This is a genomic window from Intestinimonas timonensis, assembly GCF_900626145.1.
GTDB lineage: Bacteria > Bacillota > Clostridia > Oscillospirales > Oscillospiraceae > Intestinimonas > Intestinimonas aquisgranensis.
Window position 1 is genome coordinate 973056 of sequence record NZ_LR130817.1, and the last position, 55868, is coordinate 1028923.

A 55868-nucleotide genomic window follows, 5' to 3' on the forward strand; every position below is an offset into this window, starting at 1 on the left:
TATCATTTTTTTGCTGTAATCAAAAGCGACAACCGAAGCGCCTCTTTGTGCAAGATACGAAGAATAATTTCCATTGCCACACGCAATATCCAAAATGTAATCCGCAGGATTAGGAGATAGAAGTTCCGTTACTTTGGGACGCACTACCTCTCTGTGAAATTCATTAGATTCGTCACCCATTGCATTATCCCAAAATTGTGCGTTCTCCTCCCAGATTTTTTTACTTTCCTCTGTTCCCATGTTCTCTCCCACTCCCCAAATTTGCTTTTTTGCTTCCATTAAATCTTCCTTACTATATTCCATTGTTACCCTCCATAACTTCTGATTGTTGCCGTCTTGACGATTATGTATCTTTACATTACCTTCTGAAACATATGGCGCACCTTGTCCAGGCGGCTGTTTGGACGGCGGGGCTGGATGACCGGCTGACCGACAGCGGCCTGATATCCTTTCAGCTCTGTAAGGCATACGCTCCGCCCGTTGGTGTAAAAGGCCAGATCAGTACGGTATGCCTGTATACAGCGGGCGGGAATCTCGCCAGTAAAGACAACTTCATCCTTTTTTACCTGGGCCGTTTCGATGGTGGCACAGTATTTCGGTGCATCATGATAAGCCCTGGAAAGGTATTCCTGGGGCGCATAGAGGATGAAGGAGAGATAAGGTTCCAGCAGCTGCGTCCCCGATTCCTTCAATGCCTGTTCCAATACAATCGGGGCCAATGAGCGGAAGTCCGCCGGCGTGCTGACCGGACTGTAATAAAGCCCGTATTCAAAGCAAATCTTACAGTCCGTTACGTTCCAGCCGAACAAGCCCTGCTCCAGCCCGTAACGGATACCATCCCTGACAGCGTTTTGAAAACTCTGGTTCAAGTATCCCAGCGAAACCCGGCTCTCGTATTGTACACCGGAGCCAAGCGAGAGTGGTGTAACAGACAGTCCTATGGATGCCCAAAACGGGTTGGGCGGCACCTCGATATGGATGGTGTGGCTGGCTGCTTTGAGCGGCCGCTCCATATAAATGACGGAGGGTTCCTTTACCACTGTTTCAAGCTTGTATTTTTCCGACAGCAAAGCGGAAACAACCTCCAACTGCACCCGGCCCAAAAAAGAAAGAATGATCTCATGGGTGATGGAATCCACTTCGCAACGCAAAAGCGGGTCAGTATCCGCAAGTTGCGTAAGAGCGTCCAGCAGCCGTTCTCTTTGCGCTGCCGTTTTCGGCGCAATCGTCGTCCGCAGCATGGGGAGGGGGTCCTCGCGCCACCTTTTACGAGGGAGCCGGGTTTGGTCCCCTAATACATCGTTTAACCTCACGCTGTCGCTGGGAAGGATAACAATTTCACCCTGATAAGCGGTGTCTGTCCGAACAATTTCCCCTTTGGATGGAATACGCATCTCTGTGATTTTCAGCTTTTCTCTCCCGGCCAGGGCCACCGTATCCCGCAGGCGCAGCGTTCCGCTGTATAACCGTAGATAGACACGCCGCTGGCCGCAATCGGTGTACTCAACCTTGAAAACGCTGCCGCATAGGGCGGCGCCCCCCTGTTCCCCAATCGGTTGGAACAGCCCTGTCACCGCATCCATCAACGGTTGAATGCCAAGGCCATTTTTGGCGCTGCCATGATAGACTGGGAACAGGGAGGCGTCTTGAACCCGCTGCTGTTCCTCCCGCGCAAGTTTTTCCCGGCTGATTGGTTCTCCTGCGATATACTTTTCCAATAATTCATCGTTATTTTCGATGACCGCATCCCATGCTTCTATGTCGGTATTTTCCTCCAGGACTATTTCCGGGGACAGCGACACCGTCTGCTTGATGATAATATCGGCGGAGAGCTTATCCCGAACAGACTGAACCACGCTCTGCAAATCAACGCCAGCCTGGTCGATCTTGTTGATAAAGATAACGGTGGGAATGTTCATTTTCCGCAGGGCATGGAACAGAATACGGGTCTGGGCCTGCACGCCATCTTTAGCGGAGATCACCAAGATGGCCCCATCTAAAACAGCCAAAGAGCGGTACACCTCCGCCAAAAAATCCATGTGGCCGGGCGTATCCACAATGTTAACTTTACATCTGTGCCACTGGAAGGAAGTGACTGCCGCTTGAATGGTAATCCCACGCTGCCGCTCCAAAAACATGGTGTCCGTCCTCGTTGTCCCTTTTTCGACGCTCCCCGGTTCTGAAATGGCTCCGCTGGCATATAGCAGGCTCTCCGTCAAGGTCGTCTTTCCAGCGTCTACATGGGCAAGAATTCCAATATTGATTATTTTCATGTGATTGTCCTCCCTTTACAGCCCCAAAGGGCATAAAAATCCCCAGCAGTAAAATACTTTTACCACTGGGGATTATAAGTTGCGGACATACACATATACAGCATACACCTGTTTGTGATTGCTGTTTTTGGGGATATGTCAAAATTGATAAGGCAAAAGTATTCTTAAATTGGGTACAAAAAACTAAGCCCCTACAAAAGGAGCTATCATAATCCTTTGTTCCCACTATTTGATTATAGTTTTATTTAAGAATACCTTGCCGCATATTTTTTACTCCTTTTCTGAATTAAATCATTGTATCACATCAGTTTTAGGAAAGCAAGTACCTAAAAGAAATTTTTCTTCCCCTTATATGTAACAATCATACCGGCTTCCTAGCGTTCAGAATGTTTTCTGCTGTCTGCTGTGGTGTTTGGTTGGAATTGTCCAACCAAAAGCCGATCCGTGGTGTTGTCTGCATTTTACTAAATACAAATTCAATGTATACAGAAAGATATAAGGAGTGGGAGGGATTCCGCCGTAGTTGGCATTGTAGGAAAATCCAAAAGTTTAGATTTTCCCACAATGCTTATCTTTTGGTCTTTGGTTCGGAATAGTGTAGTGCTGGCGGTCTATCTCTTGTTTTCGGTTGCTTGCTTCCTTACCGTACATGAGCATTCGCGCCGGGGTTGTCGTTGCCGTAACCTTCCAGCAGGTTGATGACACCCCAGATGCCGAGACCAGCGCCGAGGGCGATAACGAGGGTCTGAAGAACGGTGATAGTTTGGGGGCTTGACCATGCAGAGAATGAGCTTTGGAAGCAGCCTCCAGACCCGGTACTGGAAGCCGTAGCAAAGATCGTATCCTCCGAGAACCGTGAATGGGAAGGGAGTCCTACGGAGCTGGCCCAGGTGATTCAGACTGATATGGCGGTAAACCGGCTTACCAAGCATCTGAATGTGAATGCCAGCCGATTGCTGGAAGAACATCAGGTGAAATATGAGTACAAAATTAAACACGAAGGGCGGCGTATCCGGCTGATTTACATGGTGGTGGAAGCACCTGCGTTTGAAGTAATCGGGTAAAGCGCGACGCTCGCAACGGTCGCGACGGTGTTTTGAGTGGTACTCCCAGCACCGTTGCGACCGTCGCAACCGTCGCGGAAAGGAAAAACCGTGGAGGTATTTTGCCACCCCGGCTTCCAAGGGACATAGTAAAAGGGGGGAGCGATTCACGTACCCCTATGCTCCAAAACGGGGTACTAGGTACAGACGAAAAAGCGTTCGGAGAACGCGCAGCCACAGAATGAAATTCTGTGTTCAGAAGGGGCTTGGGGGCATTGCCCTCAACAAGCAGACGGCAGGAAATGTGAGTGTGTATTAACACTCGCATTGCTTGCCGGATTTGTGTGTGGCTATCCACACGCATTGCTTGCGGATAACTAAAACAACCGAAGCAGCCTTTGTGCCGCTGCGGAAAACTAATTGAAATTTAAGCATTGGGAGGTAACGAATATGAGAAAGATTTTGTTCTGTGAGTTTAACCTGGACACCGCCTGCGTGGAGCTGCGTATGGATGACGGAACGCTACTCTCCATCAACTGCACTGCCGTGGAGAACGAGGTGGCAAACAGTATGTACCAGCAGTCAGAACTGGACTGGCTGATCTATAACGATCCGCTGGCCTATGCCAAACTGATTTTGAATGGGACCCCTGAATTATATCTAAAAGCAGTAACACAGAAAACTCCGTTAGATTGATGGCAAAGAAAATCCGCCAGAAGCAGCACTCTAAAGGGTGCGCCTCTGACGGATTTTTTACATCTTATCAATCAAAGCAAATACAACGGCCTGCTGTTCTTCACTTAGTCTTGACCAGCGTTCCAGAAGTTTTTTCTGCGCCTCAGTCAAGGAAACAGGTGCATCTCCTTCTGCAAACAGCTGAGACAGCGTAATACCAAAAGCTGTGCAGATTTTCTCCAGAGATGGAATGGTCGGAACCATGTTCTTACGATACCACGAGGAGATCGTGGATTGCGGTAAACCGGAGCGTTCTGCAAGCTGATACTCTGTCCAGCCCCGTTCCTCCCGATACGCGGTTATAACCGAGAGAATATCCTTCACCTGCATCACTCCTTTGCTTGTGTTCTTCGTAAATTATACTTTGATAAATCGTTGTGATTTAATCATTTATATCGTATAATTTTTACGATAAACACAACTATACGGGAGGTAGAACTTTGGGCGGAAAAAGCTGTTTTTTCATCGGACACCAAGAGGCATCAGAAGAGATTTATCCGGTATTGTATGCGGCTGTTGAGCAGCATATTTTAGAATATGGCGTCACAGAATTTATCGTCGGCCACTACGGCGGATTTGACCGTCTTGCAGTGTCAGCAGTCAAAGAAGCAAAGCGTTTCTACTCGGAAGTGAAGCTCACTTTGTTGCTTCCATACCATCCGGCGGAGCGGCCCATCCCAACTCCAGATGGATTTGACAGCACCTTCTATCCACCAGGGATGGAAAGCGTTCTGCGCAAGGTCGCAATCGTGAGAGCAAATCGCTATGTTGTGGATTATGTAGACTACCTCATCGCCTATGCGTGGCACCCCGCCAGCAATGCGCGGGAGTTACTGGAGCATGCTCAAAGGCGAGAACGGAAAGGCAAAATAGCCGTTTCGGTGTTACAACATAATTTTCTTCCAGCAAAAAATTGATAAGAATTAAAGTCGCAAATTTATTCGTCAGAGGTTAGGGCTTGTTTGAAAAAAGGCGGAGATTGTGCTAAAGCAACAAAATAGCGATGGAGGCAAGATACACAAAGGCTAGGAAGGAAGCATCCGACTTGTCATATCTGGTGGCGATTCTGCGAAACCACTTGATTTTCTGGAAAAAACACTCCACCAGATGGCGTTCTTTATACAGATGCCAGTCAACCGGCCAGGGATCGGAAACGTTGCTTTGCGGCGGGATCACATAGCTGGCCCCGTGCGCTGAGATATATTCCCGAATCGTCCGGGCACCATAGGCCCGGTCTGCCAGCACGGCACTCCCGCCGATTCTGACCTTTTTCAGCAGTTCAACAGCGTGAACCGAATCGTGGTCATTTCCAGCGGAGAGAAGGAACTCCACCGGGTTTCCCAGACCGTCTACGACAGCGTGGAGCTTTGTGTTCCACCCGCCTTTGGTACGGCCAACCGCCTTATCCGCCGTTTTTTTCCCCGCCATTTGCGCTTTCATGCACCTTTACGCAAGTGGAGTCCATGCTCAGGTTCTCCATATCCGCGTCCGCAGACAGTGTGTGGAATACCGCTTCCAGAGTGCCCTCATTCCGCCATTTGGCGAATCTTGCGTATATAGACTGCCAAGGACCATAGGTCGCCGGCAGCTCACGCCACTGCGCACCGCTCCGGACGATCCAGAGCATTCCGTTGAGCATGATCCCGTTATCCTTCCGGGGACGACCCCGCTTTCCCGTTTCTTCCGGTGGCAGCAGCGGCTTGATTCGTTCCCATTGTTCTTTTGTTAATTCATATCGTTTCATGCTCATAGCTTCGCATAACTTGGTTTCTTGTGCAACTTTTATTTTTCAAACAAGGCCTAGTTGTAATATGAAAAGGGATTGTAAATTTCGACTTCTTGCAATATAATAGAATTGGACTGTTGTAAGTAGGAGGGATCGCTGTGCTTGACTATCTAACTGTGAAAGAAGCTGGAGAAAAGTGGAATATATCTGGCCGCATGGTAACAGTGTATTGCAACAACGGAAAGATTAAAGGCGCGGCGAAAAAAGGCAATTTATGGTTAATCCCAGTAGATGCCGAAAAACCTCTGGACGGAAGGACGATTGCAGCAAGGAAAGCGAGGGGTGAACATGAACAAAAAACAAATGTCTGAACAGGACATTAGAACAAAGTATATTACCCCTGCAATTCTGGCTGCCGGCTGGGATCGCGACTTGCAGATCAGGGAGGAAGTTTCCTTTACAAAAGGCAAGATTACAGTACGCAGAAAAATTGTGAAGCGCGGAGAGCAAAAACGCGCAGATTATATTTTGTATTGGAAACCAAACATCCCACTGGCAATCGTGGAGGCAAAAGACAATAACCACAATATTGCGGATGGTATGGAGCAGGCTCTAAACTATGCCGAGATTTTAGATATACCCTTTGTGTTTACATCTAACGGCGATGGATTTTCTTTTTATGACAAGACGGCTGAACATAATGTTCAGATAGAATTGGCCTTAGATCAGTTCCCTTCGCCGGAAGACTTGTGGGCTCGTTACAAGAAATTTAAGGGTATCACAGAGGCAAGCGAAAAAGTTGTAGCGCAGGATTATTACTACAACCCCAATGACGATAGAAAGCCCCGATACTATCAATGTAACGCGATTAACCGGGCTGTTGAAGCGGTTGCCAGTGGGCAGAATCGGTTATTGCTGACGATGGCAACCGGTACTGGTAAAACCTATACAGCGTTTCAGATTATTTATAGACTTTGGAAATCTCGGACGAAAAAACGAATTTTGTTTTTGGCGGATCGGAATGTACTTGTAGATGACCCTATGCGTAAAGATTTTAAGTTCTTTAACGCTGATAGCAATAATCGGAAAATGACTAAGATCCGCGACAAGAAAGTAGACAAGGCTTATGAGGTCTATTTTGCAATTTACCAGGGGGTAACAGGGCAGGTAGGCTTTGCTGATACATATAAAGAGTTTTCTCCAGACTTTTTTGATTTGATTATCGTAGACGAGTGCCATCGCGGTAGCGTAAAAGACGATTCTGCTTGGAGAAAAATTCTGGAATACTTTAAGAACGCTACGCAGATTGGTATGACGGCCACCCCCAAAGAGACGAAGGACACCTCCAATATTGAGTATTTCGGAGAACCGATCTACACCTATACTCTGCGTCAAGGTATTGAAGACGGTTTCCTTGCACCATATAAAGTTGTCCGTGTGGGGATTGATAAGGATTTGGAAGGTTATCGCCCCACAAAGGGTAAAAGGGACAAGTATGGGATTGAGATTGAAGATCGAGAATATAACATCAAGGATTATGACAAAAATCTGGTTCTCGAAAAGCGCACAGAACTTGTGGCGAAACGAGTATCTGACTTCTTGAAGAAAAACAATTCTCGCTTCGCTAAGACGATCTTTTTCTGTGTAGATATCGACCATGCTGCCCGTATGGCTCAGGTCCTTAGAAACGAAAATGGAGACCTGGTAAGGCAGAATCCCAAGTATGTAGTGCAGATGACCAGTGGCAGTGAGGGCGTCAAAGAACTGGAAAACTTTATGACCGCAGATGAAGCCTATCCTGTATTGGTGACTACAAGCAAATTACTGACAACAGGTGTAGATGCAGATACTGTAAAGTTCATTGTTTTGGATAGCAATATCAACAGCATGACAGAATTCAAACAGATTATTGGTCGCGGAACAAGAATCAACGAAGAGCATGACAAGCTTTATTTCACTATTATTGACTTTCGTAATGTGACCAAGTTATTTGCTGATAAGGATTTTGACGGTGATCCGGTGAAAGTCAAAGAAACCGATGGAGACATTCCTACGGAAGAAACGGAAGATACACCGACCGAAGATATTCCGCAGGATGAAGTACCCGAGGAAGATGGACAGGAGGTCCCGCCGGATGTTACCTTCGATCCGGATGATGATACTCCCAAACGGGTGAAATATTATGTTAATGATGTGCCTGTGTCCATTATCAATGAACGGGTACAATATTTGGACGCAGACGGCAAGTTAATTACTGAAAGCCTTGTAGATTACACCAGAAAGAATATCCGCAAAGAGTATGCCACACTGGACGAGTTTTTGCAGCGGTGGAACAGTGCACAGAAGAAAACAGCCATTGTTGAGGAACTGGAGCAAAAGGGTATATTCTTTGAAGAACTACGAGAAGAAATCTCTAAGGATTTGGATCCCTTTGATCTTATTTGCCACATTGCCTTTGATATGCCGCCGCTGACACGAAAAGAGCGGGCCAACAATGTGAAAAAGCGCGGTTATTTTGGAAAATACAACGAGGTTGCAAAGCAGGTCTTAGAAGCGTTGCTGGACAAATATGCAGACGAAGGACTGGCCAATCTCGAAAGCATGGAGGTTTTGAAAGTACCCGATGTCGCCCGATTTGGCACGCCGGTCGAAATACTGAAGTGCTTTGGCAACAAGAAAAAATTTATGGAAGCTATTGCAGAACTGGAAAACCAGCTGTATGTAGCATAGGAGAATCATTATGAGTATATCGGCTACAATCAAATCAGTGCAGGATATCATGCGGCAGGATGCCGGTGTAGATGGTGACGCACAGAGAATATCACAGCTTGTGTGGATGTTATTTTTGAAGGTGTTTGACTCCAAGGAAAAGGAGTGGGACGCATTATCGGATGACTACACCTATATTATCCCTGACGGCTTGCGCTGGTCTGATTGGGCTGAAGATGACGAAGGTATTACCGGCGATGAACTGATTGACTTTGTAAACAATACGCTGTTCAAGACTTTTAAGGATTGGCAGTTGACAGAAGCCAGTGATCCGAAAGCGGTCTTAGTGAAGTCCCTGTTTGAGGATAGCTATAACTACATGAAGTCCGGAACACTGATGCGCAGCGTCATCAACAAACTCAACGAGATTGACTTTGACAAGGCTTCTGACCGCCATTTATTCAACGACATTTACGAGAATATCCTGAAGGACTTGCAGAGTGCCGGAAACTCCGGCGAATATTATACGCCTCGTCCCGTTACGCAGTTTATGGTGGACATGGTCAATCCTCAGCTTGGCGAGCAGGTGCTGGATTTTGCCTGCGGCACTGGCGGTTTCCTTGTCTGTGCGCTGGAGCATTTGCGTAAGCAGGTCCATAACATTGATGATGAAAAGCAACTTCAGAAGTCTATTTTGGGTGTAGAGAAAAAACCTCTTCCTCATATGCTCTGTACCACAAATTTGATTCTGCACAATATTGATAATCCGCAAATTAAGCATGATAACTCGTTAGGTTATCCGGTTAAAGATATTAAGCCCAAAGACAAGGTTGACATTATCTTGACCAATCCTCCTTTTGGTGGCATCGAAGAGGACGGAATTGAGGACAATTTTCCTGCAAATTATAAGACAAAGGAAACAGCGGACTTGTTCTTAGTGCTGCTGATGTACAAACTGAATCAGACCGGCAGAGCGGCAATTGTTCTTCCAGACGGCTTTTTATTCGGTGAAGGTGTCAAAACTGCAATTAAAGAAAAGTTGCTGAGCGAGTTTAACCTTCATACGATTGTCCGGCTTCCCAATGGAGTTTTTGCTCCCTATACCGGCATTAACACAAACTTGCTCTTCCTGGAGCGTGGAACAACTCAAGAAATCTGGTTTTATGAACACCAGCTCCCGGAAGGGTATAAGAACTACACAAAGACAAAGCCAATTAAGTTAGAAGAGTTTGAAGCGGAAAAAGCATGGTGGAATGCCCGAAAAGAAACAGATTGTGCGTGGAAAGTTAGTATCGATGAGGTTAAGGCTCGAGGGTATAATCTTGACTTCAAAAATCCTTCTACGCAGTTAGAGCAAAGTATCCCTTCTCCGGAAGAGGTAATTAGAAAAACATCCGATTGTCTCACCAGAAGCAGACAAATTCTGTTGGAAATAGAGGAGTTGTTAAAATGAAAAAGCTATCTTTTCCAACAGTGAAATTGGGAAACTTTATTTGTGAAGTAAAAGAAAAAGTAAAAAACTCAGGCATTTCTCAAGATGATTTTACTGTTTATGGAGTGACAAACACAGACGGTATTACTGTTACAAATAACAAAGCAAGTGATGATTTGGGCAACTATACTGTTTTAAGAGAAAATCAGTTCGCCTATAATCCGTATCGAGTAAATGTCGGTTCCATTGGTTTATCTTTACCAGGTACTTTTGGGGCTGTAAGTCCTGCCTATGTTGTGTTTGAAACCAACGGACAGATTAGCAATGAGTTTTTGCTGTATTACTTAAAAAGCTCGTTTGGAATCAATTTAATCAAATGGTATGGGGATCGTGGCGGTGTGCGTTCTGCATTGCGGTTTTCCGATCTGAAAAAGATTGATTTTCCCGATATTACCTTGGAGCAGCAAAATAAGCTTCTGATAAAAATTAAAAAGCTCGATGAATTGCTCTGTGAACTGTATAAAAACTTGTCTGACGATAAGATCGAAATCCTTCGCCAATCTATCTTGCAGCAAGCGGTAGAAGGTAAGCTCTGTGAGCAGGACCCTAATGATGAGCCAGCTAGCGTGCTGCTTGAAAAAATTAAAGCTGAAAAAGAGCGTTTGATTGCCGAGAAAAAAATCAAAAAGCAAAAGCCACTACCTCCCATCACCGAAGATGAGAAACTATTTGTGCTGCCAAAAGGTTGGGAGTGGTGTAGAGTAGGGGCCCTTTGTGAATCATCATTAGGGAAAATGTTGGATAAAAAGAAGAACAAAGGACAGCTGCGACCATATTTGAGAAATTTAAACGTTCAGTGGTTTAAGTTTAATCTATCAGATGTTTTAGAAATGCGATTTACTGATGAGGAAAAAGATCGATATACGGTAAAATATGGAGATGTTGTAATCTGCGAGGGCGGCTATCCTGGTATGGGAGCTATTTGGGAAAACACAGAAAATATTTATTTCCAGAAAGCCCTTCACCGGAATAGATTTTTCTTTGAAGGGATGAATTATTATTTCTTATATTACTTATACAGTATTTTTCATAACGGTAAACTAAAAAAATATTATACAGGAATGGGAATACAACACTTGACAGGAAAATCTCTCGCAAATATTCCAATCCCAGTACCACCACTCGCAGAATTACAAAGAATAGTAAAGAAAGTTGAGATACTATTCCAGCTACTCGATAAATTGGAGCAAGAAATTTCAAATGCAAAGCTATATGCCTCAGATCTTATAGAAGCGGTCTTGCAGGAAGCGTTTAGTGTGCAAGAAGCTGCAAAACCTGCACAGGTTATTGAATTCCATCCGGATCAAACAACTCCGGAAACTGAATTGTTGGCAGCTGCCCGTGGCAAGATTCGGGAGGATACCTGGGAGCATCTTCGCAAACGAGCTTTGGAGATTGCCAACGAGGAAAGCTGATGGACTGGAGACGCAAACGACAAATCAGGAATTTAGTCGATGGAATTTTGGATTTAAATACCCTGCATCGTCCACCGATAGAGCTAATTCCTGCTATAATGAAACAGCGGGGGATCGTATTCGAGGAACGAGACGAGGATGATGAAGAGTTCTGCGGCGTATATATGGTGGTAAAGCAGGCAAAAATCATCTTTGTCAATGCCAATCTTCGAACATCCCGCAAACACTTTACCATTGCCCATGAGTTGGGCCATCATTACTTAGGCCACCCATTACAAAACGGTGCTATTATCTGTGATAGTGATAGCGTTTTTGGAAAAAATAAGCCGGAACAGGAAAAAGAAGCAGACTATTTTGCAGCCTGTTTCCTGATGCCGGAAAATCTGGTCAAACGAAAGCGGACAGAGTTTTTTAATGATTGCCCGAAGCAGACAACGCTGTTCCTGGAAGATCAGCAGCTGGAACAGCAGCATCAATTGCAGCGATATCTGAGTGACTACTTTCAAGTGTCAATGGAGGCTATGGGATATCGCCTAGACGAATTAAAGCTGGTATAGCACCAGCGATAGAGGAGGACACACAATGAAGCTAACTTTGAAAAACATTGGCAAAATAGGGACAGCTTCAGTTGAGATCAACGGCATCACGGTAATTGCCGGTGAAAATAACACCGGCAAAAGCACGGTTGGACGCGCTCTTTTTGCAGTGTTTAATAGTTTTTGTAATGTTCAAAAGCAAATTGAAAACGAACGAGTCAATAGCGTAGAGAATTTGCTTGACCGGATGTATATAAATGCCGGTTCGAGATTTATAAGAATAGTGAATACAAACGAAATTGCAAAAATAATTGTTGCTCATATTGATTCATATAGGCAAGCAGAGCTTTCTGATATGCAAAAAAATATCATGGACTTGCTTGTACAATATGGTGAAGGGAAAATTGAATCTTTTGATCAAAGTACTATTGCAGAAACGATTTCACAAATCAAAGATGTACTGAATGTCTCTGGTATCGATTTTCTAAAATCTGTACTTGCACGAAAGCTGAATGCTGAGTTTAATGAGCAAGTCTGCAATATATTTTCTGGAGATGATGGTGAAATCCAGCTCCAGATTAAAGATAAGATCATAACGGTTTCTGTTGAAAATGAAGGATCCGTAGATATTCAGAATCCAGGCGATATCTCGTTGCACACAGAAGTTGTCTACATTGATGATCCATTTGTACTTGATGATACAAGCATGTTTTATCGGCGTATACCAAGCGCTTCTACGGATCATCGGTACCATTTGCGAAAGAAGCTGTTCTGGCCGGACACTGAAGCAAATGTTTTTGATGAGATTATTGCCAAAGATAAGCTTAATAGTATTTATGAAAAAATATCCTCTGTTTGCAGCGGTGATATTATTCGGAGCAAGCGATCAATGCTGGGGTATCAAAGAAAAGGTAGTGACAAAGTTCTGAATGTTCGGAATCTGTCTACCGGTCTTAAGACTTTTGTTATCTTGAAGATGTTGCTCACAAGTGGAGCGATTGAGCGTAATGGTACAATTATCTTGGATGAGCCGGAAATTCACTTGCACCCAGAATGGCAACTCCTGTTTGCTGAATTGATTGTATTGATTCAGAAGGAGTTTGGTGTCCATGTTCTCTTAAACACGCATAGCCCCTATTTTCTGCGAGCAATTCAAGTGTACTCGGCGAAGTATGAATCTGCGGATACTTGTAAGTATTACTTGTCTGAAGTATTTGAGGATCGAGCGAATATTACAGATGTGACTGATAATATCGATAAGATTTATGCTAAGCTTTCTCGTCCACTGCAAAGACTTGAGGATGAGAGGTGGCAAGATGGTTGATTTAAATGCTTTTCAAATTTTTGCTGATCATCTTTCAAATCTTAAAGAAACTTCCATAGATAAGAGAGACGGAACGCCACAATATATGACCCTATCGACTCGAGAAGCCGTCAATTTTGATGGTGTAAAAGAAGAGTATGTAAAACCGCTGGGAGTAAGTGAAATACCTAAGTCAAATGACGCACTTTTTGATGATGGAAAAGGTTTCCTAGTTTTTGTTGAATTTAAAAATGGATTTATGGATCGCCCTAAACAATTTGCAGTTCGAAAAAAAGTGTATGATAGTGCGCTCATTTTTACCGATATAACCTCCACGGGAATATCGTATATGCGAGATCATATAAAGTATATTTTGGTATATAATGAAACTGCAAATCAGGACAACGGTCTCGACGAAGAACTTAAGAAAAAACGAAAGACGGCAGTTCAACCATCTCCTGCATTCGATGCTTTTGCTAAGAATGTGGGAAAGTATGCAAATGAAGAATATGTGTGTTTTGGGCTTAAAATATTTCAAAATTATTGCTTCAAGGAAGTACACACATACACCGAAGCTGAATTTAATGCATACTTGTCAACATTATGACTACACTACGAGATTAAACTAACTGCTTTGAAGTCGTTTGGTTGAATGTATTTAACCATATGTTTTTCTTGAAATGAATTAGGAGATTCCTGTAATATGAGAAAATCCGGCGTTTGAACAAAAAAGGACACTCCCTTACAATCAAAGTACACGAACAGGGTCAAAGCCCTAATAAAAACGTACGTTGAGATTGAAAGGAAGTATCCAAAATGAGTGTAACACAGAACGAGAAAATCCGTCAAGTCACAGAAACAACAATGGTCATTGGTGTGGATATTGCCAGCGAGATGCATTGGGCCAGAGCGTTCGACTGGCGCGGTTTGGAGCTTGGTAAGGCAGTCAAGTTTGAGAACAGCGCAGAGGGCTTTCGGTTCTTCCTGCATTGGCTGTCAGAATTGGCAGCCGAACAGAAGAAAAGCAGCGTCATGGTAGGGCTTGAGCCCACAGGACACTACTGGTTCACCCTGGCAGCGTACCTGCAAGGAAGCAGTATTAAGCTGGTGCTGGTCAATCCATACCATGTGAAGCGCAGCAAAGAACTGGACGACGGACATCCCAGCAAGAGCGACAAGAAGGACCCCAAGACAATCGCAAAGCTGGTGCTGGAAGGGCGCTATGCATTCCCATATATCCCACAGGGGCTGTATGCGGAACTGCGAGTTGCCATGAACTGCCGCTGGAGAGTACAGAAAGAGCTCACTTCAGTGCAGAATCAAATCCAACGTTGGCTGAAGATCTACTTTCCAGAACACAAAACAGTATTCGGAAAATTTGAGGGCATGGGAAGTATGGCGCTGCTTCATGCAGCACCGTTTCCTTCCGATTTAATCGCTTTAGGTGTGGATGGAATCAACCAGATATGGCGACAGATGAAACTGCGCTGTGTTGGCCTGAAACGGGCGCAAAGGGCCTTTGAAGCGGCCAAAAACAGCGTAGGATGCACAACGGGGATTGAAGCGGCCCGCATGGAGCTGCAAATTCTGCTGGAGGATTATGACGTGAAACTTCAGCAGTATGAACGCATCATGGAGGTTGTGGAAAGCCTGTGCGGGCAAATCCCAGAGGCAGAAGAGCTGCTTCAAATCAAAGGGATCGGTCTCACCACTGTCGCTGGCATCTTTGCCGAAGTTGGAGACATTCGGCGCTTCTCATCCCCTCGCCAACTGCAAAAGCTGGCAGGACTCGCCATCACGGAAAACAGTTCCGGAAAGCATAAAGGCCAGACGGAAATTAGCCGGCGAGGGAGAGCACATCTGCGTGCAATCCTGTTCCGAGCGGCGATGCCACTGGTGGCGAAAAATGAGGAATTTCAAAAACTCCATCAGTATTTTACGACAAGAGCAGAAAACCCATTGAAGAAAATGCAGTCGATGATTGCGATATGTTGCAAGCTGCTTCGGGTGTTCTATGCAGTGGCCATAAAAGGCTGTGCATACAGTGCAGAAAAAATGCTTGCTGACATCCACAGAAACCAGCCGCTGAAAGCGGCGTAGTTCGCTTACAGGAAGCGTCTCTCTGTTGCGTCGCGGAAGAGACTCACACCGCTTCCGTTTAACTTGATTCCACAGGTATAAATACAGAGCCGGTAGTTGGTCAATGAATTTCACCATTAGAGCTTAGACTCGGTATAGGAGAACGACTGACACCACTTTGCAGGCAAGCAGGACGAAGGAATGTAGGGCAACGACCCTGATAGATATGGGAGGTTTGCTGCTGCGAAAGATGTGGTTTACCGTATGGCCTGTCATCCAGAAACCACTGGACGCGGGCTTTGCTGTACCCATTTTTCGCCGGAACCGATACTTGATGCTGTTCCTGCCTGTATCCTGCTCTGTATGAATTTGTGAAATCCTGCGAAAACGCAAGCATCAATGAGAAAAACTAAGATTATTTAGGGAGGTGGAAGGGATAAGGCCAGATAAAAAGCAAGAGACTTTTCTAGAAATGGTGCAATAAATATGATATAATACTTATAAGCCAACCAATCGTCCGTCTCAAGCAAACCCCTTGATAGGATGGCCCAGATAGATTTTTGATAGCAAAAGTCCGAATAGACCTTAGGATAAGGATAAATCTGCGTCAAATAAAACCACGACGAATTAAATCACCTATACAAAAAAGTTTAGAAATGGATTTAACTCGGCGAGTGGGAATAATTTCAGAGGCCCGGAAAAGCCTGATATGACTGGGTTTTTGAGGGGTTAAGGCCCTTTGTGGCAACGATTTGGCAACATTTTTTCATTATTCATAAAAAGAGAGCTAACTGATTTTGATTAGTCAGTTAGCTCTCTTTTTCTTTTTATTATTATTCTGTGCAACAAACGTAACCGTCAAATCTCCCTGCGCATAAAAAGGCCGCCATCTCAGTGCCTGTGCATTGAGATGGCGGCCTGCAGTTCTATTATGATTTAGGACTTCTGCATTCCTGGGGTGCGTTCACCGGGAGGAAAGATTCGGCCCAGGCTTCATCCGTCTGGCTCATGTCAGGCGCGTTGTGCAGGAGCCAAACCAGATAGCGGTAGGGATCCAGGTCGTTCTCCTTTGCGGTCTCAATCAGGCTGTAGATCACAGCGCTGGACTGGGCGCCGGCCGGGGTGTTGGAAAAGAGCCAGTTCTTCCGGCCCATGACGAATGGCTTAATGCTGCGCTCGGCACGGTTGTTGGAGAGTTCCAGCCTGCCGTCCTCCAGATAGCGTACCAGATAGGGCCACTGCTCCCGCAGATAGTGCAGTGCCTTGCCCAAGGCGGACTTGGGCGCCGTCTTGGCGCTGGTCTCATTTGCCCATGCCAACAGAGCGTCCAGAACCGGTTTCTCCAGTTCCAGCCGCTTGGTATAGCGCTCTTCCGGCGTCAGTTCCACGAGAGCCTGCTCCAACTGAAACAGCCTGGTGCAGTAACACTCGCCGGTGGCCGCCAGAGATTCCTGCCGTTTCTCTTTGAGCAGCGTTTGCAGCGCCTCGTCAAATTTTCGCCTGGCATGAGCCCAGCAGCCCACCACCCGGATGTTCTCCGGCAGCTTNGCCGAGGCCATTGAAAACTGCCGCTCTCCAGGCGCTTATACAGCAGCAGAAAGCCGTCTCCCTCCCAGTACAGCGCCTTGAGCCGGTCCCGCCGCCGCCCGCAGAAGAGAAACAGCGCCCGCTGAAACGGGTCCATCTGGAACTGGCTCTTTACCAGAGTGGCCAGTCCATCAATGCCCCGCCGCAGGTCTGTGTATCCGCAGGCGATGTACACCGGACAGCTGCAACTAAAATCGTTCAGCATATGTGCAGCATCTCAACCAATATTTTCAGCTGCTCCATCCCACACGACGGATAGATATCCATTCTCACATTCCCGACATACAGCGTAGCGGAATGTTCTGCTTCGTTGCGGCATTCCTGCCTTGGAATCGGCACTTTTGCAAAGGCAACCCTGTCCTGTCCTTCCTGCTGTGCCATGCTGCCAGCAACAGACAGTACTTCTCGCTCCCAGCGATAATATGTAGTTGGTGTGATTCCCTGTTGCCTGCACCATTCCCGAACCGATCGCCCGCTGCTCCGGCATTCCTTGATTGCTGAAGCCCATTCCTGTAACTGTGCCTGGTGTTTCAACTCGATAGATGTCACTGCAAGACCCCCCGTACAAAATAGTGCTGGAACGTTCCGCTACGTTCCAGCACTATTATCTCATACATGTCTATCCGCCTGCTCCTTTGACGGTTACCAACAAACGGCCTCTCCCGTGGCCTACAAGTGAGAGGATCAAAAGAAGTCCTGGGGCGGCACCTTCACATAGTTCTGGGACTTGTCAAATTCAGGGTAATGGTAGCGCCACTTGTCGTAATCCTCTTTGGAGATTTCGCCCGCCTCCAGCATGGCAGCGGCCTGTTGCCAGGAGCAAAGCATCTCATGCAGCCGAGCAGCGTCCTTGCTCTTCCGCACATCGACCTTCAGGCAGACTTCTCCATCCATCTCGCTAATCTTGAGCCCGTAGTTATCCTCCAGGGTAAACAGGGTGTGCATGAGCCCCACATAGGAGTCTATGTCCGGGACGGAGAGGGCATGGGGAGAAACATCCAGCACCTGGGCTAGGGCAGCAGTCAGGTCCGCCTTAGGGGTTCTTGATCCTGTTTCGTACTGTGCAAGGCGCACATCGGCAGACTTCTCCGGGAAGCCCAGCGCCATACCAAGATATTTCTGTGTCATCCCCCGCAGGAGACGGAAAAAGTGAATCCGTTCGCCAATCGCCATATCATCAACTCCAATCGTTGCTTGTCCTTAGGAAAAGCGTAGCAGAAATGCTTAGTAAAGTCAAGAGAATCCTAAACAATTTTATTTAATTTATTTTGCGTACTCCAATTGACACAAGCTATTATGCTTAGTATAATGGCAGTAGACTAAGCATAATAGCTTAGAATCGATAAAATAAAAAAGAACTGCCGCAATCCCTGGTTATACATCCGGGAAAAAGTGGCGGACGAAAGTGAGGAGGCATTTATGGAACACAATATCCAGCCGCAGCAGCCATCAACGAAGAAAGGAAGGTATTTTCAATGCAGGCACAAAACTTTATGCGCGTGGAGGAAGTGGCCCAGGAACTGGGCATCTCCAAGTCCCACGCCTACAAGGTGATCCATAAGCTCAACGCTGAGCTCCGGGAGAAGGGCTATCTGACCATTTCCGGGCGGGTCAATCGTAACTTTTTCATGGAGAAGTTTTGCTACGGCAAGACGGGAAAGGAGGGCTAATCATGGCAGTTTATAAGGAAGAAAAGACAAACACCTGGCGGGCGGTCTACCGCTATACTGACTGGAACAGCGAGCGCAAGCAGACCCAGAAGCGGGGCTTCAAGACCAAACGGGAGGCACAGGCCTGGGAGCGGGAACAGCTCAACAAGACCAGCGTCGATCTGGATATGACCTTTAAGAGCTTCGTGGACCTCTACACGGCGGATATGAAAACCCGGCTCAAGGAGAACACCTGGGCTATCCTGCACCACCCGGAGGGTGTTGACCTGATGCCTGCGGACATCCAGTTGTCTGGTATGGAGGTTTCTCTGGTGAACGCCATGAGCCGCGAGACCATCTTGCTGCAGTATCTGGACACCGTAAAGGGACAGTATTCCCATACCTGCGCCGGTCCCATGTGCTGGTGGTCTGCGGCCACGGCATCGACGAGACCGTGAAGAATGACATTGCCACCGCCGAGCGCCTGCGGATCACCGCCACCACCCTGGACGGCATCCTGACCGTGAAGGGCCAGGGGCGCTGAAAGGAGCCTGCCATGCTGAAATACCTGCTGCGGCGGCTGGTGGTCCCGCCTTAGTATCAAGCGCCACCCCTGCAAAATCCGTGGAAAGGAGGCGAGAAAAATGCAGGAGGAAGTGGAAAACAGGACTTTGACGCTGGTAGTCAGCGGAACAAAGTTTACCGGGCGGCTGCTGAAAGCCGCCATCACCAAGTACCTTGCCCACCGCAAGGAAAAGAAGCTGCAAAAGCAGAAAAGCCGGGATAAGTTAACCCTCCTATTGATGGAGGAAAGCTATGAATAACATTACCTTAAAGAAAATCGATGCGTCAAATTTCATTGATTGCTTCCACTTAGAACTTGCTGTTGGACAAGAGAAGTACGTTTCAAATCCGATTCGCAGTCTCGCACAAGCGTATGTCTATTACAACCAATGCGTGCCATTTGGCATATATGCAGAAGATAAAATGGTTGGATATGTAATGGTCATCTATGATTACGATGAAGAAGTATATAATATTTGGCACATGATGATTGGGGCTTGTTTGAAAAAAGGCGGAGATTGTGCTAAAGCAACAAAATAGCGATGGAGGCAAGCTACACAAAGGCTAGGAAGGAAGCATCCGACTTGTCATATCTGGTGGCGATTCTGCGAAACCACTTGATTTTCTGGAAAAAACACTCCACCAGATGGCGTTCTTTATACAGATGCCAGTCAACCGGCCAGGGATCGGAAACGTTGCTTTGCGGCGGGATCACATAGCTGGCCCCGTGCGCTGAGATATATTCCCGAATCGTCCGGGCACCATAGGCCCGGTCTGCCAGCACGGCACTCCCGCCGATTCTGACCTTTTTCAGCAGTTCAACAGCGTGAACCGAATCGTGGTCATTTCCAGCGGAGAGAAGGAACTCCACCGGGTTTCCCAGACCGTCTACGACAGCGTGGAGCTTTGTGTTCCACCCGCCTTTGGTACGGCCAACCGCCTTATCCGCCGTTTTTTTCCCCGCCATTTGCGCTTTCATGCACCTTTACGCAAGTGGAGTCCATGCTCAGGTTCTCCATATCCGCGTCCGCAGACAGTGTGTGGAATACCGCTTCCAGAGTGCCCTCATTCCGCCATTTGGCGAATCTTGCGTATATAGACTACCAAGGACCATAGGTCGCCGGCAGCTCACGCCACTGCGCACCGCTCCGGACGATCCAGAGCATTCCGTTGAGCATGATCCCGTTATCCTTCCGGGGACGACCCCGCTTTCCCGTTTCTTCCGGTGGCAGCAGCGGCTTGATTCGTTCCCATTGTTCTTTTGTTAATTCATATCGTTTCATGCTCATAGCTTCGCATAACTTGGTTTCTTGTGCAACTTTTATTTTTCAAACAAGGCCTGATCGCGCTTTTCAGGGGAAGGGGTACGGGAAAGGCGCATTGCAGGAAGTGCTCAAATACATTGCTTCAAAACCTTTTGGGAGTTCAAAAACCGTTTTAATTACCTGTAATCCCCAAAATGAAGTGGCATATAGACTATATCGCCAAATTGGATTTACCGAAACCGGCAAAAGTGATGATGATGAACTGGAATTGGGCATAACCCTGGCAAATGCGCGCCCATATCATTAAATTTGTCGAGCGGTCCGGCCTGTATGACCGGGCCGCTCCCTTCTGTGTGTTGTAAAACCGGCGGTCTTCTGTTATAATGGCATCTGTTGTCAATGAAAAATAGGACCGGACATCCAATTCCGGCCGGAAGAATAGGAGTTTTTGCGTGTTCGAAGTCATCAAAACCGAAGGCCGTGCCCGGCGCGGCCAGTTTTCCTGCGCCCACGGCGGTGTCGTCCAGACCCCGGTTTTCATGAATGTGGGTACCCAGGGGGCCATCAAGGGTGCAGTTTCCGCCCACGACCTCAAGGAGATCGGCTGCCAGATCGAGCTCTCCAACACCTATCACCTCCATCTGCGCCCCGGCGACGACGTGGTGCGGCATATGGGCGGCCTGCACAAGTTTATGGACTGGGATGGCCCCATCCTCACTGATTCTGGGGGATTTCAGGTCTTTTCCCTCTCCGGGTTGCGGAAAATCACGGAGGAGGGTGTCACCTTCGCCTCCCACATCGATGGTCGGCGGATCTTCATGGGCCCGGAGGAGTCCATGCGCATCCAGTCCAATTTGGGCTCTGACATCGCCATGGCCTTTGATGAGTGCATCGAGAATCCTGCCACCTATGAGTACGTAAAGCCCTCCTGCGAGCGCACGCTCCGTTGGCTGGAGCGATGCAAGGCTGAGCATGACCGGCTCAATGCTCTGCCGGGCACGGTGAATCCCCATCAGATGCTCTTTGGTATCAACCAGGGCGGTACCTATCCCGATCTGCGGATCTGGCATATGAAGGAGATCGCCAAGCTGGACTGTGACGGCTACGCCATCGGCGGCCTGGCGGTGGGTGAGCCTACTCAGACCATGTACGACATCATTGAGGCGGTGGAGCCCTATATGCCGGCGGACAAGCCTCGGTATCTCATGGGTGTAGGAACGCCCTCCAACATCATCGAGGGTGTGGCCCGTGGTGTGGACTTCTTCGACTGCGTCATGCCTGCCCGAAACGCCCGCCACGCAAAGCTCTTTACCTGGGATGGTGCCCTCAACATCAAAAATGAGAAGTACAAGCTGGATGATCGGCCCATCGATCCCACCTGTAACTGTCCCACCTGCCGCTCTTTCTCCAGGGCCTACGTGCGCCACCTCTTTGTGGCGGGGGAGATGCTGGGTATGCGTTTGGCGGTGCTCCATAACCTTTGGTTCTATAATGAGCTGACTCGCCGTATCCGTGAAGCTCTGGACCAGGGGTGCTTTGCGGACTTCCGGGTCGAGTATAGCGCCAGATTGGAACAGAGAGTATAAATTGCTGAATAATTAGAATAAATGCGAGAGAACTCGACAAGAGTTTTCCCGCATTTATTTTTTTGTCAAAAAGCCAGCAGAAAAGGAGGCGGGCAGGTTGAGTAAAAGACATCTCATGCTGAAAGACCGCATGGAACTTGAAAGATTGTATGGGAAAGGGTTCGGTGCGGCGGAGATCGCAACGAAGCTGAAAGTCCATCGCTCCACTGTGTACAACGAGTTGGAGCGCGGAGACACCGGAGAGATGGACGAAAATGGGCGGTTTGGGTATAGCGCGGAGCTGGCGCAGCAGAGACTTCTTGAAAATTACCGTCAGAGAAGAACGGCGAGAGCCTGACCAGGGAGAGGGGTACATATATGAAAGCCGCATACTGCGAGATCAAACGGGGCCGGAACTGCGTGACGGTCAATTACTATTCCAAGGAGGGATACGGCCTGGAGCTGGGCTGCCGCAAGCTGGAGCGGGAGCGCCGGGAGGCGTATGCGGCAAAGCGGCGCAGGCTGAACAGGATTAGGGAGAACATCGGGGCGAGTGTTGGTATGCTGGGATTTCTGCTGCTTCTCTGTGCGGGAGGAACTGAGGAAATTTCCGTGATTGTCATGACCGGGGCTGCCGGGCTGGTATTGATGGTGCTGGGCGGCTGGCTGGGCCATGCGTTCTACGGCCAGGAGGAAAATGCAGAGTGGCTGCGCCGGATGCGGGAACGGGGAGAAGTGGAATGACCGGGGAACGAGAGGCCATCCACCGGAGGGCAATCGAAAGAGAGCGGGAAAACCGCTGGAACGCAAAAGGCCGGGCCTGTGTCACCCATCCTAAGTACGGGTCTGTGGTGGTGCCGCACAGCTCCAACCTTGCGGCCTTGATGAACGCGGCGGAATACTGGGGCTGTGACTGGTCGGAGATCACCGGCGCGTCGGTCATGGTGGCAAATCCGGGAGACGGCCCGGTAGTGAAACCGAAAGAGTTTTGCAACCGGGTCGCAATTAGGCCGCGAATGATTTGAGATGATCGGAGGAACTGAATATGAAAGTGAGAATTAACGCCCATGGAAACGCCTTGCCGGAGGCTCACGGAGAATGGATTGACCTTTGCACAGCAGAGGACACCACGCTGAGCTTTCTGGAGTACAAGATCATTTCCCTGGGCATTTCTATTGAAATTCCGGCGGGCTACTATGCCCATATCGTGCCGAGGTTGTCCACATTCGGGAAGTGGGGCATCCTGCTTGCCAACAGCATGGGTGTGATCGAGAACGATTACTGCGGTGACGGGGATGTGTGGGGCTTCCCGGCGGTGTGCCTGCGCAAGGACGGGACAACCATTCCAAAGGGAACACGCATTTGTCAGTTCCGACTTGTGGAGAAAGCGCCGCCTGTTGAGTTTGTGCAGGTGGAGAGCCTGGGAAACGAAAACCGGGGCGGATACGGAAGCACCGGAGAACGGGCGGGTATGACCGAGAGCAGACAGCCGCAGGAAATGCCGGGCCAGAGAATGAGCCGGATCGAGCGGATGTTTGTGAGTCGTGATAGCTGGGCTACACCGGCGGCGGACGATGGACAGGGGCCGTATAAGGGGTTCTTGCTGATCGAGTGCGAGGAGTGCGGAGCGGTCAAAGCATTCTGCGCAAAGCGGGAGACCTACGGCTTTACGCTCCCTGTGCGCATTCAGTTGGTCGATGTGCAGCAGGCATTCCTTGAGTTTGGCTGCCTGTTCACGGGATACCACCCCGTCCACAGCAGCTTGGATTTCCTCAACAGGATGCTTGCAGCGCCGGTGGATAAACGGAGTCACATCAAACTGCTCACCAGGATACTCCAAAATGTACTGGATAATGGAGCGTGAGGATTTTCCAAACACGTCAGAAAACACATCATCCAGCTTCAGATTGGAAACGGTGAGGCAGTTTTGGGCGCGGTTCTTCTCTCCGGTCAGCATATTGGTGAGCTTCACACGGTAGCGCATCAGGTCACGGAGCTGGCGGATGTCCGGCGGTGGGATAAAGCTGGGCTTGACCATGCCGCACATATACAGGTCGCAGATCCACTTGGCGTCCTTGCGGTCGGTTTTGTTGCCCTTCTGCGGTTTCGTGTATTTCGGGTGCGCCAAGGTGACCCAACAGGTCTTTTCAAGGATATTGAATACAGGAATCCAGTATTTCCCTGTGGATTCCATGCAGACATCCGAGCAGGAGCATTTCGCAAGCCAGTCAGCCAGATCCCTCAGTCCGTTGGAAAACGAGGAAAAGCGAGCCTGCTTGTACTCTGTCCGGCCATTGGAATCCGTGATACCGATACAGGCAAATATCCAGGTTTTGTGAATGTCCAGTCCACAGCAGTTTTTGCGGAGAATTTTGAAAGCCATTTGCCTACCTCCAGACACAGTGTTTGGGGAGGTTCGGCAGGGACTGGCCACCCGGCAAAATCGAGTCGATTTGAAAGAGATAAGTTTACGGGCTGCTGTCATGCGCCATTCGTTGATGCCTTAACGGGTGGCCGAACCATATAGAAATGCGGGGTTGCCGTTATACAGCCCCGCCACTCACCTCCACGGTCTCTGTAGTATACCGAGCACTCCCGTGAACAGTATAGCAAACATCAATTTCAGGCGAAAGCACCTGCGTTTCATAACCCCGTCGGTGCCTTTCGCAGAAAGGCGGATTATAGGAATGATGGTAACTTTTGATATTTGTGCAGGCAACCCAGGTGCGCTGCAATTCCTGATGCAAGCCTACGACATGGATATGTTTAAGGCTGAACAGGGGTTCCAAAGGATGCAGCGAGCAGGCATCACGGGGGCGCGCCTGTATATGCTCTGGAATGACTGTTGCAATCCTAATGCACCGGACAACCCACCCATACACGGAACACATGCAAGCGAGCGTGTGGGATGTAGACCCGAGAGAGGTTTGCCGGGGCCGTCCGGTGGGGCTTGCGTGGTTCTCGCCGGACTGCAAGCACTTCTCCAAAGCAAAAGGCGCGGCGCTGGTAGACCGGAATATCCGGGGCCTTGCGTGGATTGTGCTGCGATGGGCCGGGACTGTCCGCCCGCGGGTGATTATCCTGGAAAATGTGGAGGAGTTCGTTACCTGGGGGCCTGTACGAAAAGGAAAACCGGTGAAGAAAAAAGCTGGACAGACCTTTCAAAAATGGAAGCGGCAGCTTCTGGAACTGGGGTATCAGGTGGAACACCGGGAGATCGTTGCGGCAGACCTGGGAGCGCCGACCACAAGAAAACGCTTTGTGCTGGTTGCTCGCTGCGACGGGCGGCCTATCGTGTGGCCGGAACGGACGCATGGGCCGAGAGATAGCGAGGAGGTACGAGAAGGGCGGCTGATGCCATGGAAAAGTGCCGCGGAGATCATCGACTGGAGCGTACCTTGCTACTCTGTATTTGCCAGTAAGCGGGAACTGAAAGAAAAATATGGTGTGAACGCCGTCCGGCCACTGGCGGATAACACCATGCGGCGGGTTATCCGGGGCGTGGACAAGTTTACCATCCGAAGCGGTCACCCATTCATCGTGGAGTGCAACCACGAAAGTGGAACGGTAGCGAATATCATGAGCATTGGGCAAACCGGCGGCGGAGATCGCGTCAGAGATGCCAGAGACCCTGCACCCACTGGGGTACTCTGTCCTCTCACCGCATTAAAGGAAGGGACGGTTACACCCCCGTTGGCCTTCAAAATGTTGATAAGGTGCTTGCGAGAGCAGAAGCCTTGTTAAAAGAAGTGGACGAGGAAATTAAAAAAGCAAAATTGAAAGGGGCATGAAAATCTATGTCACGATGTTCAAACCAACCCAAACATCATGTGGAATATTCTATGGTTCTTCCTGAAGGCGGAATTGGGAAGATCACCCGTAAAATGACCCAAGCGGCCCTTGCGCAGTTGCTCTTGAAGCCGGGAATAACTTTGATTTCTGTAAATCGTGAACCCGCTATATTCTACGGCAGAACGAAAAAGAAAGGGTGGTGAAAGCCTAATGTTGAAACATGAAAACCCACACATTGAAGTTCTGAATAAAAATCTGTGGGCGGTTCGGTTTTCCTTGCTTCCCTATATTCCGCAGATCAGCTATAAGCCTGATCCTGAAGTTCCTGTTGAACAGGTTCCGGGGCAGTTTGGCCCGGATGGAATTGATTTTCTGGAAAAAACACTCCACCAGATGGCGTTCTTTATACAGATGCCAGTCAACCGGCCAGGGATCGGAAACGTTGCTTTGCGGCGGGATCACATAGCTGGCCCCGTGCGCTGAGATATATTTCCGAATCGTCCGGGCACCATAGGCCCGGTCTGCCAGCACGGCACTCCCGCCGATTCTGACCTTTTTCAGCAGTTCAACAGCGTGAACCGAATCGTGGTCATTTCCAGCGGAGAGAAGGAACTCCACCGGGTTTCCCAGACCGTCTACGACAGCGTGGAGCTTTGTGTTCCACCCGCCTTTGGTACGGCCAACCGCCTTATCCGCCGTTTTTTTCCCCGCCATTTGCGCTTTCATGCACCTTTACGCAAGTGGAGTCCATGCTCAGGTTCTCCATATCCGCGTCCGCAGACAGTGTGTGGAATACCGCTTCCAGAGTGCCCTCATTCCGCCATTTGGCGAATCTTGCGTATATAGACTGCCAAGGACCATAGGTCGCCGGCAGCTCACGCCACTGCGCACCGCTCCGGACGATCCAGAGCATTCCGTTGAGCATGATCCGGTTATCCTTCCGGGGATGACCCCGCTTTCCCGTTTCTTCCGGTGGCAGCAGCGGCTTGATTCGTTCCCATTGTTCTTTTGTTAATTCATATCGTTTCATGCTCATAGTTTCGCATAACTTGGTTTCTTGTGCAACTTTTATTTTTCAAACAAGGCCTAGACAAAATAAAAGGTGAAAATTTGTGCGCAATAAATGCTTGACTTTTTCCAGAGAGTATAAATTTTACAAAAGGCTTGTCAAAAACGGCGGTTGACTGTATAATATATAAAGCTGTCCAAGCATAGCCTGAAACGAAGCAGGAATCAATCATTTGGAGGTAATGTCTTTTGGAATGGATGTCTACGATCGGTATGCTGGTGGTCATGCTGGCCATCTTCTATTTCTTGCTGATCCGGCCTGAGAACAAGAAGAAAAAAGAGCTGGCAAAGATGCGCAGTGAACTGACCATCGGAGATGAGGTCACCACCATCGGCGGCATCATCGGCACCGTCTGCGCGGTCAAGGAAGAGAGCATCGTTATTGAGACCAGCGCCGACCGGGTCCGGGTGGAGTTCGCCAAGTGGGCCATCTCCACCAAGGGCGCGCAGACCACTGAGACCACCAAGTGAGTTAACTCTATAGCATGACAAGCACCCTCCACGCATAGGCTTCATCAGAAGCGATGCGAGGAGGGTGTTTTTATGCGCAAAGCAGGGGAGGAGCAGGGTGTCAGATGGCTCCAGGTCATGACCGCCATACTGCTTGGTGGTCTATTGTCCCTGGCGGTGTGTTTAGCGGTTCTTCTGCTCTGTTCGATTGGTATTTCCAAAGGCTGGCTGGGCGAGACCTCCATGGATAAGCTGGCTATCGTCGCCTGCGTGCTGGGCGGCTTCTCCGGCGGTGTCCTGACGGTAAAACGCTGCGGCAGTCGAGCGCTTCTGTCTGGACTGGCGGCGGGAGGTGCTTTCTTTCTTCTGCTCCTCACAGGCGGTTTGCTGTTCTTTGCCGATACGGTATCTATGGATCAAGGGGGCCTAGGACTTCTGTCCGGCTGTCTGTGTGGCGGAGCCGTTGCTGGTCTCCTGTGCGCCGGCCCGAAAAAGAAGCGGCGCAGAAGGTGACTCAGAGAGGAGTAGAGGATGACATAATTGGCCGGAGCCTAGGCCCATGCGCAGGGTTTGTCAGTTGCCTATTGTTTGGGCTGGAATAGGGGATTACATTCTGTATAGCGCCTGGTCCATTCAAAAGATATACCAAATGTAAACACTATATGCAGTATGTATTATAATTTGCATTCTATATACAGTATATAATGCAAACGGACGAGGGCGTTTTCAGTTCCTCCCATTCATTAATTTACATAATCTATTTTACATAATATGTTGTCATAATTGCCAAAAATGAAAAAATATCCTGTCAAGTCATTGCAATATGATGCGATGGAGTTTATAGTAATGTCTGTCGAAGGGACCGGTGACGGTCCATTTGTCAGACATTTTTTAGAATCAATAGGGAGGCCGACAGCATGGCCGGATTTGAAAATACGGTATTGGGCTTCATTGGAGCCGGGAATATGAACGGCGCTATTCTGCGCGGCGTTTTGGGACAGGGGCTTGTGGTGCCGGACCAGATATGGCTCTCCAACCGTCACGCGGAAAAGCTGGAGCCCTTCGCTGCTGAGGGGATCCACACTGCCACGGACAACACTCAAGTGGCGACGCAGGCAGATCTGATTGTTCTGGGTGTGAAGCCTCAGATGTTCTCAGTCGTATTGCCTCAGCTGGCTGGCCTCACAGAGGGAAAGTGTGTGGTCTCCATCGCTGCCGGTATCTCCTCTGATGCGTTGCGCAGTGCTCTGCCTGGTACCCTGGTGGTTCGAGCTATGCCTAATACCCCTCTGATGGTGGGCGTGGGTGCAACAGCGGTAGCTCAGGCGGAAAATGTGCCTGCTGATCTGTTCCAGACCGTCCTGAACCTCTTTTCCGCCGCCGGCGCTGTGGCGGTCATCAAAGAGGAGCAGATGGACGATATCATCAACGTCAACGGCTCTTCCCCGGCGTGGTTCTTCCGCATGGCCGACATAATGGTCCGCCGGGCGGTTTCCGTGGGCATTGATGCCCAGACGGCTCTGACATTGACGGCTAAAACCATGGAAGGCTCCGCCCGACTGCTCCTGGAGTCTGAAAAGACCCCGGAGGAGCTGTGCCGCCAGGTGTGCTCTCCGGGCGGCACTACGCTGGCCTCGCTCTCCGCCTTTGAGGAGAGGGATTTTGACGGCCTGATGTTGGATGCCATGGAGCGCTGTACCCGGCGCTCAAAAGAGCTCGGAAAATAATCCTCCTATTTGATACGCTTGTCTCATATGTTCTCTCGTAAGGGGTGAGGGCATTGAGAAAGCAGATCGCAGGGTTTTGGGATATGCCGCCTGGTGGGATAACTCCGGCTCTGGCAGTATTGTCCGTGGCATTTGCCGTCGGGGCACTGGTAGGGCTCTTTTTGGCGGCTCAGGTAGGTGGAGAAGGACAGGAGAGTCTGAGTACTTATCTCCAGGCTTATCTGGCGGCAGCTAAGACCGGAAATGCCACTCCGCCGGAACCGGTGGCTGCCATTTGGGAGGCAGTCCGCTGGCCGCTACTCACCCTGCTGCTCAGCTTTACTGCGCTGGGGGTGATCGGAATTCCGGCCATTTTTGCGGTACGCGGATTTCTTCTCTCCTTTGCGGTTTCTTCTTTTGTGCGGATCTTCGGCGGGGCGGGTGCTATTTTGGCCTTTTTCGCCTTCGGGTTTACAGGACTCATTTCCATACCAGCCCTGTTTCTTTTGGGGGTTCAGGGACTGCTCTCCGCCATGGAATTGACCGGACGGATTCTGGTGGGGGGGAAGAGTTCGCCGTCCTTGCCGGGACGGATCTTTTGGGCGCGCAGCGGGCTGTGCGCAGCCGCTCTGGCGCTCTCCGCTGCTTTGGAATGTTGGGCGGTGCCGGCCCTATTGGCCTCTGTGGCAGAGCTCTTTTGATTTTACGATTTGAGAGAAGGCAGGAGATCGGATGGATGAGATCAATGGCTATGAAGCCTATCTCAGGACAGAAAAAAAGGCCTCCGAAAACACCCTGAGCTCCTATCTGCGAGATGTGCGGCAGTTTGCGGAGTACTGTGTCCGGGAGAGACTGACACTCACCAAAGTGAACCAATCGGATGTGGAAGGGTATGTTCGTTACCTCACCAGCCGAGGCAAGTCCGTGTCCACCGTAACCAGAGCGGCTGCATCGCTCAAATCATTCTATGGTTACCTCATCCGGACAGGGAAGGTGGTCTCCAATCCAGCCCGGGGAGTGGCACCGGCCAGGGTAGAGCGAAAGCTGCCTCAGATTCTGACCAGCAAAGAGGTGGAGCTTTTTCTGGAGCAGCCGGAGCGAACCGACCCCAAGGGCTGCCGGGACCACGCCATGTTGGAGCTTCTTTATGCCACCGGTATCCGGGTGAGCGAACTCATTGATCTCAATGTGGACGATCTGAACCTTCCCGGCGGATTTCTGCGCTGTGCCGGGAAGGGGAGAAGTAAGGAACGGATCATCCCTCTGTATGCCGCCGCCATCCGAGCGCTTTCTGAGTATCTGAAAAACGTGCGCCCGCAGCTGCTGGAGTCCCCTGATGAACCGGCCCTCTTTGTGAACATGACCGGAAAGCGCATGTCCCGGCAGGGCTTTTGGAAGATCATCAAGCATTACCAGGAGAAGGCCGGTATCCAGAAGGAGATCACACCCCACACACTGCGGCACTCTTTCGCTGCCCACCTGCTGGAGAATGGGGCGGATTTGCGTTCTATTCAAGAGATGCTGGGGCATGCCGACATCTCCTCAACACAGATTTACGCCCAACTGGTAAACCCCAAATTGAAGGATGTGTATATTAAGGCTCACCCCCGCGCATAATATGGAACATGAGGATGCTCAGGAATCCTTTCCTTCTAAAAGACAGAGCGCCTGGACGTTTGTCCAGGCGCTCTGTCTTGCTGGAGACATTTTTCCTGGTTGCGCCGGTCACTCCGCCGTGGTACAATAAAATATGTATAACCTTTGGAGGATACCATGATCATTTTAGGCATTGACCCCGGCTTCGCCATTGTTGGCTTTGGGATTCTAGAGTCAGAGCGCGGACACCAGCGGCTGATCCGCTGCGGCGCCATCACCACTCCGGCGGGGCAGCCCCTGCCGGCCCGGCTGCTCCAGATCGAGGATGACATGGCCCAGCTTCTGTCCGCCTTCCGGCCGCAGGCCATGGCGGTGGAGGAGCTTTTTTTCAACAACAACGTCACCACCGGCATCGGCGTGGCCCAGGCCCGGGGCGTGATCCTGACGGCGGCGGAGCGGGCGGGCGTCCCCATCTTCGAGTACTCGCCCTCCCAGGTCAAACAGGCTGTGGCCGGCTATGGCAAGGCGGAGAAGCGGCAGGTCATGGAGATGACCAAGCGGCTGCTGGGGCTCCAGACCGTCCCAAAGCCGGATGACGCCGCCGACGCGGTGGCCATCGCCCTCTGCCACGCCCGGTCGGCCACCTCCCGGCTGGCCGTCCTGGACCCGGCCACCCCTGGCAGCGGGCGGTACGCTGTGCGCAGCAGAGATTAGTACATATAAGGCGGTAACACCATGTTTTACTATGTTAACGGAACTGTGGCCCATCTGGCGCCCTATCTGGCGGTCATCGATTGCGGGGGAGTGGGCTACGCCTGCCGTACTACCAACAACACCCTGGCCCGTCTGAAAAAAGGGGAGACGGCCAGGCTCTACACCTACCTGAACGTCCGTGAGGACGCCATGGAGCTCTACGGCTTCTTTACGGAGGATGAGCGCAACTGCTTCCAACTCCTCATCGGCGTGTCCGGAGTGGGGCCCAAGGCGGCACTCTCCATCCTCTCCTCCAGCACCCCTGAGACCCTGGCCATGAGCATCATAACCGGGGACGAGAAGGCCCTCACCGTGGCGCCCGGTATTGGCAAGAAGATTGCCCAGCGAGTCATCCTGGAGCTGAAGGATAAGCTGGCCAAGGGACAGATCGCCCCCGGCGGGGAGAGCTATGGCGGTACCGGTGTCACCGTCATTCCGGAGAACAAGTCCTCCGAGGCTGCCGCCGCTCTGGCGGTGCTGGGGTACTCCACGGCAGAGATCGGCGTGGCCCTCAAGGGCATCGATTTGGACGCCCTAAGTCTGGAGGAGATCATTAAGCAGGCCCTCAAGAAAATGGTAAAGGGATAGAGAAGGGGGAGCCCTCATGGCCAAACTGGAACGGCATCTTACTGGCGATCTCGACGACCTTCTGGACTACCTACACCGGTATCCTTAACGGCAGTGCCTCAGCAAGCTATGAGGACGGCAGCGATTATTACGGCACCGATGGCCTGCACTGTGCTGTACGGGTCTATGAGCGCTATAGCATGATGGGCGGCAACCGGGTGAGTCTGAATCTCACTCTGGTGGAGGACAGCGGCAGAATTTTCGTGTCCGGCATCACCTCCGGTGGCAGCCAGACGGTGCTCTTCAAGATCAACACTCTGGGAGAGGGTGCTTTCCTGGACTGCGTGGCAGAGCTGCTGGACGGCTGGCAGCCTTAATGGTCATCTTCTAGAGAGAGGTGAGACAGCATGGGGCTGTTGGGTACATTGTTTGGGAAGAAAAAAACGCCAACTCTTTTGGATGATCTGACCACGGCAAAAGATTGGATTGCCAATGCGCTGATCTCCTCCGGCTATCAGGCGGACCATACTTTGGAAAGTCTCAAGGAGGTCGACCGTTTTTTTGATGAACAGAGCGGTCCCGGAGGATTGCTGTCCGAGCAGCGCGGACAGCGGATCTTTGGGTTGGGGGCGTACATCGGCGATGTGTTGATCCGGACCTATGGTGGTCATTGGATCACAGACGATCAGGACCCTCAGGGAGAGCTCAATGTAGCGGTACGTCTGGATGGTGGCAGTATGGTGTGGCCAGTCCAGAGGGCCATAAAACGCTATCAAAATGGGCCAGAGGATGGGGTCTATATTTATGGAGTGGCTATCGGCTCCCATTGAGTGTGCAGCTGGAATCAGGGCAAGCAAGTGAGGAAGTGAAACTTTGAGCATTGATTTTTCTGACAGCGGTGGGTTCGAGACGGAGGCCCCGCTGGTGACCACGTCCCTCACCCGGGACGACGAAAACGAGGGGTCTCTGCGCCCCAAGACTTTGCGGGAGTATATCGGCCAGGAGAAGGCCAAGGGCAACCTGGAGGTCTTCATCCAGGCGGCCAAGATGCGCAATGAGCCATTGGACCATGTTCTGCTCCACGGCCCGCCCGGTCTGGGCAAAACCACCCTCAGCGGCATCATTGCCAACGAAATGGGGGTCAACATCCGCATTACCTCCGGCCCTGCCATCGAAAAACCAGGCGACCTGGCGGCCCTCCTCACCAACCTGGCGGAGAACGACATCCTTTTCGTGGATGAGATCCACCGGCTCAACCGCTCCGTAGAGGAGATTTTATATCCTGCCATGGAGGACTTCGCCATCGACATTATTATTGGCAAGGGTCCTTCCGCCAACTCCATCCGGCTGGACCTGCACAAGTTCACCCTCATCGGCGCCACCACCCGGGCAGGACAGCTCTCCGCCCCTCTGCGTGACCGATTCGGCGTTACCCTGCGGCTGGAGCTCTATACCCCGGAGGAGCTCTCCCGCATCGTCACCCGGTCGGCGGACATCCTGGAGGTGCCCATCGAGGCCGACGGCGCCATGGAGATCGCCAAACGCAGCCGTGGCACCCCCCGTATCGCCAATCGGATGCTACGACGGGTCCGGGATTTTGCCCAAGTGAAGGCGGGCGGCGTCATCACCCGCAAGGTGGCCGACGAGGCCCTCACCGCCCTGGAGGTGGACCACCTGGGCCTGGACGCCATCGACCGGCGGATGCTCCGCAGCATCATTGAGCACTACGGCGGCGGGCCGGTGGGCCTGGAAACCCTGGCCGCCACCATCAACGAGGAGGCCGTCACCCTGGAGGACGTGTATGAACCCTATCTCATGCAGATGGGCTTCCTCACCCGCACCCCCCGTGGGCGCTGCGTCACCCGGCGGGCCTATGAGCATTTGGGCCTGTCCATCCCCGGCGGGATGGGTATGGAACAGCTGAGCTTTTGAGGCTAAGCGGTGAAATGGTACTGAAAAAAGTTTGACCAATTCGAAAAGAAAAGTCTGCAAATAAAAAGTCAACAGGGAATTGAGGAAAATTTGCAGATGCCAGAGGAGGCGAAAAAAGGGCAAGACAAAAAGACCGCCGCGCAAGCGCCGGTCAAATTGAAGATGTATGGAAGTGGTCAATCAGCGTTTTCCAGTGCCGCCAGATATTCCTTTACCCGCCCGTAGTAGATGCGCAGGAACTTGTTGGCGCCGGCTGTCATGTAAACCAGATAAGGTTTGCCCTCGGCCCGCTTCTTGTCCATAAAACGGTACACCGGGTCATCTGCGGGCATCGTTTTCAGCAGGGCATCCATGACCAGGAAAAGAGCCTTTCGCAGTTCTGGCGGCCCGCTTTTGGAAGTATGGACACTCTTGGCTTCATGAGTTCCGGATTGGTCAGAGCCAGGGTCAACTCCCGCAAAGGCAGTAATAGAGCCTCTGCGTGTAAAACGGGTCACATCCCCAATCTCCGCCATAAGCTGCGGACCGAGGGAGTCTCCCACACCGCGCATAGCCATGACGACTGGATATTCGGGAAGCTGTGCGGCCAGGGTGCGCATTTCGGACTTGAGATGTTCCAGGGACTTGGAAACGGCGTTTAGAGCGTCAATGGCCTGCCGTACCATCATCTCTTGGTCAAGGCGTCCTTGGGGAGCATCGCAATCAAGTCCTGCGCCTCTGTGTGGATCTCAGCGGCCCGGCCGATGCTGAAGTTGTAACCCTGCCGCTTGCACCACTTGCGGTAACGCTCGGTGAACGCGGGCAGACTCATACCCCGCACACAGTCCAGATGCCAGAAGGACGCAGCAAAATCCACCCACTTCTGTGTGCCATCCTCCCGGACGGGGCTGTCGAACAGGGCGTTCACACCGGGATAGGTCTGGTCCAGGAGAGCGATGAGATTGTTCTTCATCATCGTCTTGGTCTTGGTATACAGATTGCACTGCCGGTTCAGGGTTTTCAGTTGGTAACGAATGTTATCCATAGGTGTATGTTGCCGCAGTTCCACCCAGTTGTCAAGACCGTACTTCGCAATTTTCCGGGAATCGGCCTTTTCCGTCTTGACCTTGCGCAGCGTGTTGTTCCCATAGTCCTTGATGAGCTTCGGGTTTACCGCGCTGACATACAGCCCCGCGTCATGGAGAAATTGGGCCACAGGCTCGTAGTACCGCCCAGTGTGCTCCATGATCACCCGCGTCTCACCGTCCAGGCTTTTCAAGTAGTCTGCCAGCTCCTTGAGTTCACTGCCGGTGTGACGCACAGTAAAAGGTTTTGCCACCACCTCTCTCAAGGGACGCATGACAGATACCATGCTCTTTCCTTTGGAAACATCGATCCCCGCTGCGTTCATTGCCCAACACTCCTATCGTAGATTGTAATTTGGCGACCAGCCCTTTCATCATTGCCGATTCAATCTATTTGCTGACACGGACGCACCGGAATGGCGGCTCTACCTGCATCAATCGAACGCTGCGAATGAGAGGCTGGCTGACAGACTTTTCTGCGGACGTGTCAGTCCCTGGAGAACAACGTCAGGCCAATACCTTCCCATTCTAACAGCTTTGGCAACGATGCGGAAAAAGACACGGCTGGCTGCCGTGCCTTGAACCGTAAATATATTGTAATAGGTGATCATATATGAGTAAATTGTTTGGGACCGACGGCATCCGCGGCGTGGTTAACGCCGGACTGGACGCCATGCTGGCATACAAGGTGGGCCTGGCCACGGCCCAGGTCCTCCGCGGGGAGGAGGGGCGCAAGCCCCTGGTGGCCATTGGTAAGGATACCCGCATCTCCTCCGACCTGCTGGAGGGTGCTCTCACTGCCGGCCTGTGCTCCGCCGGCGCCGACGTCCTCCACCTGGGCGTCATCCCCACCCCAGCCGTGGCCTGGGTGACAGTGGACCGAAAGGCTGACGCCGGCGTAGTCATCTCGGCCTCCCACAACCCCTTTGAACACAATGGTATTAAGATCTTCAACGGCCAGGGCTTCAAGCTCTCCGATGAGTTGGAGGGCCAGATTGAGGATCTGATCCTCTCCGGCGCGGTGGAGCAGATCCCACTCAAAACCCATGATGGCATCGGCAAGGTCATTTATGCCGATGAGAGTGCCCGAAATGATTATATCGACCATCTGGTGTCTACCGTCCCGGCTGGCTTTTCCGGTCTGCGCATTCTGGTGGATTGTGCCAACGGCGCCTCCTCCGCCACCGCGCCCGATCTTTTTGATCGCTTTGATGGTCTCCGCTGCGACATCATCAATGCTGACCCTGACGGGGTGAACATCAACACCAACTGCGGCTCCACTCACATCGAGGGACTGGCCGCTATGGTGAAGGCGGGCAATTATGACCTGGGCCTGGCTTTCGACGGTGACGCCGACCGTTTCCTCGCCGTCAGTGAAGAGGGAACACCCATCGACGGCGACCAGATCATGGCCGCCTGTGGCCGTTACCTCAAGGAGCAGGGAGCGCTGCCTGGCAACACCATCGTAGCCACCGTTATGTCTAACATTGGGCTCCACCGTTTTCTGGCCGAGAATGGTATGCAGGCTGTATGTACTGACGTTGGTGACCGAAATGTGCTGGAGCGGATGCTCAAGGATGGCTATGTCCTGGGCGGAGAGCAGTCTGGCCACACCATCTTCCTCAAGCATGCCACAACCGGCGATGGGCAGCTCACCGCCCTTCAGTTCCTGAGCATCCTCAAGGCTTCCGGGCACAAGGCATCCCAGCTGGTGGCCGACTGTCGGCAGTACCCCCAGGTGTTGGTCAACGTGGCTGTGGCCGACAACGCCCAGAAGCAGGCCATTATGGCCTCGCCTGCGCTGAAGTCCTCCATTGCGGAGGAGGAGAAGGGGCTGGCTGGCAATGGCCGCATCCTGGTGCGCCCCTCCGGTACCGAGGCGCTGGTACGGGTTATGGTAGAGGCCGAGACCGAGGCAACTGCCCAAGCCTGTGCCGACAGACTGGCAAATCTCATAAAAACCCTCTGATTTTATGGAAACCGCTAAAATAATCTGCATAAATGCTTGACATTTGGGGTGCTTCCGACCTATAATAGACAAGGAGTCTTGGAATGAAATCAGCAGATACCGATCAAAATGCACTCCCGGATGAGGCCTTATGTCTGCAAGCCGCCTCGGGTGACCGTGTCGCAGAGGAGATCCTCGTGATGCGCTATAACCGTTTGGTGCGCATATGCGCCAGACCCTATTTTCTGGCGGGTGGAGACAGCGAGGATTTGATTCAGGAGGGAATGCTGGGGCTGTTGAGTGCCATTCGAGAATTTCTCCTAGGAAAGGGAAGCACCTTTCGGACCTATGCTGAGACCTGTATCCGAAATCGGATTCTCTCCGCCATCCGGGCGGCAGCCAGAGATAAGCACGATCCACTTAACCACTATGTCTCTTACGAAACCCCTCTTTTTGATGGGAACACCGACCGTTATCCATTCACCGCATCCCGGCCACCCCTGCAAAACCCTGAGGATATGTATATCAGCAGGGAGGAACGCCGGGAGCGTCTTGGGACGCTCAAGGGACAGCTATCCGGTTTGGAGGCAAAGATCCTGACGCTCTTTCTCCGTGGTTATTCCTATGCGGAGATTGCCGTTCAGGTGGAACGGTCCCCGAAAGCGGTGGACAACGCTGTGCAGCGCATCCGGCGCAAGGTAGCACGGCACATTTCTTCCGGCGATTTCAGCGAAGGCTGAACGCAATATATCAGTCCCAGCACGATCGGTTTATTCCGGACCTGGGCAAACAGTCAAAGAGAGGGAAAAGATCATGTACGAAGACAAGACACTTGTATGCAAGGAATGCGGCCAGGAGTTCGTGTTCACCGCTGGTGAGCAGGAGTTCTACGCTGAGCGCGGCTTCCAGAACGAGCCCCAGCGCTGCAAGGCCTGCCGTGATGCCCGCAAGGCCGTTGCCCGTGGCCCCCGCGAGTACTTCACCGCTACCTGCGCTGCCTGCGGCGGCGAGGCGAAGGTTCCCTTCGAGCCCAAGTCTGATCGTCCTGTTTACTGCAGCGAGTGCTTCGCCCGTATGCGGGAGGAGCAGGGCCGCTAAATTTCATACGGCTTGAAAAAGAGACGCCCTCGTGGCGTCTCTTTTTTCTTTTGCAGGAAATCGTACATTTCCTATTGAAAAATGCGGAATAATGGGGTATACTAAAGCATACCCAAATCCTAGCTTTTTGGAGGTTTATTTTTATGGCTACCATCACCAAGGATACCATCATCGGCGACATCCTGGACATCGCCCCCGAGACCGCTCCTGTGTTCCTTTCTATCGGAATGCACTGCCTGGGCTGCCCCTCTTCCCGCGGCGAGACCGTGGAGCAGGCCTGCATGGTCCACGGCGTGGATGTTGACGCTCTGCTGGAGAAGATCAACTCCATCGTCCCCGCCGCCAACTAATGCAGCACAAGACGGAGCGGCAGCCGCCGCTCCGTTTTTCTATGCGTAAAATAGATTCAGAAAGGGGAGAAGAGGGTGCGTCCCATTGAACTGACACCCAGACTGCTGGCTCTGGCGCAACAAGTACCGGAAGGGGCCCGCTTTGCCGATGTGGGCACCGATCACGCCCGGCTGCCGGTATGGCTTTTGGAGCGGGGGATCGTCCAGCACGCAATCGCCAGCGATCTGCGGGAGGGTCCGCTGGAACAGGCCAGAGAGACCGCTCGCCGCCACGCACTGACGGAGCGGCTGTCCTTCCGCCTGGGGGATGGGCTTGCTCCCATCCGGGGTGAGGAGGTGGATGTGTGCGCCATCGCCGGTATGGGCGGTGAGACGATCGCCGCCATTCTGGCCGCCTGTCCCTGGGCGACATCGGCAAACCACACCTTTCTTCTCCAGCCCATGACTTCGGTGGAGGAGCTGCGGAGCTGGCTGTGGCGCAGCGGCTTCCGCATCACGCAAGAGATATTGGTAGGGGAGGGGAGAACCATCTATGTGGTCATCACTGCCATCCCCGGCTCCATGGTCCCACTGACACCTGCCGAAGAGTGGGCGGGGCGCCAGTACCGCGGTATGGAGTCGCCTCTGCGGGCAACCTACTTAGACCGTCTTGCCGGGCGGGTGGCGCATATGTTGGAGGGACTGCGGCATTCCACGCGGCCGGAGGACCTCGAAAAGCTGCCTCAGCTGGACGAGGTGCTGACGGGGCTAAATCAGATGAAGGAGGAGTGGGACAGATGGCAGCGGTAAAGGATGTATTCGAGTTTCTGGACAGCATTGCGGCTTTTGACACCCAGATGGATTTTGACAACGCCGGTTTTTTGGTAGGCCGGAGTGACCGCCAGGTCAAGCGCCTGCTGGTCTCCCTGGACATCACCGAGGAGGTCGCGGAGGAGGCTGGTGCTCTGGGAGCCGAACTCATTGTCTCCCACCACCCGGTGATCTTCCATCCCGCCAAATCCATTACCGATCGGGACCCGGTGGGTCGGACCCTGCTGGCCCTGATGGAGAAGGGGATTGCGGCCATTTGCGCTCACACCAATCTGGACGCTGCCGTAGGTGGTGTCAACGATGCCCTGGCCGACCGTCTGGGCCTTACCGACACTGTGGTGCTGGAGCCCTCCGGCACCGACCGTCTGGGTCGTCCCATCGGCATCGGCCGGGCTGGCAGCGCAGCCGCTGATGCACCAACCTCCACGGCAGAGTACGCCGCTTTCGTGAAGCGGGCACTGGGGGCCAACGGTGTCCGATATGTGGACGCTGGTCGGCCGGTGCGTCGGGTAGCGGTGGGTGGCGGCGCCTGCGGCGATATGGGCCACCTGGCGCTGGCTCTTGGATGTGATACTTTTGTCACCTCCGATGTGAAGTACAACCAGTTCCTGGACGCCAGGGACATGGGCCTCAACCTCATCGATGCCGGACACTATCCCACTGAGAATGTAATCTGTCCCATCCTGGCTGATGCGCTCCGCGAGGCTTTCCCCGAGGTGGAAATTACCCTTACCAAACGGCACAGAGAGGTATTTTCTTACTGCTAGGGCTTGCACTATAATCGCCTTTGTGGTACAATATTTTAGCATTTTTGAGAATTTAGAAGGGGACGAATCCAATGTCAGGACATTCCAAGTGGCATAATATTCAGAAGACCAAGGGCGCTGCCGATGCAAAGCGTTCTCAGATCTTTACCAAGATCGCCCGCGAGATGATCGTGGCGGTGAAGCAGGGCGGTAGTGGCGACCCCAATAACAACTCCCGCCTGGCTACCGTCATCGCCAAGGCTAAAGCGGCCAATATGCCCAACGACAACATCAAGCGCACCATCGACAAGGCTCTGGGCTCCGGCAATACCGACAGCTACGAGAACGTGGTGTACGAGGGCTACGGTCCCTCCGGCGTGGCTGTTATCGTGGATGCCCTCACCGACAACCGCAATCGTACCGCTCCCGAAGTCCGTCACCTGCTGGACAAGTATGGCAAGGGCCTGGGTGCCACCGGCTGTGTGTCCTGGTCCTTTGACCGCAAGGGCGTCATTGTCATCGAGAAGGAAGATCTGGACGAGGATACCGTCATGATGGATGCCCTGGATGCCGGCGCCGACGACATGCAGGCGGAAGAGGAGACCTTTGAGATCTACACTGATCCCGATGCCTTCGGCACTGTTCTGGCCGCCCTGGAGGAGAAGGGCTACGCCTTCCTGCAGGCCGCTGTGGAGATGGTCCCTCAGAACTATGTCAAGCTAGAAAATGAGGAAGACATCAAGAACATGGAGAAGCTCATTGACCTCCTGGAGGAGAACGATGACGTTCAGAACGTCTGGCACAACTGGGACCAGGGCTGATTTGGCTGGAAACCAGCGAAAAACGTCTGGATATTCGGCTTTTTGCAACTTTCTAAACGAGCGGCTTTACTTGAGTAAATCGAAAATCCGGCGAGCGATGCTATACATTAGACCTGTTATTGTGCTATACAGTGGAGGCTAATGCTATGCGTCTTTCGGCAGCTATACAGGACTATCTAATAGAGATCGAGGTTAGGAAATACACCCCTAAGACTATCAAGGGGTATCGTACTAACCTTGGTCTCTTTTTGCGTTATTGTGAGGAAAATGCGAGGGTAAACAAGCTGGAGGATTTAACCCCGGCTATCGTGCGGCAATTCGCAAAATACATGGTAGATAGGGGACGCAAGGGTACATATGTCAATGGGTTGCTGAAATCAATCAAGTCTTTCATTCAGTATTGCTATGATGAGGATATGGGCGGATTCAACACAAAGCATAATTTTAAGTGGTGCAAGGAGGAGAGGCCGGTTATTATTGCCTTTAAGCCAGACCATGTGCGGGCTATGTTGAACGATTGTAGCGGTGGCGACTATATGGCGGTGAGGGACAGAGCAGTATTAACAATGCTATTTGAGACTGGTATCAGGTGCTGGGAGCTATGCTGTATGAGGCCAGAGGATATACATGAGGACTTTATTGTTATTGCAAATGGGAAGGGACATAAGCAGAGAGTAGTACCTATTACGGCGATACTTTATAAAGCATAAAGTGTACCCAAAGTCAAGGACACAATGAAATACCAAAAACATGAGAGTTGTTATGTGACCATAGATCTGGTCAGAAGCTATTTTTCATGCACAGGCGGTTTGCCTTGCAGCGGATAAACGCCTGAAGTGATGTACGTGTAAAATTCATTTGGAGATAATTTTGCAAGCTGCCACTGGTAACGGTCATTGTTGTAATAGTCGATCCAATCGTCAAGAATCGCTCTGACCTGCTCAAATGTGATACAGCCAGATAAATCAATCTCATCTTTCATGTGCCCGAAAAAGCTTTCCTGCGGAGCGTTGTCCCAGCAATTTCCCCGGCGAGACATGGATTGGCGCAGAGCATGATCCTTCAGAAGTTGGATGAACCGATAGCTGGTGTAATGAAAGCCCTGATCGCTGTGAATCAGCGTTTTTGCGTTGAGCGAAACGCCATGCTTTTCAACCAGCAGGTTTATGCATTCCAGCACGAAATCCAATTCAAGGGAAGCGCTGACCGCATAGGATAAAACCTGTTTCGTGTATGCATCCAAAATCGTCGAAAGGTAGCAAAACGTTCTGTTATAAGGAATATATGTAATATCTGTGAGAAGCACGCTTCTGGCCCCATGCGCCGTAAACTCCCGATTCAGGAGATTCCCAGCCACATTGTTGGTTTTCAGTGCCTTTGCCATCCGGCGGTAAGGATTGGCTTTGCGGATTGGACAGGACAGGCCATATTTCCGCATGAGACGCTGGATTTTCTTGACGTTCATTTGTACAGGCTGCGGCAAATGGAGCAGGCGCATATGGATTCCACGGATGCCCTTATCATAGCCACGAAACCGATATGCCTGCAAAATCAGCTCAAAATCCGCGCGATCCTGTGATTCCCGCTTTATCCGCACCGGCTCGGCATTCAGCCAGCGATAGTATCCGGAACGGGAAACCCCGGCAAGCTCACATAGTTCGGATATATTCAAAACATTATCACCGGCAAGCAGCGTTTCGTGAATCAGCTCAAATTTCCGGCTTGGCGTCATGGTCATTGCCGGCTCCGCTTTCCCACATTGCCCGCATCTGTAATTTTTTTAGAAACTCCACATGCTGGCGAAGGTGTGTGATCTCATGCTGCATTTCCTCTGCTTGTTGTTCCGAACGGCTCTTATGCCAACCGCTTTCCGAAGATTTCTTACCACGCCCCGAATACCCATCCGTAAATGGGCGGCCTGCCTCAACCACTTTTCTCAGGTTCTGCGGAACGCTGTGCATACGGGTGTACCCGACAACCAGCGGATCGTATCCCATGTTTTCAAAAATTTGCTGCACTTCTCCGCCGCGCTCGTACTGCTCCCAAAAACGGCGCTTAAACTCCGCAGTAAACAGAAGCTGCCTTGCACGAACCCTGTAGGTATATGGATTTCGTGCCAGCAATTCCATTTCGTATGCGCTGAACAGCCTTCGATTCCGTTTCATGTTTTGATTCCTCCCAGTCCTTGCTTTTTTATCTTACCACAACTCTCGGGGGAAATGAAACGCATGTCCATTTCACTGGTTTGATTGGAAGTTCACCCTGTCTACTTTCATGGGACCGCAGTCGTTTCTGTGTGTCCACAACATGGGATCTCTGCTGCTCTGCGTGTCCACTTTATAGGGTACATTTTAATAAACGACTTTTTTCTGCATAAACTGCACAAACAAAATTTACCATGTTAGCAAAAGCGGTTTTCTTTCTTTAAATATAGTAGGCCGCTTTTCAAATAAGAATAAAGGAGCGTTCAAAATGAAACTTCAAAACACCATGCTTCAGACATACGGCGGTTTTTCCCTGGATATGGACAAAATCAACTGCCACCACAGCACCAGTAAAGATAGTATAGAGCTATCCTATCATGGCTCCATGCCGGAACAGTTTGACGGCACCAGTAACGCCCGTATTCGCTTAAATGTGCAGCCCACACAATGCAGCATCATTTTAAAGGCGGATAAGAGGAACGGAAAGCAGGCCAAAGCCATGGTAGAAGCTACTGACGCAGAGATCGACGCCATTTTGAACAAATTGTTTTTTGATAAGGGGCAGGCTACCCCCGGCTGTATTGGGCTTGATCCGTATTGGGAGGGGATTTGGACGGCGCACTATATTGATTGGAAGAAAGCTACAAGGCATAAGCGCCATACCAGCTCCAGAGTTGCCACAGCATGACCGGCTACAGCAACGCCCCCGGCACTATGTCCGGGGGTTTTGCTATAGCATTCTATTACCGGGGGGAGCATTTACATTGTAACCGTCAAATCTCCCTGCGCATAAAAAGGCCGCCATCTCAGTGCCTGTGCATTGAGATGGCGGCCTGCAGTTCTATTATGATTTAGGACTTCTGCATTCCTGGGGTGCGTTCACCGGGAGGAAAGATTCGGCCCAGGCTTCATCCGTCTGGCTCATGTCAGGCGCGTTGTGCAGGAGCCAAACCAGGTAGCGGTAGGGATTCAGGTCGTTCTCCTTTGCGGTCTCAATCAGGCTGTAGATCACAGCGCTGGACTGGGCGCCGGCCGGGGTGTTGGAAAAGAGCCAGTTCTTCCGGCCTATGACAAAGGGCTTAATGCTGCGCTCGGCACGGTTGTTGGAGAGTTCCAGCCTGCCGTCCTCCAGATAGCGTACCAGATAGGGCCACTGCTCCCGCAGATAGTGCAGTGCCTTGCCCAAGGCGGACTTGGGCGCCGTCTTGGCGCTGGTCTCATTTGCCCATGCCAACAGAGCGTCCAGAACCGGTTTCTCCAGTTCCAGCCGCTTGGTATAGCGCTCTTCCGGCGTCAGTTCCACGAGAGCCTGCTCCAACTGAAACAGCCTGGTGCAGTAACACTCGCCGGTGGCCGCCAGAGATTCCTGCCGTTTCTCTTTGGGCAGCGTTTGCAGCGCCTCGTCAAATTTTCGCCTGGCATGAGCCCAGCAGCCCACCACCCGGATNTCTCTGTAAACTTGCTGCCTTCTCCATGTCTGCACCTCACTATCTTGGAGTCTGGGACACTCTCTGGTACTACTTGGTACTACCATGCACTTCCTCAGACTCTTATAGTTTGGCAGAGGCATTTTACCCTGACAAGCCGCCGACTGTTTTTACGCTTACCTGAAAGGAGACAGCAAACCATGTCCGAGAAGATTGTACAGCTAAACGAAGAAGTAATCAAGGGGCAGCTCAAGGAACTTGTACGCGGAAGCGTAGAGGAAACCCTCAACGAGTTGCTGGAGGCCGAGGCGGAGAAGCTGACCCAGGCAGCCCGGTACGAGCGTAATGAGCAGCGCCAGGGCTACCGCAGCGGCCACTATAGCCGGAACCTCACTACCACTTCTGGGGACGTTACCCTGAAGGTGCCCAAGCTCAAGGGGATCTCCTTTGAGACCGCTATCATTGAGCGGTATCGCCGCCGGGAGAGCAGTGTAGAAGAAGCTCTCATTGAGATGTATCTGGCAGGCGTGTCCGTCCGGCGCGTAGAGGATATTACCGAGGCTCTGTGGGGGAGCAAGGTGTCTCCGGCCACCATCAGCGAGCTGAATAAGAAAGCGTATGTCCACATTGAGGACTGGCGGAACCGCCCTCTGCAAGGTGGGCGCTATCCGTATGTCTATGTGGATGGGATCTACCTGCGCCGCAACTGGGGCGGGGAGTTTGAAAATGTAGCTATTCTGGTGGCGATTGCAGTGAATGAGGATGGATACCGTGAGGTTCTTGGTGCCGCCGAGGGTATGAAAGAGGACAAGTCTAGCTGGGTCAGCTTCTTCCAGTGGCTGCGTGGCCGGGGTCTGGATGGGGTTAAACTGGTGGTTGGAGACAAATGCCTTGGTATGCTGGAGGCTGTGGGAGAAGTATTTCCCGAAACCAAGTACCAGCGGTGTACCGTACACTTTTATCGCAATGTGTTCTCGGTCACACCTCGTTCCAAGGTAAAGCTGGTGGCAAAGATGCTCAAGGCAATCCACGTCCAGGAAAGCAAAAGAGCGGCCCGTGAGAAGGCCAAAGCTGTGGCAGAAGAACTGCGCACTATGAAGCTGAAAGAGGCTGCCAAGAAGGTGGAGGACAGCATTGAGGAGACCCTTACCTACTGCGATTTTCCCAGTGAACACTGGACCCGCATCCGCACCAACAATGTGATTGAGAGGCTGAACCGGGAGATCCGTCGCCGCACCCGTGTGGTTGGCAGCTTCCCGGATGGCAACTCTGCCCTCATGCTGGTCTGTGCCCGGCTGCGCCATGTGGCCGGAACTCAGTGGGGAAATAAGAAGTATATGAATATGAAGCACCTGGAGGCTGCCGTTGAGGACGCCTCCATTGCTGGCTGACTTCATTCATGCCAGGAGCTGCAAACCATTTTGCGAAAAACTCTGGACCTGTTGACAAAGACGAAATATGGGCTGAGAAATTATATTCTCGGCCCATATTTTATCCATTAGCATTGCAGAAAAGATGGCTTTAACCATCCTTTTTAGGTTTAATGCCATGGCAGACAGGAGACATTCCTCAGTCGCTGCAAGAATGCCTCGTTTCCGAATTTTTAAAAGGTTATGCTCCCTTTTCATAGCAGCAAAGCTGCCTTCAGCCCATATTTTTCGTTTTCTCATCATGTACAGGTATTCCGGAGTATTGACCCTTAAATGCCCTCTGTAAAACGCAGGATAGCAGCTGCTGGCCAGAATTCTTCTACGCACACCGGCTGTATCAAAACAAGTCTTACGGGAAGTGCATTTCCGGCAGACATCTCCCTGTACCTGGTAACAACGAAGATATTTCCCTGTGGACTTATTGCAGTTCAGACGGTGATATACAAGAGGCTGTCCCATTGGGCAAATAAATGTATCCTGTTGCGGATCATATGAAAATCCATATTTACTTGGGTCATTGGGAAAACGGATGGCCGGAATATAACCGGTAATTCCCAGTAGTTCCAAGCCCCTGTGAACAGCACCAGTGTCATACCCTCTGTCCAAAGCAACTTTCTCCATAGACAGGCCCAACTGTTTTTGCTGCCGTTCCAAATGCCGCAAAACCAAGAGGCTTTCTTTTTCATTTGCCGGTAATACATCTACTCCTGTAATAATCCCATATTTACAATCTACGGTCGCTTCCATGAGGTATCCCACACCTCGTTTGCTCCCGTGGTGGATATAGCCACACTCAGGATCTGTTGTGCTTGTTGTAATCTTTTTGGTGACTGTATGGCTCGCTGGCTTCTTAAATCCCGGCTGTGATGCAAGCTCCTGGTCCAGATTATCAAGATAGCTCAACATGCTCTGCTCGACTTCAACTTCTATATCCATCCAGCTGTTCCTTGAAACTTCGGCTGGGATGTAGCTGCCATCGGAGGCCATCTCTTTGCCGTCTATCAATTTCTGTTCCATGCAGCATCGGACAATTTCCAGAAAGATCTGTTGGAACAAGCTGCTCTCATTCCACTTGCGGACTCTTGTTTTGCTGAAGGTAGAATGATCCGGTATCTTTTCTCCAAGCTCAAAGCCACAAAACCAACGATAAGCAATGTTTAGCTGAATTTCCTGGACAAGCCGGCGTTCTGACTTGATGCCATAAAGGTATCCCACCAGCAGCATTTTAAACATACTAACAGGGTCAACAGATGGGCGGCCATTTGCAGGGTAATATGGCGCTACAAGATCGTAGATAAAGTCAAATGAAACCATCTGATTGATTTTCCGAAGTAAGTGATCGCGTGGAATTAATTCTGCTATATCCAGAATCACCATACTCTTCTGACCGCTTTGCCGTCCCATCATGCTCCATCCCTCCCTTATTTTAATTATACCATGGGAATGGGGTGTTTGGGACTTTTGTCAACAGGTCCAGAGTTTTTCGCAAATTGGTTTGCAGGCTTCGGGAAAAATGAAGTCAGTCGGCAATGGAGGCATCCTCAACGGCAGCCTCCAGATGCTTCATATTCATGTACTTTTTGTCACCCCACTGGGTACCAGCCACATGGCGTAATCGGGCACAGACCAGCATAAGGGCAGAATTGCCGTCCGGGAAACTGCCCACTACACGAGTGCGGCGGCGGATCTCCCGGTTCAGCCTTTCAATGACATTATTGGTACGGATGCGAGTCCAGTGTTCGCTGGGAAAGTCGCAATAGGTAAGCGTCTCCTCAATGCCATCCTCTACTTTCTTAGCCGTCTCTTTCAGTTTCATAGCACGCAGTTCTTCTACCACGGCCTTGGCCTTCTCACGGGCGGCTTTCTTGCTCTCCTGGGCGTGGATTGCCTTGAGCATTTTGGCTACCAGCTTCACCTTGGAGCGAGGCGTGACTGAAAACACATTGCGGTAGAAGTGAACGGTACACCGTTGGTATTTGGCCTCAGGAAACACCTCTCCCACAGCTTCCAGCATACCAAGACACTTGTCTCCAACGATGAGTTTCACGCCGTCCAGACCACGGCCACGCAGCCACTGGAAAAAGCTGACCCAGCTGGCCTTGTCCTCTTTCATGCCCTCTGCGGCACCCAAAACCTCACGGTATCCGTCCTCATTGACCGCAATTGCTACCAGAATGGCTACGTTTTCAAACTCTCCGCCCCAGTTGCGGCGCAGATAGATCCCATCCACATAGACATACGGATAACGCCCACCTTGCAGATGACGATTTCGCCAATCTTCAATGTGAACATACGCTTTCTTGTTCAGCTCACTGATGGTGGAGGGAGAGACTTTGCTGCCCCATAGGGCCTCCGTGATGTCCTCCACGCGCCGGACGGACACACCTGCCAGGTACATCTCAATGAGAGCCTCTTCCACGCTGCTCTCCCGGCGGCGGTACCGCTCAATAATAGCGGTCTCAAAGGAAATCCCTTTGAGCTTAGGCACCTTCAGGGTGACATCTCCAGAAGTGGTGGTGAGATTTCGGCTATAGTGGCCGCTGCGATAGCCCTGGCGCTGCTCATTGCGTTCATACCGGGCAGCCTGGGTTAGCTTCTGAGCCTCGGCCTCCAGCAGCTCGTTGAGGGTTTCCTCTACACTGCCTCGTACCAACTCCTTGAGCTGCCCCTTGATTACTTCTTCATTTAGCTGTACTATCTTTTCAGACATGGTTTGCTGTCTCCTTTCAGGATGGTGTGTCGCGACTTCATTCTACCAGAGATCTGCAAACCATGTCTCTTTTTGTTTTTGCGAAACTTATTNCAGGATACATTTATTTGCCCAATGGGACAGCCTCTTGTATATCACCGTCTGAACTGCAATAAGTCCACAGGGAAATATCTTCGTTGTTACCAGGTACAGGGAGATGTCTGCCGGAAATGCACTTCCCGTAAGACTTGTTTTGATACAGCCGGTGTGCGTAGAAGAATTCTGGCCAGCAGCTGCTATCCTGCGTTTTACAGAGGGCATTTAAGGGTCAATACTCCGGAATACCTGTACATGATGAGAAAACGAAAAATATGGGCTGAAGGCAGCTTTGCTGCTATGAAAAGGGAGCATAACCTTTTAAAAATTCGGAAACGAGGCATTCTTGCAGCGACTGAGGAATGTCTCCTGTCTGCCATGGCATTAAACCTAAAAAGGATGGTTAAAGCCATCTTTTCTGCAATGCTAATGGATAAAATATGGGCCGAGAATATAATTTCTCAGCCCATATTTCGTCTTTGTCAACAGGTCCCTTATTCTACCTTATCCTGCCAAATCGGCAGGCTCTTTTCTTCTCATGGCACATATTCAAAATGGCGGCACAGCCACTTTCCTGCCTTGCTGCCCAGGATCAATGCTACGGGCAGGGGAAGAATCACAAAGAGCAGGAAGTAAACCAACGGGTTCCAGAATGCGATGGACAGCAGCGCAAAACGGTCGGACAGTAAATCTACAATATTGTTGTAGAGGAGCCAGAAGAGAAAAACCGCTCCCAGCATGAGCAGCCATTCAATCCGGTCGTGCCAGGCGTCCAGATCCACATGGCGCACGCGTGGACGGTCGGAATCCGGGATCGGCCGATCGTTCACCTCACATTCTAGAAGAGCGGCATAGCCCTCTAGGTCGTCCGCCTGGGCAACGTCGATATGTCTCAGTCTTTCATAGGCATCGATCGCCTCTTGAAGTCGGCGCCGCAGATGGAAAGCGACATTGGGGGCATTATTGGGGAAGTCTCGCCCCATGGAGCGAATCTCATCGATGGTAAAGCCCGCCTTCCGCAGAGTCCCAATCGCCCAAAGCCGTTCCACATTTGCCTCGGAAAAATCCAGCCAAGTACGGCCGCCACGCTGCTGGGATTGCGGGGGCACCAGTTGTTCTTGAACATAGAACCGCACCGCCCGTTCCGTCAAGCCCGTGGCCGTACACACTTCTTTCATCTTCATGGACGATGCCTCCCTTTGAGAGAAGTGTACCATCTGACGTAAGGGAAGTGTCAAGCTCATTTCTGAAAAAAACAAAAAGAGAACCCGGAGCGCTGTGCTCCGGGCTCTCATATCGCAAGCAAGCCTGTAAGCCGGGTTCTGTCCTTTAAGACAGCCATCTATCTAGACGCGCCGTTGCCAACGCGTTCCAGCCACCTCCACGGGACGGCCGGGCCGGCCATATGTCCCTCCACGGTGTTGCTCCGGATAGAGTTTACAGCGATGGGCAGTCTCCAGCCATCGGGTGAGCTCTTACCTCGCCTTTCCACCCTTACCTCGTCGTCGGCGCAAGCTTCATATCCCTCGCTTCGTCCCAAGGGACAAAGCTCGCTCATTCCGCTGCGCCTCCTCTCCCCACAAAAGCAGATGCTTTTGTGGGGCCCCATTCGGGGACAAGGCGGTATCTCTCTGTTGCACTTTTCCTAGGGTCGCCCCCGGCGGATGTTATCCGTTATCCTTGCCCTACGGAGCCCGGACTTTCCTCATGGACGGCCTTTCGGCACTGCCCACGCGGCTGTCCAGCTTACTTGCGGATGATTATTATATCTCATCCGTCGTCAGATGTCAATTCGATTGAAATATTCACATTTATCGTCTATAATATATTCTGATTTAGCGTGCGGTGCCTGTGGCCCGTTTCGCATGCACGCAGCGGCTGTGCTCCGCATAGTTGCTGCTGCGCCTGACTGGAGAACCGAAAGGGGAAATGGCTATGCCGACCACCATTCAAGAATATTTGGCGGGACTCAAGGGAAAATCCGTCGCTGTCATTGGCATTGGCGTATCCAATACGCCGCTCATCAAGATGCTCCTGCGGGCGGGAATCAAAGTTACCGCCTGTGACCGGAATCGCCGCGAGGACTTCGGCGGGCTCACCGAGGAGCTGGAAAGCCTGGGCGCTGAGCTAAGACTGGGTCCTGACTATTTAAAGGGATTGGACCACGATGTGATCTTCCGCACCCCCGGTATGCGGCCCGATGTGCCGGAGCTGCTGCTGGCACAGGCCAAGGGCAGTGTCATTACCTCCGAGATGGAGGTGTTTTTCCAGGTCTGTCCCTGCCACACCATCGCTGTCACCGGCAGTGACGGTAAGACGACGACCACCACCATCATCGCCAGCCTGCTCCGTGAGGCGGGATACCACACCTTTGTGGGCGGCAACATTGGAAAACCCCTGCTGGCCGATGTGGACGGCATGGAACCCGATGACTACGCTGTGCTGGAACTCTCCTCCTTCCAGCTCATGACCATGGACCGGAGCCCCGACATCGCCGTAGTCACCAATCTGGCTCCCAACCACTTGGACGTCCACAAATCCATGGAGGAATATATCGCCGCAAAGGAAAATATCTTTACCCATCAGTCGCCCCAAGGGAAAGCCGTTTTTAACTTTGACAATGACATCACCCGGAACTTTGCGGAATCGGCGCCTGGACGGGCCGTGTTCTTCAGCCGCAGGCAGGCTCTCAGTGAGGGCGTCTGTCTGAGAGACACCGCGATCTGGGTGGTGTCTCCGGAGGGCTCCCGGCTGGTGCTCCCCCTGGAGGACATCCTGCTGCCCGGCGATCACAATGTAGAAAACTACATGGCTGCCATTGCCGCCGTGGATGGGCTGGTGCCTGACCAGGTGATTCGGAGCTTTGCCTCCAAATTCGCCGGAGTGGAGCACCGCATCGAGCTGGTGCGCACCCTCAACGGCGTGCGCTACTACAACGACTCCATCGCCTCCAGCCCCTCCCGTACCATTGCCGGCCTGCGCTCCTTCAAGGAGAAGGTGATTCTTATCGCCGGTGGCTACGATAAGCACATTCCCTTCGATGTGCTGGGTCCCGAGGTGGTGGAGCATGTAAAGTACCTCATTCTTACCGGTGATACGGCGGACCGGATCGCCGACGCCATCCGGAGCTGTCCGGCCTATCACGGTGAGCCGCCCATCTCCAAGTATGAGGACTTCAACGCCGCTGTTCTGGCTGCCCACAGCATGGCACAGCCCGGAGACGTGGTTATCCTCTCGCCGGCCTGCGCCTCCTTCGATCATTTCAAGAATTTTGCTCAGCGGGGCGAGGCCTTTAAAAAGATCATTTACGAGCTGTAAGCCCCTTTGGGCAAAATGCGGTTTTCCGCGGAAAGGAGTGGAATATTTGGACACAAGAGAAGTTTTGGGCCGTCTGAGCGCCATGGCTGGCCCCTCGGGCTTTGAACGTATGGTGGCTATGCAGGCTGCCGACCTGATGCGGCCGTTTTTGGATGAGGCCAACGTAGATCGCTTCGGCAATGCGGTGGGGGTACGGCTGTGCGGCCGCCCCGGTGCCCCACGGCTGCTGTTGGACGCTCATCTGGATGAGATCGGTCTCATCGTCACCGGTATTGAGGAGGGCTTCCTCCGTTTCCGTACCATCGGCGGGGTAGACCCCAGGATGCTGCCCGACCGTGAGTTGACCGTGCTGACCGGCACCCCCATTCTGGGCGTGGTGGCCTGTCTGCCTCCTCATGTACTCAAGGCAGAAGACAAGGAGAAGTCTATCCCCATTGACCAGCTTCGGGTAGACATCGGCATGAGTCAGGAGGAGGCCCAGCGACGGGTCCCCATCGGCACCCCAATGGTCTCCCGTGGGAGTTGCTTTGACCTTATGAATGGCAAGGTCTGCGGCAAATCCATGGACGATCGCTCTTGCTTCACCATTCTACTGCGGACGGCAGAACTCCTCCGGGACAAGACCCTAGATGTGGACCTCTATATCATGGGCAGCACCCGTGAGGAGGTGGGCGGCGCCGGCGCCAAGGTGGGGACCTACAGCCTTCACCCGGACTGCTGTGTGGCGGTGGATGTGACCCATGCTAAGACCCCTGATAATCCCAAAGGGCGGCGCAGTGGCACCGGCGGCGGGCCTCAGATCGGCGTCGGCCCCAATATGACCCGCTGGATGACCGAGCGTATGGTGTCCAAGGCCAAAGAACTTGGCATCCCTTACGACCTGGAGGTCATGGAGGGCCACACCGGTACCAACGGCTGGCACATGCAGATTGTCCGGGAAGGGATCGCCACCTCGGTGGTCTCCCTGCCTCTGAAGTATATGCACAGCCCCATCGAGGTGCTGGATCTGGCGGATATTGAATCCTCTGCAACCTTGCTGGCCGCATTTGCGGAAAATCTGGGGAAGGAGGCGAAGGAGCTGTGCTGAATCTGGTTAAGGAACTCTGCCTCCTCAACGGTGTTTCCAGCGGTGAGGACGATGTGCGTGACTACCTGATGGAGCGGTGCAGGCCTTACGCCGCCTCTATGCGGGTAGACGCCCTGGGCAACCTCATCGTCTTCAAGCGTGGGGAGAAAAGCACGGGAAACAAGCTCATGCTCACCGCCCACATGGATGAGGTGGGCTTCATCGTCAACGATATCACGGAGGACGGCTATCTGAAATTCGCTCCTGTGGGCGGAATCGACCCCCGGGTGGTCATCGGCAAGCGGGTGAGCGTGGGCCGTGGACGCATCCCAGGGGCCATTGGTCTCAAGGCCTATCACTTGGTCAGTGCCGAAGAGGAGAAAAAGGTCCCCGACTTTGAGGACCTGTATATTGACATTGGAGCCAAGGACCGGGCCGACGCCGAGCGTGTGACCGCTCTGGGAGACTTGGTGGCTTTTGAGAGCGATGCTGTGGAATTTGGCTCCGGCATGCTCAAGGCCAAGGCCCTGGATGACAGGGTGGGCTGTGCTGTCATGCTCAAGCTCATCGAGGAAGAACTGCCCATGGACTGTACCTTCGTCTTCTCTGTTCAGGAGGAGGTGGGCACCCGGGGCGCCTTCGGCGCCGCCTTTTCCGTTGTGCCGGAGATTGCTCTGGTACTGGAAGGAACTACGGCAGCCGATCTTCCTGGAACCGATGAGCATCGCCGGGTGGCCATCCTGGGAAAGGGCCCAGTGCTCTCCTTCATGGACAACGGCACCATCTACGACCGTGCTCTCTTTGAGCAGCTGCGGGAGCTGGCAGAAGAGCACGGCATTCCCTGGCAGACCAAGAACTACCTCTCTGGCGGCAATGACTCCTCGGCCATCCAGCGCACCAAGGAAGGTGTCCGGGTGGCGGCAGTGTCTACTCCGGTCCGGTATCTGCACGCCCCATCCAGTGTAGTCTGCTGTCAGGATTTTAACTACGTGCATACACTGGTCAAACACTTTATCGAAGCCCTGGCGGCCTCGTGATACAGGAGGATAGAACAGTATGGATCTTTTGAAGACGCTTCAGTCCCTCAACGCCTGCCATGGCCCTGCCGGTGACGAGTCCGAGGTGGCCGATGTGCTGGAGAAACTGGCCATGCCCTTTGTGGACGAGTGCCACCGTGATACCATGGGCAATCTTATCGCCCACAAGAAGGGGAGTGGGTCCCGGGTGATGTTCGCTGCCCATATGGACTCCATCGGCTGCATCGTCACCTATATCGAAAATGAGGGATATCTCCGCTTTGGCAAAGTGGGTGGGCTGCACGCCCCCGACCTCATTGCAACCCCCGTACGTTTTAAGAACGGTGTCCGCGGTGTCATCTGTCTCAGCGAGTCGGTAGACCCCAAGGATATGACGCTGGACGACCTCTATATCGACATCGGTGCTCATGACGCCGACGAAGCCGGCGCCATGGTCAAGATCGGCGATGCCGCTGTCTATGATACCCCTACCTATGCCGTCGGCGACCGGTTCGTTTCCCCCTATATGGACAACCGCATTTCCTGCCTGGTGCTGCTGATGGCTCTGGAGGAGCTCCAGAACAGCGACAATGACCTGTATTTTGTTTTTACCACCCAGGAGGAGGTCGGGCTTCGCGGCTCCAAGACCGCTGCCTATACAATCGACCCCGATTACGGCATCGCTGTGGATGTGACAGTCTCCGCAGATGAGCTGGGGAGCAAGCACACCGGCAGCAGCAAGCTGGGTGGAGGCGCTGCTATCAAGGTGATGGACACCTCTGTCATCTGCCACCCCCAGATGGTCTCCAAACTGGAGTCTCTGGCCAAAGAGCGGGGCATCCCCGCTCAGATTGATGTGATCAAGGCTGGTGGTACCGATGCTGGGAGCATCCACGTCAGCAAGATGGGTGTCCTCACCGGTGGCATCTCCATTCCGTGCCGCTATACCCACAGCCCCCAGGAGATGGTGGACCGTGGCGATGTAGAGGCCTGCGCCCGACTGGTGGCCGCCTTCGCCGAGGCCAGCCTGTAACTATGGATGTGGTGCTGGATTCCATTTCAGCGGAAGAACTGGTTTGGCTCCGCAGCCTAGAGGATAAAGATGGTTTTGACACCATGACCTGCCGTCCCATCCGCCTGCGGAGCAGGGAGGAGAAGCTAAAGCTGTATCAGTCTGCTCTGGATGAGCCAAACACTGTTATTTTGGGCCTGTGGACCTCTGATAAAAAATATCTGATTGGAAAGTTGACCGCTTCAGATTGGAATCCCAGAAATCACAGCATGGAAATAGGTTATTACCTCTGCCCGGAATGGCGTGGAAAGGGATATATGAGGTCCGCATTGCAGACCTTCTGCCGCATGCTGTTTTTGGATCAAGGTTGCAACAAAATAATGGCCCAAACTGGAGCTTTTAATGTTTCTTCAATCCGTCTCCTGGAATCCTGCGGATTTCGGAGAGATGGGGTCCTACGGCAGCATCATGAAAAAGACGGCATCCTCTATGACGATTTTCTTTATAGCCTTTTGGCAGATGAATGTATAAAACCATTGGAAAGCAGAGAGTGAAAAGGAATATGCCATTACAGATAAGTGACCGGGTCCGCGCCTTGGGCCGGCAGGCTCAGGCGGACTTGGGAGAGCAGTTTGCCCGTATCGATGCCATTGCGGAGGAAAACACGCAGAAGGTCTTGGCGGCATTTCAGAAACACCGTGTAGCAGAAGCCTACTTTGCTGGTACCACCGGCTATGGCTACGACGATCTGGGCCGGGACAAGCTGGAGGAGATTTATGCCGACATCTTTGGCACGGAGGACGCCTTGGTCCGTATCGGCTTTGTCAACGGCACCCATACCATCTCCTGCGCCCTGTATGGAGCACTGAAGCCTGGGGATACCTTGGTCTACGCTGTGGGAGCACCCTACGACACGATTCAGGGTGTTATCGGCATCACGGACAAGGGCTTTGGATCGCTGACAGATT

General features: G+C 51.9%; 61 protein-coding genes, 1 other RNA gene and 9 pseudogenes (2 of these 71 cut by a window edge). 50 read left to right on the plus strand and 21 right to left on the minus strand.

Features of this window, described 5'->3' with window-relative positions; translation table 11 throughout:
* The 3 genes and pseudogenes from E0E29_RS11500 to E0E29_RS11515 form a co-directional block, all read right to left on the minus strand.
* Window positions 1-303, minus strand: the beginning of a protein-coding gene (locus E0E29_RS11500) for a class I SAM-dependent methyltransferase (protein WP_002586626.1). 465 nt of this gene lie to the left of the window's left edge; the window shows 303 of its 768 coding nt (coding positions 1-303); its start codon is at window positions 301-303; its stop codon lies beyond the left edge, outside the window.
* A gap of 50 nt (window positions 304-353) precedes the next feature.
* Window positions 354-2273: a tetracycline resistance ribosomal protection protein Tet(W) gene (gene tet(W), locus E0E29_RS11505; RefSeq protein ID WP_002586627.1), complete on the minus strand. Its 1920-nt coding sequence runs from the start codon at window positions 2271-2273 to the stop codon at window positions 354-356.
* A 652-nt stretch (window positions 2274-2925) separates the two neighbouring features.
* Window positions 2926-3033: pseudogene (locus E0E29_RS11515) on the minus strand (Maff2 family mobile element protein); the annotation flags it as partial.
* Window positions 3034-3163: 130 nt separating this feature from the next.
* On the opposite strand from E0E29_RS11515, the gene E0E29_RS18760 reads away from it, so the two are divergent.
* On the plus strand, window positions 3164-3337 hold the full coding sequence (locus E0E29_RS18760; protein ID WP_242622478.1) for a hypothetical protein: 174 nt from the start codon (window positions 3164-3166) through the stop codon (window positions 3335-3337).
* Between the two features lie 429 nt (window positions 3338-3766).
* Window positions 3767-4012, plus strand: coding sequence for a DUF6061 family protein (locus E0E29_RS11525; RefSeq protein ID WP_130849961.1), 246 nt, complete (start codon window positions 3767-3769; stop codon window positions 4010-4012).
* 57 nt (window positions 4013-4069) lie between these two features.
* Here the strand turns inward: E0E29_RS11525 and E0E29_RS11530 are convergent, their stop codons facing one another.
* Window positions 4070-4381 carry a helix-turn-helix domain-containing protein gene (locus E0E29_RS11530; protein ID WP_087241805.1) on the minus strand — a complete coding sequence of 104 codons (312 nt, stop codon included), beginning with the start codon at window positions 4379-4381 and terminating at the stop codon, window positions 4070-4072.
* 110 nt (window positions 4382-4491) lie between these two features.
* On the opposite strand from E0E29_RS11530, the gene E0E29_RS11535 reads away from it, so the two are divergent.
* Window positions 4492-4968 carry a hypothetical protein gene (locus tag E0E29_RS11535; protein ID WP_130849962.1) on the plus strand — a complete coding sequence of 159 codons (477 nt, stop codon included), beginning with the start codon at window positions 4492-4494 and terminating at the stop codon, window positions 4966-4968.
* 67 nt (window positions 4969-5035) lie between these two features.
* Here E0E29_RS11535 and E0E29_RS11540 read toward each other — a convergent pair.
* Window positions 5036-5801 (minus strand): annotated as a pseudogene (locus E0E29_RS11540) (IS5 family transposase).
* Between the two features lie 134 nt (window positions 5802-5935).
* Here E0E29_RS11540 and E0E29_RS11545 point away from each other — a divergent pair.
* The 8 genes from E0E29_RS11545 (at window position 5936) to E0E29_RS11580 (ending at window position 15332) form a co-directional block, all read left to right on the plus strand.
* Window positions 5936-6148 (plus strand): helix-turn-helix domain-containing protein, encoded by a 213-nt coding sequence (locus tag E0E29_RS11545; protein WP_130849963.1) that lies wholly within the window; start codon window positions 5936-5938, stop codon window positions 6146-6148.
* Window positions 6126-8507, plus strand: coding sequence for an EcoAI/FtnUII family type I restriction enzme subunit R (hsdR, locus tag E0E29_RS11550; protein ID WP_130849964.1), 2382 nt, complete (start codon window positions 6126-6128; stop codon window positions 8505-8507). The genes E0E29_RS11545 and hsdR overlap by 23 nt, the downstream gene beginning before the upstream one ends.
* A 10-nt stretch (window positions 8508-8517) precedes the next feature.
* The gene (locus E0E29_RS11555) at window positions 8518-9939 is read left to right on the plus strand and encodes a class I SAM-dependent DNA methyltransferase (protein ID WP_130849965.1); all 1422 of its coding nucleotides are present in this window, start codon (window positions 8518-8520) and stop codon (window positions 9937-9939) included.
* Window positions 9936-11393 carry a restriction endonuclease subunit S gene (locus tag E0E29_RS11560; protein ID WP_130849966.1) on the plus strand — a complete coding sequence of 486 codons (1458 nt, stop codon included), beginning with the start codon at window positions 9936-9938 and terminating at the stop codon, window positions 11391-11393. The genes E0E29_RS11555 and E0E29_RS11560 overlap by 4 nt, the downstream gene beginning before the upstream one ends.
* On the plus strand, window positions 11393-11950 hold the full coding sequence (locus E0E29_RS11565; protein ID WP_130849967.1) for an ImmA/IrrE family metallo-endopeptidase: 558 nt from the start codon (window positions 11393-11395) through the stop codon (window positions 11948-11950). The genes E0E29_RS11560 and E0E29_RS11565 overlap by 1 nt, the downstream gene beginning before the upstream one ends.
* A 25-nt stretch (window positions 11951-11975) precedes the next feature.
* Window positions 11976-13253, plus strand: coding sequence for an AAA family ATPase (locus E0E29_RS11570; RefSeq protein WP_130849968.1), 1278 nt, complete (start codon window positions 11976-11978; stop codon window positions 13251-13253).
* The gene (locus E0E29_RS11575; RefSeq protein ID WP_130849969.1) at window positions 13246-13839 is read left to right on the plus strand and encodes a hypothetical protein; all 594 of its coding nucleotides are present in this window, start codon (window positions 13246-13248) and stop codon (window positions 13837-13839) included. Before E0E29_RS11570 ends, E0E29_RS11575 begins: the two co-directional genes overlap by 8 nt.
* A gap of 209 nt (window positions 13840-14048) precedes the next feature.
* The gene (locus E0E29_RS11580) at window positions 14049-15332 is read left to right on the plus strand and encodes an IS110 family RNA-guided transposase (RefSeq protein ID WP_130849970.1); all 1284 of its coding nucleotides are present in this window, start codon (window positions 14049-14051) and stop codon (window positions 15330-15332) included.
* 908 nt (window positions 15333-16240) lie between these two features.
* On the opposite strand, the gene tnpC (E0E29_RS11585) is transcribed toward E0E29_RS11580, so the two are convergent.
* The 4 genes and pseudogenes from tnpC (E0E29_RS11585) to E0E29_RS11600 all read right to left on the minus strand — a co-directional run bounded on the left by tnpC (E0E29_RS11585) (window position 16241) and on the right by E0E29_RS11600 (window position 18071).
* A complete protein-coding gene (gene tnpC, locus E0E29_RS11585; RefSeq protein ID WP_130849971.1) occupies window positions 16241-16870 on the minus strand; it encodes an IS66 family transposase in 630 nt (209 codons plus the stop codon).
* A gap of 44 nt (window positions 16871-16914) precedes the next feature.
* A pseudogene (gene tnpB / locus E0E29_RS19265) lies at window positions 16915-17103 on the minus strand (IS66 family insertion sequence element accessory protein TnpB); the annotation flags it as partial.
* A complete protein-coding gene (gene tnpA / locus E0E29_RS11595; RefSeq protein WP_130849972.1) occupies window positions 17097-17447 on the minus strand; it encodes an IS66 family insertion sequence element accessory protein TnpA in 351 nt (116 codons plus the stop codon). The gene tnpA and the pseudogene tnpB, both read right to left, overlap by 7 nt.
* A 135-nt stretch (window positions 17448-17582) precedes the next feature.
* Window positions 17583-18071 carry a helix-turn-helix domain-containing protein gene (locus E0E29_RS11600; protein WP_130849973.1) on the minus strand — a complete coding sequence of 163 codons (489 nt, stop codon included), beginning with the start codon at window positions 18069-18071 and terminating at the stop codon, window positions 17583-17585.
* A gap of 302 nt (window positions 18072-18373) precedes the next feature.
* Between E0E29_RS11600 and E0E29_RS11605 the strand changes: the two genes are divergently transcribed.
* The 5 genes and pseudogenes from E0E29_RS11605 to E0E29_RS11620 all read left to right on the plus strand — a co-directional run bounded on the left by E0E29_RS11605 (window position 18374) and on the right by E0E29_RS11620 (window position 19651).
* Entirely contained in the window at window positions 18374-18568 is a 195-nt protein-coding gene (locus E0E29_RS11605) for a helix-turn-helix domain-containing protein (protein WP_006571508.1), read from the plus strand.
* Between the two features lie 2 nt (window positions 18569-18570).
* Window positions 18571-18814 (plus strand): annotated as a pseudogene (locus tag E0E29_RS19400) (Arm DNA-binding domain-containing protein); the annotation flags it as partial.
* A 133-nt stretch (window positions 18815-18947) separates the two neighbouring features.
* Window positions 18948-19091 (plus strand): annotated as a pseudogene (locus tag E0E29_RS19405) (DUF7768 domain-containing protein); the annotation flags it as partial.
* A gap of 100 nt (window positions 19092-19191) precedes the next feature.
* Window positions 19192-19332 (plus strand): annotated as a pseudogene (locus tag E0E29_RS11615) (PcfB family protein); the annotation flags it as partial.
* A gap of 31 nt (window positions 19333-19363) precedes the next feature.
* Complete coding sequence (locus E0E29_RS11620; RefSeq protein ID WP_207303600.1) at window positions 19364-19651, plus strand: hypothetical protein; 288 nt, start codon at window positions 19364-19366, stop codon at window positions 19649-19651.
* A gap of 13 nt (window positions 19652-19664) precedes the next feature.
* Here the strand turns inward: E0E29_RS11620 and E0E29_RS11625 are convergent.
* A pseudogene (locus E0E29_RS11625) lies at window positions 19665-20400 on the minus strand (IS5 family transposase).
* Here E0E29_RS11625 and E0E29_RS19270 point away from each other — a divergent pair.
* The 6 genes from E0E29_RS19270 to E0E29_RS19410 all read left to right on the plus strand — a co-directional run bounded on the left by E0E29_RS19270 (window position 20393) and on the right by E0E29_RS19410 (window position 23805).
* Window positions 20393-20683: a GNAT family N-acetyltransferase gene (locus E0E29_RS19270; protein ID WP_423202444.1), complete on the plus strand. Its 291-nt coding sequence runs from the start codon at window positions 20393-20395 to the stop codon at window positions 20681-20683. The pseudogene E0E29_RS11625 and the gene E0E29_RS19270 overlap by 8 nt on opposite strands.
* Window positions 20684-20828: 145 nt before the next feature.
* On the plus strand, window positions 20829-21962 hold the full coding sequence (tgt, locus tag E0E29_RS11635; protein WP_130849975.1) for a tRNA guanosine(34) transglycosylase Tgt: 1134 nt from the start codon (window positions 20829-20831) through the stop codon (window positions 21960-21962).
* A gap of 97 nt (window positions 21963-22059) precedes the next feature.
* Window positions 22060-22299 carry a helix-turn-helix domain-containing protein gene (locus E0E29_RS11640; protein ID WP_130849976.1) on the plus strand — a complete coding sequence of 80 codons (240 nt, stop codon included), beginning with the start codon at window positions 22060-22062 and terminating at the stop codon, window positions 22297-22299.
* 20 nt (window positions 22300-22319) lie between these two features.
* Window positions 22320-22685 carry a hypothetical protein gene (locus tag E0E29_RS11645; RefSeq protein WP_130849977.1) on the plus strand — a complete coding sequence of 122 codons (366 nt, stop codon included), beginning with the start codon at window positions 22320-22322 and terminating at the stop codon, window positions 22683-22685.
* Window positions 22682-22966 carry a hypothetical protein gene (locus E0E29_RS11650; RefSeq protein WP_130849978.1) on the plus strand — a complete coding sequence of 95 codons (285 nt, stop codon included), beginning with the start codon at window positions 22682-22684 and terminating at the stop codon, window positions 22964-22966. Before E0E29_RS11645 ends, E0E29_RS11650 begins: the two co-directional genes overlap by 4 nt.
* A 20-nt stretch (window positions 22967-22986) precedes the next feature.
* Window positions 22987-23805 (plus strand): dUTP diphosphatase, encoded by an 819-nt coding sequence (locus E0E29_RS19410; protein WP_242622480.1) that lies wholly within the window; start codon window positions 22987-22989, stop codon window positions 23803-23805.
* 111 nt (window positions 23806-23916) lie between these two features.
* Here the strand turns inward: E0E29_RS19410 and E0E29_RS19415 are convergent.
* Window positions 23917-24426, minus strand: a pseudogene (locus E0E29_RS19415) (IS110 family transposase); the annotation flags it as partial.
* Window positions 24427-24830: 404 nt separating this feature from the next.
* Here E0E29_RS19415 and E0E29_RS11665 point away from each other — a divergent pair.
* Window positions 24831-25685, plus strand: coding sequence for a DNA cytosine methyltransferase (locus E0E29_RS11665; protein WP_242622481.1), 855 nt, complete (start codon window positions 24831-24833; stop codon window positions 25683-25685).
* A gap of 255 nt (window positions 25686-25940) precedes the next feature.
* Here E0E29_RS11665 and E0E29_RS11670 read toward each other — a convergent pair whose 3' ends face one another.
* Complete coding sequence (locus E0E29_RS11670; protein ID WP_165449886.1) at window positions 25941-26447, minus strand: transposase; 507 nt, start codon at window positions 26445-26447, stop codon at window positions 25941-25943.
* Entirely contained in the window at window positions 26422-26769 is a 348-nt protein-coding gene (locus E0E29_RS11675) for an IS5 family transposase (RefSeq protein WP_130849980.1), read from the minus strand. The genes E0E29_RS11670 and E0E29_RS11675 overlap by 26 nt, the downstream gene beginning before the upstream one ends.
* A gap of 230 nt (window positions 26770-26999) precedes the next feature.
* Between E0E29_RS11675 and yajC the strand changes: the two genes are divergently transcribed.
* The 10 genes from yajC to ruvB all read left to right on the plus strand — a co-directional run bounded on the left by yajC (window position 27000) and on the right by ruvB (window position 33805).
* A complete protein-coding gene (gene yajC, locus E0E29_RS11680; protein ID WP_130850863.1) occupies window positions 27000-27272 on the plus strand; it encodes a preprotein translocase subunit YajC in 273 nt (90 codons plus the stop codon).
* Window positions 27273-27344: 72 nt separating this feature from the next.
* Complete coding sequence (locus E0E29_RS11685) at window positions 27345-27764, plus strand: TIGR04086 family membrane protein (RefSeq protein WP_242622482.1); 420 nt, start codon at window positions 27345-27347, stop codon at window positions 27762-27764.
* 404 nt (window positions 27765-28168) lie between these two features.
* Window positions 28169-28978 carry a pyrroline-5-carboxylate reductase gene (proC, locus tag E0E29_RS11690; RefSeq protein WP_130849981.1) on the plus strand — a complete coding sequence of 270 codons (810 nt, stop codon included), beginning with the start codon at window positions 28169-28171 and terminating at the stop codon, window positions 28976-28978.
* Between the two features lie 44 nt (window positions 28979-29022).
* Window positions 29023-29658: a hypothetical protein gene (locus E0E29_RS11695; RefSeq protein ID WP_423202445.1), complete on the plus strand. Its 636-nt coding sequence runs from the start codon at window positions 29023-29025 to the stop codon at window positions 29656-29658.
* Window positions 29659-29689: 31 nt separating this feature from the next.
* Window positions 29690-30574 carry a site-specific tyrosine recombinase XerD gene (xerD, locus tag E0E29_RS11700; protein ID WP_130849982.1) on the plus strand — a complete coding sequence of 295 codons (885 nt, stop codon included), beginning with the start codon at window positions 29690-29692 and terminating at the stop codon, window positions 30572-30574.
* 156 nt (window positions 30575-30730) lie between these two features.
* Window positions 30731-31267, plus strand: a complete 537-nt coding sequence (ruvC, locus tag E0E29_RS11705) for a crossover junction endodeoxyribonuclease RuvC (protein WP_130849983.1) — start codon at window positions 30731-30733, stop codon at window positions 31265-31267.
* Window positions 31268-31288: 21 nt separating this feature from the next.
* Complete coding sequence (gene ruvA, locus E0E29_RS11710) at window positions 31289-31894, plus strand: Holliday junction branch migration protein RuvA (protein WP_130849984.1); 606 nt, start codon at window positions 31289-31291, stop codon at window positions 31892-31894.
* A gap of 80 nt (window positions 31895-31974) precedes the next feature.
* A complete protein-coding gene (locus E0E29_RS11715) occupies window positions 31975-32250 on the plus strand; it encodes a DUF6054 family protein (protein ID WP_341273119.1) in 276 nt (91 codons plus the stop codon).
* A gap of 30 nt (window positions 32251-32280) precedes the next feature.
* A complete protein-coding gene (locus tag E0E29_RS11720; protein ID WP_130849985.1) occupies window positions 32281-32703 on the plus strand; it encodes a hypothetical protein in 423 nt (140 codons plus the stop codon).
* 43 nt (window positions 32704-32746) lie between these two features.
* Entirely contained in the window at window positions 32747-33805 is a 1059-nt protein-coding gene (gene ruvB, locus E0E29_RS11725; RefSeq protein WP_130849986.1) for a Holliday junction branch migration DNA helicase RuvB, read from the plus strand.
* 176 nt (window positions 33806-33981) lie between these two features.
* On the opposite strand, the pseudogene E0E29_RS11730 reads toward ruvB, so the two are convergent.
* Window positions 33982-35195: pseudogene (locus E0E29_RS11730) on the minus strand (IS110 family RNA-guided transposase).
* A gap of 287 nt (window positions 35196-35482) precedes the next feature.
* Here E0E29_RS11730 and glmM point away from each other — a divergent pair.
* From glmM to E0E29_RS11770, 8 genes are all read left to right on the plus strand, one after another.
* Window positions 35483-36838 carry a phosphoglucosamine mutase gene (gene glmM, locus E0E29_RS11735; RefSeq protein WP_130849987.1) on the plus strand — a complete coding sequence of 452 codons (1356 nt, stop codon included), beginning with the start codon at window positions 35483-35485 and terminating at the stop codon, window positions 36836-36838.
* An 83-nt stretch (window positions 36839-36921) separates the two neighbouring features.
* Complete coding sequence (locus E0E29_RS11740; protein WP_130849988.1) at window positions 36922-37557, plus strand: sigma-70 family RNA polymerase sigma factor; 636 nt, start codon at window positions 36922-36924, stop codon at window positions 37555-37557.
* A 73-nt stretch (window positions 37558-37630) separates the two neighbouring features.
* Entirely contained in the window at window positions 37631-37915 is a 285-nt protein-coding gene (locus E0E29_RS11745; protein ID WP_130849989.1) for a zinc-ribbon domain containing protein, read from the plus strand.
* A gap of 143 nt (window positions 37916-38058) precedes the next feature.
* The gene (locus E0E29_RS11750; RefSeq protein ID WP_130849990.1) at window positions 38059-38265 is read left to right on the plus strand and encodes a DUF1858 domain-containing protein; all 207 of its coding nucleotides are present in this window, start codon (window positions 38059-38061) and stop codon (window positions 38263-38265) included.
* Window positions 38266-38340: 75 nt separating this feature from the next.
* Window positions 38341-39054 carry a tRNA (adenine(22)-N(1))-methyltransferase gene (locus tag E0E29_RS11755; RefSeq protein ID WP_130849991.1) on the plus strand — a complete coding sequence of 238 codons (714 nt, stop codon included), beginning with the start codon at window positions 38341-38343 and terminating at the stop codon, window positions 39052-39054.
* Entirely contained in the window at window positions 39042-39842 is an 801-nt protein-coding gene (locus tag E0E29_RS11760) for a Nif3-like dinuclear metal center hexameric protein (RefSeq protein ID WP_130849992.1), read from the plus strand. Before E0E29_RS11755 ends, E0E29_RS11760 begins: the two co-directional genes overlap by 13 nt.
* Window positions 39843-39913: 71 nt before the next feature.
* Entirely contained in the window at window positions 39914-40642 is a 729-nt protein-coding gene (locus tag E0E29_RS11765) for a YebC/PmpR family DNA-binding transcriptional regulator (protein ID WP_130849993.1), read from the plus strand.
* 146 nt (window positions 40643-40788) lie between these two features.
* Window positions 40789-41352 carry a tyrosine-type recombinase/integrase gene (locus E0E29_RS11770; protein ID WP_130849994.1) on the plus strand — a complete coding sequence of 188 codons (564 nt, stop codon included), beginning with the start codon at window positions 40789-40791 and terminating at the stop codon, window positions 41350-41352.
* Window positions 41353-41429: 77 nt separating this feature from the next.
* Here E0E29_RS11770 and E0E29_RS11775 read toward each other — a convergent pair whose 3' ends face one another.
* Both E0E29_RS11775 and E0E29_RS11780 read right to left on the minus strand, forming a co-directional pair.
* On the minus strand, window positions 41430-42380 hold the full coding sequence (locus E0E29_RS11775) for an IS3 family transposase (protein WP_130849995.1): 951 nt from the start codon (window positions 42378-42380) through the stop codon (window positions 41430-41432).
* On the minus strand, window positions 42352-42807 hold the full coding sequence (locus E0E29_RS11780) for an HTH domain-containing protein (RefSeq protein ID WP_130849996.1): 456 nt from the start codon (window positions 42805-42807) through the stop codon (window positions 42352-42354). Before E0E29_RS11780 ends, E0E29_RS11775 begins: the two co-directional genes overlap by 29 nt.
* Window positions 42808-43114: 307 nt before the next feature.
* Between E0E29_RS11780 and E0E29_RS11785 the strand changes: the two genes are divergently transcribed.
* Window positions 43115-43534, plus strand: a complete 420-nt coding sequence (locus E0E29_RS11785; RefSeq protein WP_130849997.1) for a hypothetical protein — start codon at window positions 43115-43117, stop codon at window positions 43532-43534.
* A gap of 156 nt (window positions 43535-43690) precedes the next feature.
* Here the strand turns inward: E0E29_RS11785 and tnpC (E0E29_RS11790) are convergent, their stop codons facing one another.
* Window positions 43691-44416 (minus strand): IS66 family transposase, encoded by a 726-nt coding sequence (tnpC, locus tag E0E29_RS11790; protein ID WP_130849998.1) that lies wholly within the window; start codon window positions 44414-44416, stop codon window positions 43691-43693.
* 57 nt (window positions 44417-44473) lie between these two features.
* Between tnpC (E0E29_RS11790) and E0E29_RS11795 the strand changes: the two genes are divergently transcribed.
* A complete protein-coding gene (locus E0E29_RS11795) occupies window positions 44474-45664 on the plus strand; it encodes an IS256 family transposase (RefSeq protein WP_130849999.1) in 1191 nt (396 codons plus the stop codon).
* 6 nt (window positions 45665-45670) lie between these two features.
* Here E0E29_RS11795 and E0E29_RS11800 read toward each other — a convergent pair whose 3' ends face one another.
* Window positions 45671-47110, minus strand: coding sequence for a transposase (locus E0E29_RS11800; RefSeq protein WP_130850000.1), 1440 nt, complete (start codon window positions 47108-47110; stop codon window positions 45671-45673).
* Window positions 47111-47222: 112 nt separating this feature from the next.
* Window positions 47223-48413 (minus strand): IS256 family transposase, encoded by a 1191-nt coding sequence (locus E0E29_RS11805; RefSeq protein WP_130850001.1) that lies wholly within the window; start codon window positions 48411-48413, stop codon window positions 47223-47225.
* 114 nt (window positions 48414-48527) lie between these two features.
* Between E0E29_RS11805 and E0E29_RS11810 the strand changes: the two genes are divergently transcribed.
* The gene (locus tag E0E29_RS11810) at window positions 48528-49124 is read left to right on the plus strand and encodes a transposase (RefSeq protein WP_130850002.1); all 597 of its coding nucleotides are present in this window, start codon (window positions 48528-48530) and stop codon (window positions 49122-49124) included.
* On the opposite strand, the gene E0E29_RS11815 is transcribed toward E0E29_RS11810, so the two are convergent.
* Both E0E29_RS11815 and rnpB read right to left on the minus strand, forming a co-directional pair.
* Window positions 49025-49672 (minus strand): MerR family transcriptional regulator, encoded by a 648-nt coding sequence (locus E0E29_RS11815; protein ID WP_165449888.1) that lies wholly within the window; start codon window positions 49670-49672, stop codon window positions 49025-49027. The two genes, E0E29_RS11810 and E0E29_RS11815, sit on opposite strands and share 100 nt — an antisense overlap.
* A gap of 111 nt (window positions 49673-49783) precedes the next feature.
* An RNA gene (gene rnpB / locus E0E29_RS11820) (RNase P RNA component class A) lies at window positions 49784-50241 on the minus strand.
* A gap of 182 nt (window positions 50242-50423) precedes the next feature.
* On the opposite strand from rnpB, the gene murD reads away from it, so the two are divergent.
* The 6 genes in view from murD to E0E29_RS11850 are tightly spaced (at most 46 nt apart) and all read left to right on the plus strand, a layout consistent with a single transcriptional unit that may run on beyond the window.
* Window positions 50424-51806 carry a UDP-N-acetylmuramoyl-L-alanine--D-glutamate ligase gene (murD, locus tag E0E29_RS11825; RefSeq protein WP_130850004.1) on the plus strand — a complete coding sequence of 461 codons (1383 nt, stop codon included), beginning with the start codon at window positions 50424-50426 and terminating at the stop codon, window positions 51804-51806.
* Window positions 51807-51852: 46 nt separating this feature from the next.
* The gene (locus E0E29_RS11830) at window positions 51853-52893 is read left to right on the plus strand and encodes a zinc-binding metallopeptidase family protein (RefSeq protein ID WP_242622484.1); all 1041 of its coding nucleotides are present in this window, start codon (window positions 51853-51855) and stop codon (window positions 52891-52893) included.
* A complete protein-coding gene (locus E0E29_RS11835; RefSeq protein WP_130850005.1) occupies window positions 52887-53909 on the plus strand; it encodes a M42 family metallopeptidase in 1023 nt (340 codons plus the stop codon). The genes E0E29_RS11830 and E0E29_RS11835 overlap by 7 nt, the downstream gene beginning before the upstream one ends.
* A 19-nt stretch (window positions 53910-53928) precedes the next feature.
* Window positions 53929-54921 (plus strand): M42 family metallopeptidase, encoded by a 993-nt coding sequence (locus tag E0E29_RS11840; RefSeq protein WP_130850006.1) that lies wholly within the window; start codon window positions 53929-53931, stop codon window positions 54919-54921.
* A 2-nt stretch (window positions 54922-54923) separates the two neighbouring features.
* Window positions 54924-55454 (plus strand): GNAT family N-acetyltransferase, encoded by a 531-nt coding sequence (locus tag E0E29_RS11845; protein WP_130850007.1) that lies wholly within the window; start codon window positions 54924-54926, stop codon window positions 55452-55454.
* A gap of 8 nt (window positions 55455-55462) precedes the next feature.
* A protein-coding gene (locus E0E29_RS11850; RefSeq protein WP_130850008.1) for a methionine gamma-lyase family protein crosses the window boundary here: on the plus strand, window positions 55463-55868 show its beginning. The gene runs 845 nt beyond the window's last position; 406 of the gene's 1251 nt are visible here — the first part of the coding sequence; its start codon is at window positions 55463-55465; its stop codon lies off the right edge, out of view.

Coding starts and splice junctions, on each gene's coding strand:
- E0E29_RS11720 (WP_130849985.1), top strand. CDS start 32,281: ATGGGGCTGTTGGGTACATTGTTTGGGAAGAAAAAAACGCCAACTCTT.
- E0E29_RS11800 (WP_130850000.1), bottom strand. CDS start 47,110: ATGATGGGACGGCAAAGCGGTCAGAAGAGTATGGTGATTCTGGATATA.
- E0E29_RS11605 (WP_006571508.1), top strand. CDS start 18,374: ATGCAGGCACAAAACTTTATGCGCGTGGAGGAAGTGGCCCAGGAACTG.
- E0E29_RS11530 (WP_087241805.1), bottom strand. CDS start 4,381: ATGCAGGTGAAGGATATTCTCTCGGTTATAACCGCGTATCGGGAGGAA.
- E0E29_RS11650 (WP_130849978.1), top strand. CDS start 22,682: ATGACCGGGGAACGAGAGGCCATCCACCGGAGGGCAATCGAAAGAGAG.
- E0E29_RS11560 (WP_130849966.1), top strand. CDS start 9,936: ATGAAAAAGCTATCTTTTCCAACAGTGAAATTGGGAAACTTTATTTGT.
- E0E29_RS11740 (WP_130849988.1), top strand. CDS start 36,922: ATGAAATCAGCAGATACCGATCAAAATGCACTCCCGGATGAGGCCTTA.
- E0E29_RS11750 (WP_130849990.1), top strand. CDS start 38,059: ATGGCTACCATCACCAAGGATACCATCATCGGCGACATCCTGGACATC.
- E0E29_RS19410 (WP_242622480.1), top strand. CDS start 22,987: ATGAAAGTGAGAATTAACGCCCATGGAAACGCCTTGCCGGAGGCTCAC.
- E0E29_RS11815 (WP_165449888.1), bottom strand. CDS start 49,672: ATGAAGATGAAAGAAGTGTGTACGGCCACGGGCTTGACGGAACGGGCG.
- E0E29_RS11665 (WP_242622481.1), top strand. CDS start 24,831: ATGCAAGCGAGCGTGTGGGATGTAGACCCGAGAGAGGTTTGCCGGGGC.
- E0E29_RS11580 (WP_130849970.1), top strand. CDS start 14,049: ATGAGTGTAACACAGAACGAGAAAATCCGTCAAGTCACAGAAACAACA.
- E0E29_RS11785 (WP_130849997.1), top strand. CDS start 43,115: ATGAAACTTCAAAACACCATGCTTCAGACATACGGCGGTTTTTCCCTG.
- E0E29_RS11810 (WP_130850002.1), top strand. CDS start 48,528: ATGGGACAGCCTCTTGTATATCACCGTCTGAACTGCAATAAGTCCACA.
- E0E29_RS11770 (WP_130849994.1), top strand. CDS start 40,789: ATGCGTCTTTCGGCAGCTATACAGGACTATCTAATAGAGATCGAGGTT.
- murD (WP_130850004.1), top strand. CDS start 50,424: ATGCCGACCACCATTCAAGAATATTTGGCGGGACTCAAGGGAAAATCC.
- E0E29_RS11675 (WP_130849980.1), bottom strand. CDS start 26,769: ATGAGCATGAAACGATATGAATTAACAAAAGAACAATGGGAACGAATC.
- E0E29_RS11620 (WP_207303600.1), top strand. CDS start 19,364: ATGAATAACATTACCTTAAAGAAAATCGATGCGTCAAATTTCATTGAT.
- E0E29_RS11670 (WP_165449886.1), bottom strand. CDS start 26,447: ATGGCGGGGAAAAAAACGGCGGATAAGGCGGTTGGCCGTACCAAAGGC.
- E0E29_RS11775 (WP_130849995.1), bottom strand. CDS start 42,380: ATGACCATGACGCCAAGCCGGAAATTTGAGCTGATTCACGAAACGCTG.
- E0E29_RS11575 (WP_130849969.1), top strand. CDS start 13,246: ATGGTTGATTTAAATGCTTTTCAAATTTTTGCTGATCATCTTTCAAAT.
- E0E29_RS11805 (WP_130850001.1), bottom strand. CDS start 48,413: ATGTCTGAAAAGATAGTACAGCTAAATGAAGAAGTAATCAAGGGGCAG.
- E0E29_RS11795 (WP_130849999.1), top strand. CDS start 44,474: ATGTCCGAGAAGATTGTACAGCTAAACGAAGAAGTAATCAAGGGGCAG.
- E0E29_RS11685 (WP_242622482.1), top strand. CDS start 27,345: ATGCGCAAAGCAGGGGAGGAGCAGGGTGTCAGATGGCTCCAGGTCATG.
- hsdR (WP_130849964.1), top strand. CDS start 6,126: ATGAACAAAAAACAAATGTCTGAACAGGACATTAGAACAAAGTATATT.
- E0E29_RS11745 (WP_130849989.1), top strand. CDS start 37,631: ATGTACGAAGACAAGACACTTGTATGCAAGGAATGCGGCCAGGAGTTC.
- E0E29_RS11525 (WP_130849961.1), top strand. CDS start 3,767: ATGAGAAAGATTTTGTTCTGTGAGTTTAACCTGGACACCGCCTGCGTG.
- E0E29_RS11600 (WP_130849973.1), bottom strand. CDS start 18,071: ATGGCGATTGGCGAACGGATTCACTTTTTCCGTCTCCTGCGGGGGATG.
- E0E29_RS11570 (WP_130849968.1), top strand. CDS start 11,976: ATGAAGCTAACTTTGAAAAACATTGGCAAAATAGGGACAGCTTCAGTT.
- ruvA (WP_130849984.1), top strand. CDS start 31,289: ATGTTTTACTATGTTAACGGAACTGTGGCCCATCTGGCGCCCTATCTG.
- E0E29_RS11645 (WP_130849977.1), top strand. CDS start 22,320: ATGAAAGCCGCATACTGCGAGATCAAACGGGGCCGGAACTGCGTGACG.
- E0E29_RS11845 (WP_130850007.1), top strand. CDS start 54,924: ATGGATGTGGTGCTGGATTCCATTTCAGCGGAAGAACTGGTTTGGCTC.
- E0E29_RS19270 (WP_423202444.1), top strand. CDS start 20,393: ATGCTCATAGCTTCGCATAACTTGGTTTCTTGTGCAACTTTTATTTTT.
- ruvC (WP_130849983.1), top strand. CDS start 30,731: ATGATCATTTTAGGCATTGACCCCGGCTTCGCCATTGTTGGCTTTGGG.
- E0E29_RS11760 (WP_130849992.1), top strand. CDS start 39,042: ATGGCAGCGGTAAAGGATGTATTCGAGTTTCTGGACAGCATTGCGGCT.
- E0E29_RS11565 (WP_130849967.1), top strand. CDS start 11,393: ATGGACTGGAGACGCAAACGACAAATCAGGAATTTAGTCGATGGAATT.
- E0E29_RS11555 (WP_130849965.1), top strand. CDS start 8,518: ATGAGTATATCGGCTACAATCAAATCAGTGCAGGATATCATGCGGCAG.
- E0E29_RS11780 (WP_130849996.1), bottom strand. CDS start 42,807: ATGAAACGGAATCGAAGGCTGTTCAGCGCATACGAAATGGAATTGCTG.
- glmM (WP_130849987.1), top strand. CDS start 35,483: ATGAGTAAATTGTTTGGGACCGACGGCATCCGCGGCGTGGTTAACGCC.
- xerD (WP_130849982.1), top strand. CDS start 29,690: ATGGATGAGATCAATGGCTATGAAGCCTATCTCAGGACAGAAAAAAAG.
- E0E29_RS11840 (WP_130850006.1), top strand. CDS start 53,929: ATGGATCTTTTGAAGACGCTTCAGTCCCTCAACGCCTGCCATGGCCCT.
- E0E29_RS11765 (WP_130849993.1), top strand. CDS start 39,914: ATGTCAGGACATTCCAAGTGGCATAATATTCAGAAGACCAAGGGCGCT.
- proC (WP_130849981.1), top strand. CDS start 28,169: ATGGCCGGATTTGAAAATACGGTATTGGGCTTCATTGGAGCCGGGAAT.
- yajC (WP_130850863.1), top strand. CDS start 27,000: ATGTCTACGATCGGTATGCTGGTGGTCATGCTGGCCATCTTCTATTTC.